We start from the raw sequence: 47,229 nt of genomic DNA, 5'->3' as shown, positions 1-47,229 counted from the left end.
CGTCGAGATCCAGGCTCATACGGCGGCCCACGCCGGCTCTCGACACCTACGCTGCCAGATTCCAATCAGATAAGGCTCGGTCGCCGCATCCATGCGGCTCACGCCCCCTCAACCGGACCCACCCCGCCTTCGACAGATTTCAGCGATCTGTTGGAACGGCATTCTGCTTTGGTGGGTGCCGACCGTTGGTCGGCACGGGGTCGGATATCGATATCTGACAGAAAAATCGTGTCGACCAAGGTCGACACCAACCAACAGCCGCGCCCCAGTAGATCCACGCCATGCGTGGATGAATTCATTCGATATCTGACAGATGTGCCGACCAACGGTCGGCACCCACCACCAGCAGGTTCCAACAGCCGCGGGAACCTGTCGAAGGCGGGGCACTGTGGGTTTGCGGGGTGTGAGCCGCATGGATGCGGCGACCAAGCCCCCATGGGTGAGGGCGCCTTGCTTGCGAAGCACTGCTTCGCAAGCGCCCGAACGCCCAGCCGCCAGCGGCTGGGCCGGACCCCGGAGGGGGGTTTACGGCGTCCCCGCACACCCACAGTGCGCCGCCATCCCACGGAATGCCGCTTCGGCTTTTGAAGTTGACGTTGCCTCTGCAGGTGCAGGGCGCAGCCCTGCCGAAAACACAAAAAAAAACAGCAGGCCGGAGCCTGCTGTTTCGGTGTAATGGTGCGCCCGGAGAGATTCGAACTCCCGACCGCCTGGTTCGTAGCCAGGTACTCTATCCAACTGAGCTACGGGCGCCCTGCGACAGGAGCGGAATTATGCGGATGTCGGCGGCTGCCGTCAACGCTTTTGTGAAAATTTTCATTCAACTGAATGAAAAAGTGCTCAGCCACGGCATCCGGCGCCTTCATCCAGGCGAAGTGATCCGCGCGCGTACCCAGTTCCTGCGCGGAAAGCACGCGCACGCGTGAGGCTACATTCGGCAGCTTCGCCAGCAGTGCCTGCATTGATCCGAGGGGCGCGAACCAGTCATCGGCCATCAGTACCGCCTGCGCGCTGCCATGGATGCGCGTCAACTGCGCATCGAGGTCTTCGTGCATGCCGACGGCGGCGTAATGGTTGTTCAGGCCCACGCGCGCCCAGTCGGCGATCAGCCCGCGTGCTTCGGTGCCGCCAAAGCCGAGGCGGCGGCCGTGCAGTACCCCTTGCCGGCGCGCGATCCACGGCAGGAAGCGGTAGAACAGCGGCAGCAGCCAGCCGCGCGGCCGCGGGAACACGCGCCAGAACGGCGTGCCGCTGGCCGCCAGCCACAGGCGCTGGAATCGATCCGCAGTGCGGCCGGCATGCAGGCAGGCCAGTTGCCCGCCCAGGCTGTGCCCGCCGATGATCCATGGCAGCGCAGCCTCTTCTTCGTCTTCGCGGCCCAGCACGGCCTGGCTGGCCGGCAGGTCCTGTTCGAGGATCTCGCGGTAACCCCAGTCCGCCGTGCGCGAAGGGCGCAGGGAGCTGCTGCCGTTGCCGCGCCACTCATGCAGGTAGACGGCGATGCCGCGTGTGGCCAGTGCCTGCGCCAGTGGCACGTAGTGGCGTGCGGCCACGCCCAGTGCCGGCAGCCACAGCAGGCGTGCCAGTGGCCGTGGCGGCACGCAGGCGATGATTTCGTAACGGTGGCCATCGCCGCTGTCCACGGCGATCGTGCGCGGCGTATCGATCATGCGTGGGGTGCCGCGCCGAAGTGGTCCAACACGAGCACCTCGCTGCGGCCGGGCGCGTACCCCTGCTGCAGGCCGCGTGCCACGTAGTCGATGCCGGCTTCGCAGGCGTTGGCCAGGCTGAGCCCGTTGCACAGCTGTGCGGCGATGGCCGAGGCCAGCGTGCAGCCGGTGCCGTGTGCATCCAGCGGCAGCCGTGCGTGGATGAATTCCTCGCTGCTGACGCCGTCGAAGTAGCGGTCGATCACCCGGTTGCCTTCGTGCAGGTGGCCCCCCTTCAGCAGGACGGCGCCGGCCCCCATGTCCAGCAGGGCGGCGGCAGCCTGCTCGGCCTGGTCGGCGTTGCTGATGCTGCGGCCGACCAGCAGTTCGGCTTCGGGGGTATTGGGCGTGATCAGCGTGGCCAGCGGTATCAGCCGTTCGCGCATGGCCTGCAGTGCGCTGTCTTCCAGCAGCCGCGCGCCGCTGGTGGCGACCATCACCGGATCGAGCACCACGTGTGCCGGGCGGCGTTGTTCAAGCACGTCGGCGACGGTGTGGATCACCTCCGCATTGGCCAGCATGCCGAGCTTCACCGCGTGGATGTCGAAGTCATCGAAGCAGGCATCCAGCTGCGCGCGCAGGAAGGCGACCGGCGGCACGTGCACGGCCGTCACGCCGCGGGTGTTCTGTGCAGTCAGCGCAGCGATGGCGGACAGGCCGTGTACGCGATGCGCGGCAAAGGCCTTCAGGTCGGCCTGGATGCCGGCGCCGCCGCCGGAGTCGGAACCGGCGATGGTGAGGGCGGAAGCGGGAGTGGTCGGGCTCATGCCTCGATTGTGCCGTGGTCCCGCCTGTGAAAGTAGATCCACGCCATGCGTGGATGCCGCTGATTCAATGCCGCCAGCGCGCCCACTGCTGGTAGAGCACATAGACGATACCGGTCAGTCCGGTCAGCAGGGCGGGGGCGAGCAGGGCGTCGTAGCGGAAATGCATGAACAACCAGGCACCGAGAATGCCGCCGCCGAGGAAGCCGCTGATGATCAGCCCGCTCAGGGTCAGCCGGCGGACCTGCAGCGGCAGGCCGCGCAGCAGGTGGCCCAGGCCGATGCCGAGATCGGTGAACATGCCGCTCAGATGGGTGGTGCGCACCACCGCGCCGCTGAAGGTGGTGGCCATCGCGTTCTGCAGGCCGCACGCCATGGCAGCGGCCAGCGCACCCCAGATCTGCTGCTGTTCGAACAAGGGAATGGCCACCAGCAGCAGCGCCGATTCGATCGCCAGAGCCACGCCGTAGCGCCGGCCCAGCTGCAGGGCGCTGTCCTGGATCAGCAGGCCGCTGAGCATCGCGCCCAGCGAAAAGGCGATCAGCAGGCCCCACAGGTGGCCGACCGCGCGCCAGTCACCCTGGGCAATCGCCATGCCCAGCTGGCTGGTGCTGCCGGTCATGTGGCTCACCGCCTGGTGCTCGAAGCCCAGGAAGCCCACCACGTTGACCATGCCGGCCACGCTGGACAGCGCCACCGCGCCGATCCAGACCCAGGTGGGCAGGCGTATTCCCATGCCGCCGCCTCAGGGCGACGGCACTTTGCCGCCGTTGAACTGCAGGTCGCTGAAGGTGCCGGTGGCCGGATCGAACACCGCGCCCCAGAACTGCCGGCCGCCATCGCAGACACGGATCGCTTCGCGGGCGGGGTTGCTGCCGGCGCCTTCAGGCAGGTGGAAAGCGTTGATGTAGATCAGCTGCTGGCCACCGCTTTCGATGCCCACGTACTGGCGGTCGAAATCCAGTACGCGCGGCACCTGGGCTTCCAGCGAGGACAGCTTGGCTTCCATCTGGTCCACCTGCTGCCGGCTCGGCGCCCAGTAGCCGCTCACCCGCCCGGCCTCGCGGCCGGGGCTGGTGCGCGAGCAGGTATCCAGCACCTGCGCGGCGATGACGGGGCGGGTGACCACCCACGATTGGCCGGTACGCTCGGCGGTCGGCACGCTGGCCGGGCCGCGCGTGGTGGTGCAGGCGGCCAGTGCGGCTGCGAGGGTGATCGCAGCCGTGGGCAGCAGCAGGCGGGTGGAACGGTTCACAACACCTCCGAAGCGTAATCGGCCAGGCGCGAACGTTCGCCGCGGCGCAGGGTGATGTGCGCACTATGCGGCCAGTTCTTGAAGCGGTCCACCGCGTAGGTCAGGCCCGAGGTGGTTTCGGTCAGGTACGGGGTGTCGATCTGCTCGACGTTGCCCAGGCAGACGATCTTGGTGCCGGGGCCGGCACGGGTGATCAACGTCTTCATCTGCTTCGGGGTGAGGTTCTGCGCTTCATCCAGGATCAGGTAGCGCGACAGGAACGTGCGCCCGCGCATGAAGTTCATCGAGCGGATCTTGATGCGGCTGGCCAGCAGATCGTTGGTGGCCTGGCGGCCCCAGGTGCCGCCTTCCTGGTTGTGGGTGAGCACTTCCAGGTTGTCGGTCAGCGCGCCCATCCACGGCGTCATCTTTTCTTCTTCGGTACCCGGCAGGAAGCCGATGTCCTCGCCCACGCTGACCGTGGCGCGGGTCATGATGATCTCGCGGTAACGCTGCTGGTCCATCGTCTGCGCCAAGCCGGCGGCCAGCGCCAGCAGGGTCTTGCCGGTGCCGGCGGTGCCGAGCAGGGTGACGAAGTCGATCTCCGGGTCCATCAGTGCGTTGAGCGCGAAGTTCTGCTCGCGGTTGCGCGCGCTGATGCCCCACACGGCGTGGCTGCCGTGGCGGAAATCATCGACCAGCGACAGCACCACCTTGCCATCGCCGACCACGCGGCTCACGCGCAGTTCGACCTCGTCTTCGCCGGGCAGGTAGACGTACTGGTTCGGGTACCACTCCTCGCCATCCTGCGCGAGGATCTCGTAATGCGTGCGGCCCTTGTCGCTCCAGCTGCGCAGGTCTTCGCCGTGGCGCTTCCAGAAGTCTTCCGGCAGCTCGGTGGCGCCGGTGTAGAGCAGGCTGAAATCGTCCAGCGCGCGGTCGTTTTCGTAGTCCTCGGACACGATGCCGGCGATGGCGGCCTTGATCCGCAGGTTGATGTCCTTGGAAACGAACACCACCGGCAGGTCGGGGGTTTCTTCCTTCAGCGCCAGGATCGCGCCAAGGATGGCGTTGTCCGGGATGACCTTGCCGAAGCTCTTGCCCGCATCGAAATGGCTGGTCTGGAAGCGCAGCTTGCCGGCGCTCTGCTTGCCGCGCAGCTGCAGGCCGTTGGGGCGCTCCAGCGCAATGCCGTCGGCCAGGTTGTCCAGGCCCGATTCCTGCACCAGCTCATTGAGGAAGCGGCTTACCTGGCGGGCATTGCGGCTCGCTTCGGAGGTGCCCTTCTTGCCGTTGTCCAGCTCCTCGATCACCTGCATGGGCAGGTAGACGTCATGTTCCTCGAACTTGAACAGCGCGGTGGGATCGTGCATCAGCACGTTGGTATCCAGCACGTAGATGCGCTTGCCTCGGGTCATCGTCATTTCCTGGTTACGGACAGGGAAAAACCACCACGACCCGCTGCAGGGCAGGGTGGTGGCGGACACAGTGGGCGTTGGAACTCACTTGGATTGGGCGGCCTTCAGTTCGGCAAGCACGGCGTCGGCATGGCCGGCGACCTTGACCTTGCGCCAGGACTGCACGAGTTGGCTGTCGGGAGAAATCAGGAAGGTGCTGCGTTCGATGCCACGTACCTGCTTGCCGTACATGTTCTTCATCCTGATGACGTCGAAGGCGGTGCACAGCGCTTCGTCGGCATCGCTGACCAGCGGGAAGTTGAAGCCCTGCTTGGCGCAGAAGTTGTCGTGCGACTTCACCGAGTCGCGGGAGACGCCGAGCACGACCGCACCGGCCTTCTTGAAATCCGGCAGCAGCGCGTTGAAGTCGATGCCTTCGGTGGTGCAGCCGGGGGTGCTGTCCTTGGGGTAGAAGTACAGCACCAGCCACTGGCCTGCGTAATCGCCGAGGGTGGACTGGTCGCCGCCGGACAGTGCCAGCGGGAGGGAAAGGGTGGTGCTGTCCAGGGTATCGCCGTTGTTCATGAGGTCCTTCTGTCGAGCCTGGGTTGTTTCTACGACAATTGCATGAAACGCCACGCGCCCGTGAGAGGCGCGCGAAAATCCGCACGTCCGGTCAGAATTTCATCGGGTCCATGATCGCGTCCAGGTTCAGGTGGTCGCAGAACTCGAGGAAATCGTCGCGCAGCGCGGCGATGTGCATGTTGGCCGGCACGCCGATGGTGACCTGCGCGCTGAACATTTCAGCACCGGTCTGCATGGCGCGGTAACGCGTGCTCTGCAGGGTCTCGATGGTGATGCCCTGGCGGTCGAAGAAATCGGCCAGCTGGAACAGGATGCCCGGCTTGTCGGCAGCGATCACTTCGACGATGTACGGCAGCAGGTTGGACTGCGCCTGCTTGGCCTCGGTGCGGTACCAGACCAGCTTCAGGCCTTCCTCGCGCTCAAGCCGGGTCAGCATCGCTTCCAGCTTGGCCACCGAATCCCAGGAGCCGGTGGCCAGGGCGGTGACCGAGACATCGCGGCCGACCGTGGCCAGCCGAGCGTCCACCAGATTGCAGCCACTGTCGGCAATGCGGCGGGTGACGGACAGCAGGGGGGACTCCGGATGCGTCGTGTAGGCGTTGATCAGGAGGTGGTTTTCGCTCGGCGCGGGGCGCGGGGTGGTGTCGGTCAAGGCGATTCCGGGTAATGCATGGGTGAGTCTGAATGCCCGCCGGGGGCGGGAATCCACCGGTGTCCAGCATACTTGCCCGTGCTTTCGCGCCGCAAGTAACATTCAGGTGCCCCCGGCCTGTCGTGGCGGGCGTTTTCCCTCCCCAGCCAAGAGCAGCACGTCCTTGTCCCTTTCCGGCCTCATCACCGCGCTGGCGACCCCGTTCCGGGCCGACGGCTCCCTCGACCCCGACGGTTGGCAGCGCCTGCTGCACCTGCAGCTGGAGGGCGGCGTCCAGGGCGTCGTCGTTGCCGGCTCGACCGGCGAAGCAGCCACCCTGTCCGATGCGGAGTACGACCAGCTGCTGGCCAGCGCCGTCGAGCACATCGCCGGCCGCGTCCCGGTCCTGGCCGGCACCGGCCTGTCCGGCACCGCCAAAACCATTGAACAGACCCGCCGCGCCGCCGCGCTCGGCGCCACCCACGCCCTGGTGGTGACCCCGCCGTACGTGCGGCCCACCCAGGCCGGCCTGATCGCGCACTACCGCGCCGTGGCCGACCAGGGCGGCCTGCCGGTGGTGCTGTACAACGTGCCCGGCCGCACCGGCTGCGACATGCAGCCGGACACCGTGGCCGAGCTCGCCAGCCACCCGAACATCGTCGCCATCAAGGAAGCGGTGGGCGACATGGGGCGCGTGCAGGCCCTGCTTGCCTTGGCCGGCCCCGGGTTCGCCGTGCTCAGTGGCGATGACGGCACCGCCGCCCGCTCGATCCAGGCCGGCATGGCCGGGCTGATCTCGGTCGGTTCCAACGTGCTGCCCGGTGCCTACCGCCGCATGTGCGCGCTGGCTGCCGCCCATGAACATGACGCCACTGAATCCTGGGATGCGCGCCTGCAGCCGTTCCATGATTTCTGCGGTGTCGAACCCAACCCGATCCCGGTCAAGGCGCTGCTGCGCCGCATCGGCATCGGCCATGACCTGCGCCTGCCGCTGCTGCCGCTTTCGGCCTCACACCAGCCCGCGGCCGACCATCTCGCCGGCGACATCGCCGCCCTTGAAGCCCTTTCCAGCCACTGACCTGTTGTCGTGGCCTGATCCAGGAGATCCACATGCGTCAATCCGTTTCCACTGTCCGCGTGCTGTCCTACGCCCTGCTTGCCATCGCCGTCGCCGCCGGCACCACCGGTTGCTTCAAGCGTGGCGCCAAGGGTGATTACGCTCTGGCGCCCGAAATGCGTCCGCTGGAAGTGCCGCCGGATCTGAACGTCCCGGCCGGTGCCGGTGGCAACCAGGTGCCGGCGCTGAGCTCGGCCACCAAGCCGGCCGCTCCGGCCGCCGCCGCCCCGGCCGCTGGCAACAGCGGTTTCACCATCCCGGGCAGCAAGGAAGAGGCCTTCGGCAAGGTCGGCACCGCGCTGGAAGGCGTGGAAGGCCTGACCATCGCCAGCCGCGCGCAGCTGCTGGGTTCGTATGATGTGGCCTATGAAGGCAGCAACTTCCTGGTCCGCGTGGTCGCCGTCGATGCCGGTGCCTACATCTCCGCAGTCGACCCGCGTGGCCTGCCGGCCACCGCCGAAGCCCCGGTGAAGCTGATTGCCGCACTGAAGGCGAAGCTGGCGCAGTAAGCGCGGTCGAGGTTCCGCCGGGCATGGCCCGGCGCTACCTTCCGCTCTGGTAGACGCCAACATTGATTGGCGCCACCCACAAAAAAGGGCGCCCAGGGCGCCCTTTTTTCGTTGCTGCAGCAGGCGCGCCTCAGCGCTCCAGCAGCGGCAGCTTGTCCGGCTTGCCGTCCCACTCGCCAGCGTCGGCGGGCGGATCCTTGCGCACGGTCAGCACCGGCCACTCCTTGGCGAGCTCGGCATTGAGGCCCACGAACACTTCCTGGCCGGCCGGGACATCGTCCTCCGGGAAGATCGCGTTGACCGGGCACTCCGGCTCACAGAGGGTGCAGTCGATGCACTCGTCCGGGTCGATCACCAGGAAGTTCGGGCCTTCGTGGAAGCAGTCCACGGGGCACACTTCCACGCAATCGGTGTGTTTGCACTTGATGCAGTTTTCGGTGACGACAAAGGGCATAAGGGGGGAGGCAGATCCGTCTTCAAGCGGACAATTCTAGAACAGGTTGAACGCGCGCGCTGCCGTTGGGCCAACCGGCACCGTGCGCAGTGGCAATTCTGGACAGGTGGCGAGGGTGTGCGGCCACCGCGCAGCGGCACTTTGCGGCACTGCACATTGCCAAGCCGGGGAAGCCCCCGGCAGACTCGTTGTCCATCGGTGGACAACGGGCGGTGAAGCGGTGCGGATCGCATGGATGGGCAGGGCATGAGCGTGTATCTGGGCATCGACGCCGGCACGCAGAGCGTGAAAGTGATCGCCTACGACGCGGCGGCACGCACGGTGCTGGCGCAGCAGGCCCGGCCGCTGGAGCTGTCGGCGACAGCCGACGGTGGCCGCGAGCAGAACGCCGCCGATTGGGTAAAGGCGCTGGTCGAGGCGATCCAGGCCCTGCCCGGGCCGGTGCGCGCGCAGGTGCGCGGGCTGGCGGTGTCCGGCCAGCAGCACGGCTTCGTGCCGTTGGGGCGCGACAACCGCGCGCTGGGCCCGGTCAAGCTCTGGTGCGACACCAGCACCAGCGCCGAATGCGAGGACATCACCGCCACCCTGGGCGGGGCGGCAGCGTGCATTGCCGAGGCGGGCAACGACCTGCGGGTGGGCTACACCGCATCCAAACTGCGCTGGACCCGCCAGCACCGGCCCGAGGTGGATGCGGCCCTGGACGGCATCGCCCTGCCGCACGACTACCTGAACCTGTGGCTGACCGGACAGCGCTTCATGGAGGCCGGTGACGCCTCCGGCACGGGCTGGCTGGATGTGCGCCGGCGCGACTGGTCCCCGGCGATGCTGGCGGCCACGGATGAGCGGCGTGACCTGGCGGCGCTGCTGCCGCCGCTGGTCGGCCCGGAGCAGGGCTTTTCCCTGCTGCCGGCGATCGCCGCGCTGTTGGGGCTGCCGGCCGGGACCCGCGTGGCGGTCGGTGGCGGCGACAACATGATGGCGGCGATCGGCACCGGTGCGGTGCGCGAGGGGCGGCTGAGCATGAGCCTGGGTACCTCCGGCACGTTGTTCGCCTGGAGCGCCACGCCCTGCGTCGATGCGCAGGGGCGCTGGGCCGCGTTCTGCGCTTCCGACGGCGGCTGGCTGCCGTTGATCTGCACGATGAACTGCACGATCGCCACCGGCCAGGTCGCCGCGCTGCTGGGTCAGTCGCCCTCGCAGTGCGAAGACCTGCTGGCACAGAGCACGCCCGGTGCCGATGGGCTGGTGATGCTGCCGTTCTTCAATGGCGAGCGCAGCCCCGACCTGCCACTGGCGCGCGGCGCCCTGCACGGGCTGGACCTGCACAACCTGACCCCGGCCAACCTCTACCGCGCCGCGATGGAGGGCGCCAGCTACAGCCTGCGGCTGGGCCATGACGCGCTGGTCGAAGGTGGCCTGCATGGGCAACGCCTGGTGCTGACCGGCGGCGGCGCCAACAGCCCGGCGTGGCGCCAGCTGATCGCCGACCTGTTCCAGCTGCCAGTGGTCGTGCCGGTGCAGGCCGAAGGTGCAGCCTTCGGTGCCGCGCTGCAGGCCCTGTGGCTGTGCGAAGGGCAGGGCCGGGCGCTGGCCGATCTGGTCGATGAGCACCTGCAGTTCGACGCCGCCCTGGCCGCCCGGCCCGATCCCACGCGCGCCGCCGCCTACGAGGCCGGCTACCAGCGTTTCGTCCACCACCTGCAGGCGTTGACGCCGCTGTTCCAGCAGCGCCTGCCCTGATCCCGCAGAAGGAAGCATCGTCCATGGCAACCCCGTTCCATGTTGGTCAGCGTGAGTACTTCCCCGGCATCGGCCGCATCCCCTTCGAGGGCCGCGATTCCGACAATCCCCTGGCCTTCAAGGTCTACGACGCACAGAAGCAGATCGGCGGGCGCAGCATGGCCGAGCACCTGCGCTTTGCCGTGGCCTACTGGCACAGCTTCTGCGGCGCCGGCCAGGACCCGTTCGGGCCGGGCACCCGTGCCTACCCGTGGGACCACGGCGCTACCGCGCTGGCCCGTGCCGAGGCACGCTGCGATGCGGCCTTCGAGTTCTTCACCAAGCTGGGCGTGCCGTTCTGGTGCTTCCATGACGTGGACCTGGCGCCGGACGCTGACGACATCGGCGAGTACCGCGCCAACCTCGCGCACATGGTCGAGCTGGCCGGCCAGCGCCAGCAGCAGACCGGCATGCAGCTGCTGTGGGGCACCGCCAACCTGTTCTCGCACCCGCGCTACATGAATGGTGCAGCCACCAACCCGGACTTCGCCGTGGTCGCGCGCGCGGCGGTGCAGGTGCGTGCGGCGCTGGAGGCCACCGTGGCGCTGGGTGGCAGCAACTACGTGTTCTGGGGTGGCCGCGAAGGCTATGCCTGCCTGCTCAACACCGACATGAAGCGCGAACAGGCGCACCTGGCCCGGTTCCTTGCCGCGGCCCGCGACCATGGCCGCAGCATCGGCTTCCAGGGCACTTTCCTGATCGAGCCCAAGCCGATGGAGCCGATGCACCACCAGTACGACTTCGACAGCGCCACCGTGGTCGGTTTCCTGCGCGAGCACGGCCTGGACGGCGATTTCAAGCTGAACATCGAGGCCAACCACGCCACCCTGTCCGGGCATACTTTCGCCCACGACCTGCAGGTGGCTGCCGATGCCGGGCTGCTGGGCAGCATCGACGCCAACCGCGGCAACCCGCAGAACGGCTGGGACACCGACCAGTTCCCGACCGACCTGTACGACGCCGTCGGCGCCATGCTGGTGGTGCTGCGGCAGGGCGGGCTGGGCCATGGCGGCCTGAACTTCGATGCCAAGGTGCGCCGCGAGTCGAGCGACCCGCAGGACCTGTTCCTGGCCCATATCGGCGGCATGGATGCCTTCGCCCGCGGCCTGGAAGTGGCCCATGCGCTGCTGCAGGCCTCGCCGCTGGAGCAGTGGCGGCGCGAGCGCTATGCCAGCTTCGACCACGGCCCGGGGCAGGCCTTCGCCGCCGGCCAGCTCAGCCTGGACGACCTCTGCGCGCATGCGCAGCAGGCCGGCGAACCGCGCCAGCGTAGCGGCCGGCAGGAAGCCTATGAGAACCTGCTGAACCAGTACCTGCTGCGCTGAGCGGCAGGCCCACCCCTTTCGCGGAAGACCCAATGTCCACAGCGATTCCTGCAAACGCCGGCACGCGCGGCGAAAACACCGCCTTCATCGTCCTGATCAGCTGCGTGGCCACCCTGGGGGGCTTCCTGTTCGGCTTCGACAGCGGCGTGATCAACGGTACGGTCGACGGCCTGCGCCAGGCGTTCAATTCCAGCGAGGCCGCGCTGGGCTTCGAGGTGGCGTCGATGCTGCTGGGCTGCGCGATCGGTGCATTCGTGGCCGGGCGGCTGGGCGACCTGCTGGGCCGGCGCAGCGTGCTGATCATTTCGGCGGTGCTGTTCCTGCTGTCGGCGCTGGGCGCGGGCGCGGCGCATGCCTCGTGGCTGTTCGTGGCCGCGCGCATGGTCGGCGGCTTCGCGGTGGGTGCGGCCAGCGTGATGTCGCCGGCCTACATCGCCGAAGTGGCCTCGGCGCGCTACCGCGGGAAGCTGGCCACGGTGCAGCAGATGGCCATCATCAGCGGCCTGTTCGCGGCGTTCCTCAGCAATTTCCTGCTGGCGCGCGCCGCCGGTGCCTCCACCGAGGTGCTGTGGCTGGGGCAGGAGGCGTGGCGCTGGATGTTCTGGATGCAGGCGATTCCGTCGCTGCTGTTCCTGATGCTGCTGCTGGCCATCCCGGAAAGCCCGCGCTTCCTGGTGGCCAAGGGGCGCCAGGCGCAGGCCGAGGCGGTGCTGGTGAAGCTGTACGGTGCGGACGAGGCGCGGGCCAAGCGCAGCGAGATCGAGGGCAGCCTGGCCCAGGACCAGCACCGGCCGAGCTTTGCCGACCTGAAGGACAAGGCCACCGGCCGCCTGCGCAGCATCGTCTGGGTGGGTATCGGCCTGGCGGTGCTGCAGCAGCTGGTGGGCATCAACGTGGTGTTCTACTACGGCGCGGTGCTGTGGCAGGCGGTGGGCTTCTCGGAAAATGATGCGCTGCTGATCAACGTGCTGTCCGGTGCGCTCAGCATCGGTGCCTGCCTGGTGACGGTGCTGCTGATCGACCGCATCGGCCGCAAGCCGCTGCTGTGGGTCGGCTCGGTGGGCATGGCCGTTGCGCTGGCGCTGATGGTGGTGGCCTTTGCCAGCGGCAGCCTGGTGGATGGCAGGCTGCAGCTGTCCGACGGCATGGGCCGGCTGGCGCTGGTGGCCGCCAATGTCTACGTGGTGTTCTTCAACATGTCGTGGGGCCCGGTGATGTGGGTGATGCTGGGTGAGATGTTCCCGAACCAGATCCGCGGCTCGGCGCTGGCGGTGGCCGGCGCGGCGCAGTGGACGTCGAACTTCGCCATCACCGTCACCTTCCCGATGCTGCTGGCTGGCATCGGCCTGGCCGGCGCGTACGGCATCTACACCGTGGCGGCCTTCCTCTCGATCTTCTTCGTGGTCCGCTACGTCCGCGAAACCAAGGGCAAGGAACTGGAGCAGATGGAAGGCTGACGGCCGGCCTGCGATTCAGCGCCTCCTTTCTCCGTGGGGGAGGCGGCAGGCCAGCCGAGCCAGGACACGCCGTAAACCCATCCATGGGGGCTCGATGGCGCCTTGCTCGCGTGTGCTGTCCTGCGCACTCGGCAAGACCGGGGTTGAGCTCCTGCCCAACCCGTCGGGCGCATGCGCCCAACCCATGGCGCCAACGGTCCTGGATCGGCTGGTCTGCCGCCTCTCGACACATTGCGGGTGGCGGACGCAGGTCTGCGCGTCGGAGTTGAATTGGCTGCGGAGGAGCGAGGCTGTTCGTGCCGCCGTCGCGGGAAACTGTCAGGAGGGGGCGGGCCACCCTGGCCTGGACCGTTGGCGCCATGGATGGCGCCATCGAGCACCATGGAAGGGCTTTTGCGTGTCCAGGCCAGGGTGGCCCGCCCCCTCAAGCGCAGGAACAGGGAGGCGCCACAGCGACCAAGCACCCGCAGCCATCAAACCCCGGAAAACAGAAAAGCCCGCACGAAGGCGGGCTCTTTCGGTTCCTGCTGCGGCGACTGGTGCTCCCTAGGGGACTCGAACCCCTGTTTTAGCCTTGAGAGGGCCACGTCCTAACCACTAGACGAAGGGAGCAGTGTGTCGCTGCCGGGGCAGGAGCGCTAGTATATGCACCTCGATGCCATTGGGCAATCCCGAAACTTCAACCGGAAGCGCCAACATCATTTCCTCTGCTCCATCACCGTTCAGCCTGCGCGTCATCCCGCGCGACCAGCACACGATCTCCCGCAAGGACATCAGCCCCAATGCTTTGCGCGTGCTGTACCGCCTGCGCGATGCCGGCTTCGGCGCCTACCTTGTCGGTGGCGCGGTGCGCGACCTGCTGGTCAATGGCCAACCCAAGGATTTCGACGTGGCCACCGACGCCACGCCCGAACAGGTCAAGCAGCTGTTCCGCAACTGCCGCCTGATCGGCCGCCGTTTCCGCCTGGCCCACGTGGTCTTCGGCCGCGAGATCATCGAAGTCGCCACCTTCCGCGCCAACAGCGATGACGGCAGCGGCGACCGCGAAATGGAAAACGGCATGCTCGTGCGCGACAACGTGTACGGCACCATCGAAGACGATGCCGTCCGCCGCGACTTCACCTGCAATGCCCTGTACTACGCCATCGAGGATTTCTCGGTGCGTGATTACACCGGCGGCTTCGAGGACGTGCAGGCACGCCTGATGAAGCTCATCGGCGACCCGGTGCAGCGCTACCAGGAAGACCCGGTACGCATGCTGCGTGCGGTGCGCCTGGCCGCCAAGCTCGGTTTCCAGATCGAAGAAGGCACCGCCGCACCGATCCCGCACCTGGCCAACCTGCTCAACGAGGCCGCCCCGGCGCGCCTGTTCGAGGAAGTGCTCAAGCTGTTCCTGTCCGGGCACGGCGTGGCCAGCTTCGAAGGCCTGGAACGCTACGGTCTGTTCGACGTGCTGTTCCCGGAAAGCGGCAAGGCACTGAAGTCCAACCGCACCGGCGCGCTGCGCCGCATGCTGGTGGAAGGCCTGGCCAATACCGATGCACGCGTGGCCAACGACGAGCCCGTCTCGCCGGCGTTCCTGTTCGCGCTGCTGCTGTGGCCGGCCTACTGCCGCGCCCAGGCCAGCCTGCTCAAGCAGGGCGTGGCCCCGGAAGAAGCGCAGCGTCGCGCCGCCGACCGGGTCACCGTGCAGCAGCTGAGCACCATCGCCCTGCCGCGCCGCTTCTCGCTGCCGATGCAGGAAATCTGGCTGCTGCAGGCGCGCTTCAGCTCGCGCCAGCGCAAGCGCGTGTTCCGCACGCTCACCCACCCGCGCTTCCGCGCCGCGTTCGACTTCCTGGCCCTGCGCCAGGTCGCCTCGGCCGAGCACGAAGCCGACGTGGCGTTCTGGCGCGAGGCACAGGCGCAGTCCGGGCATGAGCTGGAATCCTCGCTGGATGCCATGCACACCGACGGTGGCGACGAGGAAGGTGGGGCACCGCGCAAGCGTCGCCGCCGTCGTCGTCGCACCGGTGCTGCCGGCGGCGGCGCTGCCGAGTAAGCCATGACCCTTGCCTGGATCGGCCTGGGGGCCAACCTGGGTGACGCGGCCAGCACCGTCCGCGCGGCCATCGCCGCGCTGGATGGGCTGCCCGGCACGCAGCTGCGGCAGGCGTCGCGCCTGTACGCCACGCCGGCCTGGGGCAATGAAGACCAGCCACCGTTCGTCAATGCGGTGGCTGCGGTCGAGACCTCCTTGGCGGCCGGCGATCTGCTGCAGGCGATGCTGGCGCTGGAGCAGCAGTTCGGCCGCGTGCGCGATCCTGCCGTGCACTGGGGCCCGCGTGCGCTGGACCTGGACCTGCTGCTGTACGGCGCGCAGGTGCTGGACGAGCCCGGCCTGCAGGTGCCGCATCCGTACCTGCACGAGCGCGCCTTCGTGCTGGTGCCACTGGCCGAAATCGCGCCAGAACTGACAATTCCTGGCCATGGCCGCGTGCAGGATGCAGTGATGCGGCTCGATGCCTGCGGGATCGCGCCGATAGGGTGATAATGGCCGGGTTATCTCCCCCGGTTATCAGCACATGAGCACCCACGCAGACAGCAAGCCCTGGACCGTTCCCGCCCTGGCCGAGGCCAAGCGCAATGGCCAGAAGCTGGTCATGTTGACCGCCTACGACGCTGGCTTCGCCCGCACTTTCGACGCCAATGGCGTGGACCTGATCCTGATCGGCGATTCGCTGGGCATGGTCGTGCAGGGCCATGATTCGACCCTGCCGGTAACGGTGGCCGACATGGTCTATCACACCCGTGCGGTGTCCCGCGTGCTGCAGCGTGCGCTGCTGGTGGCCGACCTGCCGTTCGGCGCCGACGCCACCCCGGAACGCGCGCTGGACGCTTCGCTGCAGCTGCTGCAGGCCGGTGCGGAGATGGTCAAGATCGAAGGTGCCGGCTTCAAGGTCAACATCGTGCGCTACCTCGTCGAGCGCGAGATTCCGGTGTGCTCGCACCTGGGCCTGACCCCGCAGTCGGTGCTGCGCCTGGGCGGCTTCAAGATCCAGGGCCGTGGCGATGCCGCGCGCCAGCTGGTGGAAGACGCCAAGGCCGTGACCGCGGCGGGTGCCACGCTGATCGTGCTCGAATGCATGCCGACCCCGGTGGCCGCGGAAGTGACCGCCGCCGTCGACGTGCCGACCATCGGTATTGGTGCCGGCCCGCACTGCGATGGCCAGGTGCTGGTGCTGCACGATTTCATCGGCCTGGACAGCGGCCACCGCCGTCCGAAGTTCGTCAAGGACTTCCTGGCCGAAGGCGGCTCGGTGGCCGGTGCCACCCGCGCCTACGCCGACGCCGTGCGCGACGGCAGCTTCCCCGACGAACAGCACGCCTACGCCCAATGATCCAGACCTTCAACGAGCTCGGCGCGCTGCGCGAGCAGATCGCGCAGTGGAAGCAGCAGGGCCTGCGCGTGGCACTGGTGCCGACCATGGGCAACCTGCACGGCGGCCACCATTCGCTGGTGAGCCTGGCACGCCAGTATGCCGACAAGGTGGTGGCCAGCATCTTCGTCAACCCGACCCAGTTCGGGCCGAACGAGGACTTCAGCCGCTACCCGCGCACGCCCGAGGCCGACGTGGCCGGGCTGGAGCAGGTCGGCTGTGATGCCGTATGGCTGCCCAGCGTCGAGGCGATGTACCCGCTGGGCGTGGACAAGACCACGCAGATGCACGCCCCGGGCGTCAGTGAAGTGCTGGAGGGCGCCAGCCGCCCCGGCCACTTCGATGGCGTCTGCACGGTGGTCGCGCGCCTGTTCCTGCAGGTGCAGCCGGACGTGGCCGTGTTCGGCCGCAAGGATTACCAGCAGCTGGCCGTGATCAAGCAGATGGTGGCCGAGCTGTCGTTCCCGATCCAGATCGTCGGTGCCGAGATCGTGCGTGACGACGATGGCCTGGCCAAGAGCTCGCGCAACCAGTACCTGGACGCCAGCCAGCGCCCGCTGGCGACCACCCTCCACCGCACCCTGCTGGGCATGCGCGAAGGCTACGTGGCCGGGCAGGCGCGCGCGCAGATCGAGGCTGATGCCACAGCCGCGCTGCAGGCCGCCGGCTTCCAGGTCGACTACGCAGTGCTGCGCACCCCCGAGCTGGCCGAGCCGACCTTCGACGGCGGTGGCCGGGTGGCGCTGATCGCCGCCCGCCTGGGCAGCACCCGGCTGATCGACAACCTGGAATTCTGAGTTCCGCCCGCGGGAGCGCCGGGCCTGGCCCGGCGCTACCTGAACGGGTTGCCGGCCGTGATGCCCCGCGCTGCGCGGGTGCTAGAATCCCCGCTTTCCTTTGCGTTGTGCCGTGCCATGCATCTGTCCCTGCTGAAGACCAAGATCCACCGCGCCACCGTCACCCATTCCGAGCTGAACTACGAAGGCTCGATCGCCATCGACGACAACCTGCTGGCTGCCACGGGCATCCGCGAGTTCGAGCAGGTGCACATCTGGGACGTGACCAACGGTGCGCGCTTCTCGACCTACGCCATCCGTGCCGAAGCCGGCAGCGGCGTGGTGTCGCTCAACGGTGGCGCTGCACGCCACGTGCAGGTCGGTGACATCATCATCATCGCGGCGTTCGCCAGCATGACCGAGCAGGAAGCCGACAGCTTCAAGCCGAAGCTGGTGTACGTGGACGGCAACAACCAGATCACCCACACCAACGACACGATCCCGACCCAGGCCGCATGACAACGAACAACGGATTCGACTCGCTGCATTCCCACGCCCAGCGCCTGAAGGGCGCAAGCATCCCCAGCCTCCTCGCCGCCGAACCCGGCCGCGTGCAGGACCTGGCGCTGCGGGTCGGTCCGTTGTACGTCAACTTCGCCCGGCAGAAATACGATGCCGCGGCGCTGCAGGCGTTGCTGGCACTGGCCGCCGACCGTGATGTCGGCGGTGCCATCACCCGCCTGTTCCGTGGCGAGCAGGTCAACCTGACCGAAGGCCGCGCCGCACTGCACACCGCGCTGCGCGGCGATGTGGTCGATGCGCCGGTGGCGGCCGAGGCCTATGCCACCGCGCGCGAAATCCGCCAGCGCATGGGCGTGCTGGTCCGCGCGCTGGAAGACAGCGGCGTGACCGACGTGGTCAGCGTGGGCATCGGCGGTTCCGATCTGGGCCCGCGCCTGGTGGCCGATGCGCTGCGCCCGGTCAGCGGTGCACGCCTGCGCGTGCATTTCGTGTCGAACGTGGACGGCGCCGCCATGCAGCGCACGCTGGCCACGCTGGATCCGGCAAAGACCGCTGGCATCCTCATTTCCAAGACCTTTGGTACCCAGGAAACCCTGCTCAACGGGCAGATCCTGCACGACTGGCTGGGTGGCAGCGATCGCCTGTACGCGGTCAGTGCCAACCCCGAGCGCGCGGCCAAGTCCTTCGCCATTGCCGCCGATCGCGTGCTGCCGATGTGGGACTGGGTCGGGGGCCGCTATTCGCTGTGGTCGGCCGTTGGTTTCCCGATCGCGCTGGCAATCGGCTTCGAGCGTTTCGAGCAGCTGCTGGACGGCGCCGCGCAGATGGACGCGCACGCGCTGGATGCGCCGCTGGAGCGCAACCTGCCGGTGCTGCACGGCCTGACCGACATCTGGAACCGCAACGTGCTGGGCCATGCCACGCACGCAGTGATGACCTACGACCAGCGCCTGGCGCTGCTGCCGGCCTACCTGCAGCAGCTGGTGATGGAAAGCCTGGGCAAGCGCGTGCAGCGCGATGGCCAGCCGGTCACCACCGACACCGTGCCGGTGTGGTGGGGCGGGGCGGGCACCGATGTGCAGCACAGCTTCTTCCAGGCGCTGCACCAGGGCACCAGCATCATTCCGGCTGATTTCATCGGCTGCGTGCGCAACGATGATCCGTACACGGTCAACCACCAGGCGCTGCTGGCCAACCTGCTGGCGCAGACCGAGGCGCTGGCCAACGGCCAGGCCAGCGACGACCCGCACCGTGATTACCCGGGCGGTCGCCCGAGCACGCTGATCCTGCTCGATGCACTGACCCCGCAGGCGCTGGGCGCCCTGATTGCCATGTACGAACACGCCGTGTACGTGCAGTCGGTCATCTGGAACATCAACGCCTTTGACCAGTTCGGCGTCGAGCTGGGCAAGCAGCTGGCCAGCGGCCTGCTGCCGGCACTGCAGGGCGAAGACGTGGCGATTGCCGATCCGATGACCCGCGAGATCCTGGCGCAGCTGAAGGGCTGATGCTCTGGTAGTGCCGGCCGCTGGCCGGCATCCAGGCGATGCTTCTTTCTGTAGAGCCGAGCCATGCTCGGCTATAACGTGCGCGGTACTTCTATGGTTGCCGGCCTGCGGTCAGCGATTTGATGGCATGTTCCTGGTCCGTTTTGGCATCAGACGAGAAGACGTGGAGTCCAATCGATGAATAGCGGTGTTGTCGAATTCAATGGCGATGAGTCCGAATATCTGAATTGGTTGAACGAGAATCCGACGGGATTCGTGGTGAACACCACGCGATCAATGTCCCCCGCATACTTTCTGCTGCACCGTGCGAATTGCAAGGCGATCAGTAGCCAAACTTCTGGCAAGAAGTTCACCAGCAGGAACTACATAAAAATATGTGCTGGTCGGGTTGCGCAACTTCGTGTGTACATGGAGGCGCGTAAGCGTCGAAATTTTTCGGGGTATTGCGGCAGCTGCAATCCAGGGTCTGCAGACGCAGATTTTGAAATCGATCAATTCGACAGTGAGGTAGCCAAGGCGCTGAAGGATGGTGCTGCGGCGCGTGCCAAGCGTCTGAAGCTTGCATGCAAGAAGCCGGATCAGGTTCAGGTCGTTGTTACGCAGTTCAAGCGGAATCCTGATGTTGTAGCTGAGGCTCTGTTCCGAGCCGATGGACGTTGCCAGTGTTGCGGCAATCCCGCGCCGTTCAACCGCACGAAGGATGGCAGCCCCTATCTTGAGGTTCATCATCGCAAGCGGTTGGCCGATGGCGGGGAAGACAGTGTCGAGAACGCGATTGCTCTGTGCCCGAACTGTCATCGCCAACAGCATTTCGGTGAGAAGACGATTTGACGAGCTGCGCGGACCGCAATCCCAACTGATGCTGCGATCGGACGCGCTTTGGGTGAGTGAGAGCGCTGGTTGCAGGAGTCAGCGCCAACAACGCTTGCGAGCGCTCGGATTGTGACGGTCAGGACAGCCGGCTGGCCATGCCCGGATGTCAGGTTCGCGTAGTCGAGCATGGCTCGACTCTACAAGTCGGTAACGCCGGGCCATGCCCGGCGAACGTGAAGCCTGCCCGGTAGCGCCGGGCCATGCCCGGCGGATTCGCCGCGTCAGCGGCTCGGGTCGCGTTCCGGGCTCGGCCGCTTGGCCAGCTTGCGCTGCAGCGAACGCCGGTGCATGCCCAGCAGGCGCGCAGCGGCCGATACATTGCCGCCGGTCTCGTGCATCGCCTGCTGGATGTGCTCCCACTGCAGGCGGCTGATCGGCGTCATCGCGTCGGGCACTTCCATTTCGCCGTCGTCGGCCGGGCCATCATCTTCCTCGCCCAGCGCGCGCAGGATCATCGGTACCGTGGCCGGCTTCGGCAGGTAATCATCCGCACCCAGCTTGATCGCCTCCACCGCGGTGGCGATGCTGGCGTAGCCGGTCACCAGCAGGATCCGCATGTCCGCGCGCAGGGCGCGCAGCGGCTGGATCAGCGCCAGGCCCGAATCGCTGCCCAGTTTCAGATCGATCAGCGCGAACGCCGGCGGGTGCTGGCGGGCCAGCGCCAGCGCGCTGGCGGCATCCTGCGCCGTCTGCGTTTCCAGCCCCTTGCGGGCCAGGCTGCGCTGCAGGGTGCGCAGGTACAGTTCGTCGTCGTCGACCAGCAGGCCGAGGGTTGAGGCGCTCATGGGGTTTCCTCGCGTGGAGCCAGTGGCAGGCGGAAGCCGACGCGGCTGCCGGCCCCCTGGGCCGGGCGCATCCACATTTCGCCGTGCAGGCGTTCGATGGTGGCATGGGACAGGGCCAGCCCCACGCCCATGCCTTCACTCTTGCTGCTGCCGAACAGCTTGCCCGGCAGCACGGCGGCGCGCGCGTTGAAGCCGTGGCCGTAGTCGCGCACTTCGCCGATCAGGTCCTCGCCGTCTATGCGCAGCTCCAGGTCCACGCGTGGCCGGCCGGCCTGTTCGCCGGCATCGGCGGCATTGTTGAGCAGCACCATCAGCAGGTGGCCCACGCCGGGGTCGAGCGGCAGGCGCAGCGGCGCGTCGTCGTTGCGGTGCAGGTCGATGGTCGGGCGCACCAGTCGCCATTGTTCCAGCACCTGCTGGGCGCTGGAGTGGCTGCGGCCGGGGCCATCGGTGGTGGCCGGCGCAGCCAGCGCCAGCACGCGCTCGCGGCATTGCACCAGCAGTTCGCGCAGGGTTTCCATGTCCTCGCGCACTTCCGGCTCCTCGCTGCGCTCGGCCACGTCATCGGCCAGCAGGGTCATGGTCGCCAGCGGGGTGTTCAGTTCGTGCGCCACCGAGGCGGCGTGCGTGGCCAGGGCGACGATGCCTTCATTGCGGGCAAACCGCTCGCGCAGCGCGGACAGTTCCAGTTCGCGCACGCGCAGGGCCATCGCCAGGCGGGTGGAGAAGGTCAGCACTACTGCGGCCGACAGCAGGAAGTTGGCCACCACGCCCCAGCGGTTGAGGTCCACCGTATGGAAGTAGCCGGTCGGCAGCGGCTGCCCGAACAGACCGCTGGCGGCGTAGCCGAGCAGGCAGGCGGTGGCCACGGCCAGCGCCCAGCGCAGGGGCAGGGCGAAGGCGGCCAGCGCGATCAGGATCAGGAACAGCGAGCCGAACGGGTTGGCGATGCCGCCGCTCCAGCCGACCATCCAGGTCAGGATGATCACATCGACCAGGATATGGCCGAAGGCGGTCAGTGGCGCGGTGTCATCCGGCTCCGGGCGCAGCTGCGTATACAGGTTGAACACGGCCAGTACGGCCACGCCCGCCCACAGCGGCAGCTGCGGCAGCGGCAGGCCCAGCACCCACGTGGCGACCAGGATCGTCGCGGCCTGGCCGGCCACGGCCAGCCAGCGCAGGCTGCAGAGGGTGCGTAGGAAGGGGGCGTCGGGACCGGTCATGCCCGACCATCGTATGCGTTCACCGGGCAACCTGCCTGCGACAATCGGCCGCAGACGTGCCGATGGCTGAATGGGAATCGCCCGGAATGCAGGGCCGGGCGGTAGAATGCGCCCATGCACGACGCCGTCACCCGCCCGACCCAACCCTCCGATGCCACCGCCTGGTCCCGTCGCCAGACCCATGCCGTCCAGATCGGCGGGGTCACCGTAGGTGGCGGCAAGCCCGTGGTGGTGCAGTCGATGACCAACACCGACACCTCCGACGTGGCCTCCAGCGTGAAGCAGGTGGCCGAGTTGTGGCGGGCCGGTTCGGAAATGGTGCGCCTGACCGTCAACACCGTGGAAGCGGCCGCGGCCATCCCGCGTATCGTCGACAAGCTGGCGATGATGGGCATCGACGTACCGCTGATCGGCGACTTCCACTACAACGGCCACCAGCTGCTGACGGCCGAGCCGGCCTGTGCCGAGGCGCTGGCCAAGTACCGCATCAACCCGGGCAACGTCGGCTTCGGCAAGAAGAAGGACCTGCAGTTCGCCCAGCTGATCGAGTTCGCCATCCGCTACAACAAGCCGGTGCGCATCGGCGCCAACTGGGGCTCGCTGGACCAGGCCCTGGCGGCGAAGCTGATGGACGAGAACAACCATCGGGAACAGCCCTGGGACGCCGGCCGCGTGCTGCGCGAGGCGCTGATCCGTTCGGCGCTGGATTCGGCCGAGCAGGCGGTGGAGATCGGCCTGCCGCGCGATCGCATCATCCTCTCGGCCAAGGTCAGCGGCGTGCAGGAACTGATCGCGGTCTATCGCGATCTGGCCCAGCGTTCGGATTTCGCCCTGCACCTGGGCCTGACCGAAGCCGGCATCGGCAGCAAGGGCATCGTCGCTTCGGCGGCGGCGCTGAGCGTGCTGCTGCAGGAAGGCATCGGCGACACCATCCGCATTTCGCTGACCCCCGAGCCGGGCCAGTCGCGAACGCAGGAAGTGATCGTCGCCCAGGAACTGCTGCAGACCACCGGCCAGCGTGCGTTTACTCCGCTGGTCACCGCCTGCCCGGGCTGCGGCCGCACCACCTCCGAGTTCTTCCAGGAACTGGCCAAGGTGGTGCAGAACCACGTCCGCGAGAAGATGCCGGTCTGGAAGGTGCAGCACCCTGGTGCGGAGAACATGACCCTGGCGGTGATGGGCTGCATCGTCAACGGGCCGGGCGAGTCGCGCCACGCCAACATCGGCATTTCCCTGCCGGGTACCGGCGAAACGCCGGCCGCGCCGGTGTTTGTCGATGGCGAGAAGAAGGTGACCCTGCGCGGCGACAACATCGCCCAGGAATTCGTTGCCCTCATCGACGAATACGTCGAACAGAAGTATGTCCGGATCGCCGGGTAAGCCGGCGATCCTGGCCGCGCCGGAACCGGCGTCCGGCTTCCGACACTGGATGGGGCGCAACGCGTGGCGCCTGGTGCTGCTGTTTGCCGGTGTGCTGCTGCCGCTGGCCGGCTTCGTCGCCCTGGCCGACGAGGTGCACGAGTTCGAGTCGTTCCATTTCGATGCCCCGCTGCTGTGGCAGATGCACGGGTTGCATTCGCCGTGGCTGGACCGGTGCTTCGTGCTGCTGTCGAAACTGGGTTATGAGTGGTTCCTGATCCCGGCCGACGTGCTGATCGTCGGTGCGCTGCTGTGGCGGCGGCGATGGCGCGAGGCGACCTTCGTGGCGGTGTGCTTCGTCGGCTCGGCGCTGCTGAACCTGGGCAGCAAGCAGTTCTTCCAGCGTGACCGCCCGAGTCTGTGGGAATCGATCGCGCCCGAATCAACGTTCAGCTTCCCCAGTGGCCATGCGATGGGCACCATGACCCTGGCCGCGACCCTGGTGCTGCTGGCCTGGAACACCCGCTGGCGCTGGCCGGTGCTGGTGCTGGCGCCGCTGTTCAGCCTGCTGGTCAGCCTTTCCCGGGTCTACCTGGGGGTGCATTACCCCTCCGATATCCTCGCCGGATGGTGTGCGGCGCTGGTTTGGGTGGTAGGGTGCTATCTGGTCATGTTCAGTCGCCGGCAACCCTGGCGACACCGCGGTTCGCCGCCAGCAGCGGCCAGCGAAGCGATCGCAACAGGGGAGTGACGTGGATGCCCCTCCGGGGACGTTCATGAAAGAGCAGGTTGTTTCGTTGTAACGGGTTCTGTGGGACAGGGGGCTACATCGATGTGCGAAGAATGTGATGCGCAAGGCAGAACGCCGTTTTTGCGCAGTCGTCGTGCTTGCGATGGTCGGATGCCCTGCCTAGCGTGGCCCGCAATGGCCGCATTCGAAGAGGTACGTGAATGACGATTCGAGTCTACCTGGTGGACGACCACGCGCTGGTCCGCACCGGTATGAAGATGATCCTGTCGGGTGAAGCCGACATCGAGGTGGTGGGCGAAGCCGAGACCGGCGAGGACGGCCTGCGCGAGATCCGCCAGCTGCTGCCGGACGTGGTGCTGTGTGACCTGCACCTGCCGGGCGTCAGTGGCATGGAAGTGACCGAGCGCATCGTGCGTGGACACCGTGCCACGCGCGTGGTGATCGTCTCCGTGCTGGAAGATGGCCCGCTGCCGAAGCGCCTGCTGGAAGCGGGCGCGGCCGGTTACATCGGCAAGGGCTGTGACGCGCAGGAGCTGCTGCGTGCGGTGCGTGACGTGGCTGCCGGCCGCCGTTACCTCGGCACCAGCATCGCGCAGAACCTCGCGCTGTCCACGGTGGAAGGCAATGCCTCGCCGTTCGACACGCTCTCGCCGCGCGAGCTGGAAGTGGCGCTGCTGCTGACCCAGGGCCTGCGCCAGGAAGACATCGCACGGCGGCTCAGCCTGAGTGCGAAGACGGTGAACACGCACAAGGCGCGGTTGTTCGAGAAGATGGGGATCAGCGACAACATCGCGTTGGCGCGCATGGCCAGCCAGTACGGGCTGGTGGATCCGGCGCGGCCGCTGTAACGGGTTTCGGCCAACGGCGAAGCCCCTCGCGGTGGTGGTGCGGTTGGATTTCTGGGGTTGGCCGAGCGGAGGGACCGCGGAATGAAAAAGGAAGAGCAGTAGAGCCGAGCCCATGCTCGGCTGCTTTTCCGGTCCGCTGGCGCGGAGCCGAGCGTGGGCTCGGCTCTACGCCTGTACCGGGCTTAGTGGCCGCGGACGCGCTTGATGATCTTCGCGGCGTCGGCGGCGCTGGCGCGCACCTTGTCCCACTCGCCGTCGGCGATCCAGTTGCCCGGCACCATCCACGAACCACCGATGCAGACCACGTTCTTCTGTTCGAGGTATTCGGCGGCGGTGTTTTCGGTGATGCCACCGGTCGGGCACAGCTTCAGGTCGGCAACCGGACCGGCCAGGCCCTTGATCATCGCCAGGCCACCCACGGCCGTGGCCGGGAACAGCTTGCAGACACGGAAGCCGCGCGCGTAGAGCGACAGCAGCTCGGTCGGCGTGGCCGCACCCGGCACCACCGGCAGCGGCGCCGCCGCCAGCGCATCGGCCAGCGCCGGCGGCGTACCCGGCGTCACCAGGAAATCCGCACCCGCATCGATGGACTGCTGCATCTGCTCCACGGTCAGCACCGTGCCCGCGCCCACCACCACATCGGGCAGCTCGCGCTTGAGCATCGCCAGCGCTTCCATCGCCACCGGCGTACGCAGCGTCAGCTCGATGGCCGGCAGCCCACCTTCCAGCAGCGCCGCACTCACCGCACGCGCCTGGTCCAGCGTATGAATCGTCACCACCGGCAGAATGCCCGCCGCACGCAGCAGTTCCGCCGCCTTCACCTGATGTTGTTCGATACCCATGCTTTTGCCCTTGCCTTTGCTCTTCTTGATTCAGTGGCCGCAGCGCAAATGACGCGCCGGGAATTGTCCAAGGGCAGTAGAGCGCCCTGGCCGGGACCGTGAGCGGCATGGATGCCGCGACCGAGCCCCCATGGATGGGTTTATGGCGTGTCCCGGCCAGGGCGCTCTACTGCCCAGGCCGGGAAGCCTGCCGCGGCTTTTCGCTTCAGGCGTCTTTTGCCTCATGCGGCGCCGCCGCCGCCGCGGCATCATGCCCCAGCTCATATTCCGAATCGTAATCCCACGGCCCACCATCAGCCGCCGCCGGCCCGCACGAAATCGAAATCGCCCCCTGGTCCGCCGGACCCACCACGCGGCGATTGATCGCGAACAGGTTGCGGCCCAGATCGTGCGCTGCCGGTGCCGTGTTCGGCGCCAGCGACCGTGCCGCCCACTCGGCCGCATCCACCAGCACTTCCAGCGTGCCGGCTTCACCGTCCAGGCGGATCATGTCGCCCTCGCGCACCTTGGCCAGCGGGCCACCGCGCGCCGCTTCCGGCGTCACGTGGATCGCCGCCGGGATCTTGCCCGACGCACCGGACAGGCGACCATCGGTGACCAGCGCCACGCGACGGCCCTGGTTCTGCAGCAGGCCCAGCAGCGGCGCCAGCGAATGCAGTTCCGGCATGCCGTTCGCACGCGGGCCCTGGTAACGCACCACCGCCACGAAATGCTCGGGCAGCAGGCCACCGGCGTGCAGCTTGTTCAGCACCTGCGGCGCATCGACCACCACGGCCGGCGCTTCAATGGTGCGGTACTGCGGCTTCACCGCCGACAGCTTGATCAGCGACTTGCCCAGGTTGCCGCGCAGCAGGCGCAGGCCGCCCTGGCTTTCGAACGGGTTGTCGACGCTGCGCACCACTTCTTCATCGGCGCTGCGTTCCAGGCCCGGCAGGTAGACCAGCTTGCCGTCGCGCAGCTGCGGTTCACGCGCGTAGTCGGCCATGCCTCCACGGGCCACGCTGACCAGGTCACCGTGCATCAGGCCGGCCTTGATCAGCTCGCCGAACACGAACGCCGGGCCACCGGCAGCGGCGAAGCGGTTCACGTCGGCCTCGCCGTTCGGATAGACGCGGGCCAGCAGCGGAATCAGCTGCGACAGTTCGTCGAAATCGTCCCAGGTCAGCACGATGCCGGCGGCGCGGGCCACGGCAATCCAGTGGATGGTGTGGTTGGTCGAACCGCCGGTGGCCATCAGCGCGATGACCGCGTTGATGATCGCGCGCTCGTCGATGATGCGGCCCAGCGGGCGGAAATCATCGCCCAGTGCGGTGATGTCCAGCGCACGCTCGGTGGCTTCGCGGGTCAGCGCATCGCGCAGCGGCGTATCCGGGTTGACGAAGGAGGCGCCCGGCAGCTGCACGCCCATCGCTTCCAGCAGCACCTGGTTGGAATTGGCGGTGCCGTAGAAGGTGCAGGTGCCGACGCCATGGTACGAGGCAGACTCGGCTTCCAGCAGTTCCTCGCGGGTGGCTTCGCCGGCCGCGTAGCGCTCGCGCACTTCGGCCTTCTGCTTGTTGGGGATGCCCGGGGTCATCGGGCCGGCCGGTACGAACACCGCCGGCAGGTGGCCGAAGGCCAGTGCGCCGATCAGCAGGCCCGGCACGATCTTGTCGCACACACCGAGGTGGATGGTGGTGTCGAACATGTCGTGGCTGAGGCCGATGGCCGTGGCCTGCGCGATCACATCGCGCGAGAACAGCGACAGTTCCATGCCGCCGCGGCCCTGGGTCACGCCGTCGCACATCGCCGGCACCGCGCCGGCCACCTGTGCGGTCGCGCCGAGTTCGCGGGCGACCGCACGGATCTGCTCCGGGTAGGTCTCGAACGGCTGGTGCGCCGACAGCATGTCGTTGTAGGCGGTGATGATGCCCAGGTTCGGGGTCACGCCGCCGCGCAGCCGGCTCTTGTCGGTGGTGCCACAGGCGGCGAAGCCGTGGGCGAGGTTGCCGCAGCTCAGGCGGCTGCGGAACGGGCCATCGCGCAGGGCGGCGTCGATCGCGGCCAGGTAGGCGGCGCGCGAAGCAGCGCTGCGGGCGATGATGCGATCGGTGATGGCTTGCAGTTGCGGATGGAGGCTCATTGGCTACCAGCGTTCAAGGTGGCGAGAGGCTGGCGGCGGCGGGCGCCGCCGCCGACGTCAATCAGCCCAGTGCACGCGCAGGCGCGCGCCGTCCAGGTTGATTGCATTGAGGATCGGGTAAAGCTGTGCGTCGTTGCTGTCCAGCGCCTGGCGCAGCACCTGCAGCTTCTGCTTGCCGCGCAGCAGCAGCAGGCGCTGGCGGCACTGGCCCAGGCCACGCGGGGTCAGGGTGATGCGCAGCGGCCACTGGTTGGCGCCAGGGCAGCCGGTGGCATCCAGCGCGGCATAGGGCAGGGTGCTTTCCAGTGCGCGGGCCAGGTCCTTCGAACCCGGGAACAGCGAGGCGGTGTGGCCATCGTTGCCCATGCCCAGGGCGACCACGCTCGGCGCCTGGCTGTGCTGGGCCTGCAGGTTGGCGGTGTACACGCATTCGGCCAGCGGCTTGCCGACGCGCACCAGCGGATCGAAGTGCGCCCCTTCGGCACGCTTGAGCAGGTGCTCGCGCACCAGCCAGGCATTGCTGTCGCGATCCTGCGGCGAGAGCCAGCGTTCATCGGCCAGGCTCACTTCCACCCGGTCCCAATGCACGTCCAGCTCGGCCAGCGCCTGGTACACCGGCGCCGGCGTGGTGCCGCCGGAGAGCAGGATGCGGGCGCGGCCGACTTCGTTGATGTCGTGGTTGATGGCCTGGGCCATTTCGGCGGCCACCGCTTCGATCCAGCCATCGGCATCGCCATGGCTGATGAAATCGATGCGGTCGTCGTGGAAGGTCTGGCTCATGCGGCAACTCCTTGGGCGTCACGTTCGGCGTCGGCGGCATAGGCGGCGGCGCCCAGCAGCCCGGGGCAGGGGTGCATGATCGCCAGCGACGGCACCCGCGCCATGATCGAAGAGAACCGGCCCTTGTGTTCGAAGCGCTGGCGGAAACCCGAATGCTGCAGCGAATCGAGCATCTTCGGCACCAGGCCGCCGGTCAGGAACACGCCATCCCAGGCGCCCTGCACCAGCACCAGGTCACCGGCGATGGCGCCGAACACGGCACAGAACACATCCACGGTGCGCATCGCCTGCGGGTCGCCCAGCGCAGCACGTGCGGTGACGTCGACCGGCTGCAGCTGGCCCGGATCGAAGCCGGCCATCTCGCATACGGCGCGATGGATGTTGACCAGGCCCGGGCCGCAGATCAGGCGCTCATTGGAGACGCGGCCGAACTGCTCGGAGAGGATTTCCAGGATGCGGATTTCCTCCGGCGTGCCGGGCGGGAAACTGACGTGGCCGCCTTCGGTTTCCAGCGGGTAGCTGCGGCCGTGGCGCACGATCAGGCCGCCGACGCCGAGGCCGGTGCCAGGACCAATCACGCCGTAGTTGCGCGGCTCGCCCGGCGCGGCCGGGGTCCAGTGCGCGCCGCCGATCTGGATCACGTCCTGCGGCTGCAGCAGGGCCACAGCCATCGCCTGTGCGGCGAAATCGTTGATCAGGTGCAGCTCGTCGAAGCCGAGCATGGCGGCGGTGCGGCTGCGCGAGATCACCCACGGATGGTTGGTGATGCGTGCCTCATCGCCGTCGACGCGGCCGGCCACCGCGAACACGCCGCGGCGCGCGGTGGCGCCGGCCTGTTCCAGGTAGTGGCGCGCGGCATCGCCCAGCGAGGGGAACTCGGCCACCGCGTATTCGCGGATGCTGTCCTTCTGCAGGGGCGCGTCCAGCGAGGTGTCGGCCAGGGCGAAGCGGGCGTTGGTGCCGCCGATGTCGGCGACCAGCACAGGCTGGCTGCCGACACTCATGCCGATGCTCCGCTGTCCGGTGCGTCCACGCCCTGCGGCAGGAAATCGGTGGCGTTGTCCGGGCCCCACTGGCCGGCCGGGTAGGGCTCCAGCGGCAGGTTGGCGGCCTTCCAGGCATCGGCCACGCTGTCAATCCAGGCCCAGGCCGCGCGCACTTCGTCATCGCGCACGAACAGGGTGTGGTTGCCGTTGAAGGCATCCAGGAACAGGCGTTCGTAAGCGATGCGGCGGTGCAGGCCGGTCGGCACGGACAGCTCCAGTTCCAGCGGGTGCAGTTCCAGCGCGCCCCATTCCGGGCCGGCCAGGCTGCTCATCAGGCCCAGCTCGATGTTTTCCTGCGGCTGCAGCTGGAACACCAGGCGGTTCGGCGCGGCCTGCGCACGCTGCGGGCGCTCGAACAGCCAGTGGGTGACCGGCTTCAGCGTGACCACCACGCGGGTGGTGCGCTCGGGCAGGCGCTTGCCGGTGACCAGGTGGAACGGCACGCCGCTCCAGCGCCAGTTGTCGATGTGCGCGGTGACGCCGGCGAAGGTTTCCACGTCGCTGCCTTCCGGCGGCTGGTAGGCCTGGGCCGGCTGGCCGTTGATGCTGCCGGCGGTGTAGCGGCCGCGGATGCTGTCACGCGCTGCGTGCTTGGCATCGAGCGGGCGCAGGGCGCGCAGCACCTTGACCTTCTCGTCGCGGATGCGATCGGCTTCCAGCGACGCCGGCGGTTCCATCGCCACCATGCACAGCAGCTGCAGGATATGGCTCTGCACCATGTCGCGCAGCGCGCCGGAGCGGGCGTAGTAGGCATCGCGGCCGTCCACGCCTTCGCTCTCGGCCACCAGGATGTGCACCGATTCGATGTAGTTGCGGTTCCACACCGCTTCCAGCAGCGTGTTGCCGAAGCGCAGGGCGATCAGGTTCTGCACCGCCGCCTTGCCCAGGTAATGGTCCAGGCGGAACACGCGGTCTTCGTCGATCCACTGGCCGATGGTGGAGATGATCTCCTCGGCGCTTTCGCTGTCGCTGCCGATCGGCTTTTCCAGCATCAGGCGCGACGGTGCTGCCAGGGCGCCGCCCTTGGCCAGGCCTTCGCAGGTGGAGATGTACAGGCCCGGCGGGATGGCCAGGTAGCTGACGCAGCGGCGGTCGACCAGGTCGGACACCGCGGCGGCGACCGAGTCGACGTCGCGCAGGTCCACCGAGCGGTAGTCGATGCGGCGCAGCAGGGAGGCGATGTCCTCCTGGCTGGCCATCGGCATGGCCTGCTGCAGGCGCGGCCGCAGGATGTCATGGAAGGCTTCGGTGTCATGGCCGGACAGGGCCAGCGCACGGATGCGGAAGTCCTCCGGCAGCAGGCCGTCGCCAAGCAGGCGCAGCAGCGAAGGGAACAGGTAGCGCTGGGCCAGATCACCTGTGGCACCAAACAGGAAGAGGGTGTCGTGCATCGCTCGAGTTTCAGATCCGGGTGACATCGTTGTCAATCGCTTCATGGCTGGGTTCAGGGGACATCCGCGCTACTGTCTGTCCGAGGCTCGCTGGGGGCGGATTTCCGGCGAACCGGAAGACCGTTCCATGCGTAACCACTACGACGATGACCTTTCGTCTGGTCGTCGAAGCAGATCGGCGCGCACCGACGTTCGGATAGTGCCACGTGAAAACGTTTACATGGCAGAATGGGCAACTGTATTCGATTGCAGTGGTCGCCGTCATGCGGCAGCTGCGCAATCATCACTGCCATCGGGAGGGCCGAGGCAGTCCCCAATGACAGCCCGGGCGTCGGGCGGACTGGATAGATTGATATGGCAAAAGTGCAGTTGCAGGGTGTGCGCAAGGTCTACGACAACGGCCAGGTCGCGGTGAAGGACGCCACCTTCGAGGTCGCCGATGGCGAGCTCATGGTGCTGGTCGGACCGTCCGGCTGTGGCAAGTCGACCCTGCTGCGGATGGTGGCCGGCCTTGAGGAGATCAGTGGCGGCACGCTGACCATCGGCGACCGGGTGGTCAACGATGTGGCGCCGAAGGACCGCGACATCGCCATGGTGTTCCAGAGTTATGCGCTGTACCCGCACATGACCGTGGCCGAGAACCTGGCCTTCGGCCTGAAGCTGCGTGGCCACGACAAGACGACCATCGACAAGCGCATCGCCGAGGCGGCGCAGACGCTGGGCCTGACCGAGATGATGGACAAGCTGCCCAAGGCGATGTCCGGCGGCCAGCGCCAGCGCGTGGCCCTGGGCCGTGCGCTGGTGCGCGAACCGGCGGTGTTCCTGCTGGACGAGCCGCTGTCCAACCTGGATGCCAAGCTTCGCCACAGCGTGCGTACCGAGATCGCACAGCTGCACCGCAAGCTGGGCACCACCATGATCTACGTGACGCATGACCAGGTGGAAGCAATGACCCTGGGCCAGCGCATCGTGGTGCTGAAGGACGGCATCATCCAGCAGATCGACACGCCGATGGCGCTGTATGACCGCCCTGCGAACCTGTTCGTGGCCGGCTTCCTCGGCAGCCCCGCGATGAACGTGCTGCGCGGCACGCTGCAGGGCGATGCTGCAGGCGTGTCGGTGCTCGACGGCGAGTGGCGCGCGCCGCTGGGCCAGGCCACCATCGACCCGGCATGGCTGCAGAAGCCGATTGCCGTGGGCGTGCGTCCGGAGCACCTGCAACCGGCGGGTGCCGACGATACGCATGCGTTCACCGCACGCATCGAGGGTATCGAGCCGGTCGGCAACGAGATCTTCGTCAACATGAGCAGCGGCAAGCATGCCCTGACCATGCGCGTGGCGCCGCAGGCGCTGCCGGGTGTGGGCGAGGACATCCGCGTGGCGATCCACCCGCAGGGCCTGCATTTCTTCAATGCCGAAACCGGCGAGCGCCTGTAAGGGGCGGTAGCGCCGGGCCATGCCCGGCGTCATTAAAGGTGTGCGGACCAACGGTCCGCACCCACCAGGTCCGCACCCACCCGATTTTGTAGAGCCGAGCCCACGCTCGGCTGCGGACCTCAGCGCGCCAGGCCGTCCAGCAGCGGCATGCGCTGCGCGGCCACGCCGCCCACCTGCAGTTCGGCATCGCTGGTTTCCAGCGGCAGCACGGCCAAGGCCAGGTCGCCGGCCACGCTGGCAATGCTGCCCAGCGCCGCACCGTCCTGCTGCACGCCATCGCCGGCCTGTGCCGGGGCGGCGGTATGCAGCAGCTGTACCACACGCTTGGCCTTGCCGAGGAAATGGGTGCGGGCCACGATTTCCTGGCCCGGGTAGCAGCCCTTCTTCACGCTGTAGCCGTTCAGCCGGTCCAGGCCCAACTGCTGCGGCGTCCACACTTCGCGCTGGCTCTCATCCAGGCGGGGCAGGCCGAAGCGCAGGTCGGCCTGGCGCCAGGCCAGCGCGAACGCGGCTTCATCGGCCTCGCTGCCGGCCGCAAATCCCTCAGCCGGACCAATGCGCAGGGTGCGCGGCAGGGCATCGCTGCCCAGGTCCAGCTCCCAGCCCGCCTCGCCACCTCCGGCGATCGCCGCGCCACTGGCCGCTTCCGGCGCAGTGAAGGCGCCGGCCACGGCCAGATCCGCGTGCACCTGCAGCTTCACCTTGCGGCGGAACACGAAACGCTGCAGTTGCGACGCAATCGCATCTGCATCGCCATCGGCCAGCACCAGCATCACGTGATCCTCGGCCAGTCGCAGCAGCTGGAACACCGCCAGGGTGCGGCCCTTGGCGCTCAGCCACGCGCTCCATTGCCAGTGCTGCAGGGGCAGGGCGGTGACGTCGCTGCTGAACTGGGCATGGGCGAAAACGGCTGCATCCACGCCCTGCAGGCTCAGCAACTGGTGGCCGGGCAGGCGCGGATATGCGGCGAAAGCAGGGGGAAGGTTGTCAGGCACGTGAACGAGGTCTAAAATTTGTGCGTTGCGAGACCGAACATGATAGGCCAAACAACCCCCACTCCCGACGACGAAACTGAAGCCCCGCTGGTTCCCGCGGCACCTGTGCCCGTGGAAAAACCAGAGGCGGAAGAAGAATTCGGCGGCCGCGGCGGACTTGATCCGGTGCGGTATGGCGATTGGGAGAAAAACGGACGCTGCATCGATTTCTGATCAGCATTGAGCCAACGCGGCATCGTGCCGCCCAGCCGAGACAACGAGCCCAGCGAAATGGCGACCAGACAACGCCCCCTATCCCCGCACCTTCAGGTGTATCGCTGGCAGATTCAGATGGCCACCTCGATCCTGCATCGAGCCACTGGCGTCTTTCTGTCCGTGGGTGCCCTCATCATCGCCGCCGGCCTGCTGGCCCTGATGATGGGACCCGATTCCTGGAACTGCTTCACCGGTCATGCCGGGGCCTGGTATGGCCGCGTGTTCCTGTTTGCGTGGACATGGTCGTTCGCCTATCACCTGTGCAATGGCATCCGCCATGTCGTGCAGGACTTCGCCGTCGGCTTCAGCATCCCGGCCTTCGTCCGCAGCAGCTGGATCTCGGTCTTCGGCAGCCTGGTGATCACCGCGCTGGTCTGGGCCTACGTGTTGTTCGGAGGTGCCGCATGAGCAAGTTCCGTACCCCGCTGAAGAACGTGCGCGGCCTTGGCTCGGCCAAGACCGGCACCGAGCACTTCGTGCACCAGCGCCTGACCGCCGCCGCCCTGGTGGTGCTGGGCCTGTGGTTCCTGGTGTTCGTGGTGCGCATGGCCGGCGCCGACTACGCCACGGCCGTGGCCACCATCGCCAAGCCGTGGAATGCCGTGCCGCTGATCGGCCTGCTGATCACCATGTTCTGGCACGCACAGCTCGGCATGCAGGTCGTGCTGGAAGATTACATCCACGAATCGCTGCTGGCCCTGGTGCTGCAGACCGCGGTGAAGTTCGTCGCCGTGCTCGGCATGATCGTCAGTGTGTTTGCGGTGGGCCGCATCGCCCTCGGCGTTGCCTGAGCCCAGGCACCAAGACAGGAATCCAGACTAGATGTCCGCTTACAAGATCACCGAACACAAGTACGACATGGTCGTGGTGGGCGCCGGCGGCGCCGGCCTGCGCGCCACGTTCGGCCTTGCCGCCAAGGGCCTGCAGACCGTGTGCCTGACCAAGGTCTTCCCGACCCGTTCGCACACCGTCGCTGCCCAGGGCGGTATTTCCGCCGCGCTCGCCAACATGGGCGAAGACGATTGGCGCTACCACTTCTACGACACCATCAAGGGCTCGGACTGGCTGGGCGACCAGGACGCCATCGAGTACATGTGCCGTGAGGCCATTCCGGCCATCATCGAGCTCGAGCACTACGGCGTGCCGTTCAGCCGCACCGCCGAAGGCAAGATCTACCAGCGCCCGTTCGGCGGCATGACCACCAAGTACGGCGAAGGCCCGGCGGCGCAGCGTACCTGCGCGGCGGCCGACCGTACCGGTCACGCCATGCTGCACACCCTGTACCAGCAGTCGCTCAAGCACGACGCGCGCTTCATGATCGAGTACTTCGCACTCGACCTGATCTTCGATGACGAAGGCGTGTGCCGTGGCGTGCTGGCCCTGGACATGTCCGACGGCACGCTGCACCTGTTCCGCGCCCAGGGCGTGGTGCTGGCCACCGGCGGCTACGGCCGTGCGTACTTCAGCGCCACCTCGGCGCACACCTGCACCGGCGACGGTGGCGGCCTGGCCATGCGCGCCGGCATCGCCATGCAGGACATGGAGTTCGTGCAGTTCCACCCGACCGGCATCTACGGCGCCGGCTGCCTGATCACCGAGGGTGTCCGCGGTGAAGGCGGCATCCTGCGCAACAGCAGCGGCGAGCGCTTCATGGAGCGCTACGCACCGCACTACAAGGATCTGGCCTCGCGTGACGTGGTGGCCCGTTCGATGACCATCGAGATCCGCGAAGGCCGCGGCGTCGGCGAGCACAAGGATCACATCCTGCTCGACCTGACCCACCTCGGCCCGGGCGTGATCGACGAGAAGCTGCCGGGCATCGCCGAGAGCGCCCGCATCTTCGCCGGCGTCGACGTGCACAAGCAGCCGATCCCGGTCATTCCGACCGTGCACTACAACATGGGCGGCATCCCGACCAACTTCCACGGCGAAGTCGTGCGCAAGGATGGCGACAACCCCGATGCCGTGGTGCCGGGCCTGTACGCCATCGGCGAAGCGGCCTGCGTGTCCGTGCACGGCGCCAACCGCCTGGGCTCGAACTCGCTGCTCGACCTGGTGGTGTTCGGTCGTGCGGTGGCCAACCGCTGCGCCGAAACCATCAAGCCGGGCTCTCCGCACAAGCCGCTGCCGGCCGATGCCTGCGACAAGGCGCTGGGCCTGCTGGACAAGCTGCGCCACGCCAATGGCGATACGCCGACCTCGGTCATCCGCGACAACATGCAGCGCACGATGCAGGCCGACGCCGCCGTCTTCCGTACCAGCCAGACGCTGAAGGAAGGCTGCGAGAAGATGGCGACCGTGTTCGACTCGTTCCAGGACGTGAAGGTCAGCGACCGTTCGCTGGTCTGGAACTCGGACCTGATCGAGACCTACGAGCTGAACAACCTGCTGCTGAACGCGGTGGCGACGATCAACTCGGCGGAACAGCGCAAGGAAAGCCGTGGTGCGCACGCGCACGAGGACTTCCCGGACCGCGACGACGTCAACTGGCACAAGCACACGCTGGTCACCGTCGACGAGAAGGGCAAGTGCAGCTTCGACTACCGTCCGGTGCACATGTACACGCTGACCGACGAGGTCGACGTGGTGCCGCCGAAGCCGCGCGTGTACTGATCGCGACCCCCGCCTACCATGCAATCCGCGCCTTGATGGCGCGGGCCGCCTGAGCCAACGAGAGCAGCCATGGCCGAGTTTTCACTCCCCAAGAATTCCAAGGTCACGAAGGGCCAGCACTTCCCCGCCAAGAGCGGTGGCAAGAACCTGCGCACCTTCAAGATCTACCGCTGGAGTCCGGACGACGACAGCAATCCGCGCACCGATACCTATGAGATCGATCTGGACGCCTGCGGCCCGATGGTCCTGGACGCGCTGATCAAGATCAAGAACGAGATCGATCCGACCCTGACCTTCCGTCGCTCCTGCCGCGAAGGTATCTGCGGTTCGTGTGCGATGAACATCGACGGCACCAACACCCTGGCCTGCACCCGCGCCATCGCGGACTGCGGCAAGAAGGAAGTGCCGATCTACCCGCTGCCGCACATGAGCGTGGTCAAGGATCTGGTTCCGGACCTGACCCACTTCTACGCGCAGTACGCGTCGATCAAGCCGTGGATCCGCACCCAGACCCCGGCACCGCCGGACCGCGAGCGCCTGCAGTCGCCGGAAGACCGCAAGAAGCTCGACGGCCTGTACGAGTGCATCCTGTGCGCCTGCTGCTCGACCAGCTGCCCGAGCTACTGGTGGAACGGCGAGCGTTACCTGGGCCCGGCGATCCTGCTGCAGGCCTACCGCTGGATCATCGACTCGCGCGATGAGGACACCGGTGCGCGCCTGGACGATCTGGAAGATCCGTTCAAGCTGTACCGCTGCCACACCATCATGAACTGTGCCCGGACCTGCCCGAAGGGCCTGAACCCGGCGCTGGCGATCGCTGAGATCAAGAAGCTGATGATGGAACGCCGCGCCTGATACGGCGCCGCGTTGTTGCATGACCCCAGTAGAGCCACGCCATGCGTGGCTTTGCTGTATCTGGAGAAACACGATGGACGAAGACACCCTGCTGAAGAAGCTGCGCTGGCGCTGCCGCCGCGGCATGCGCGAGCTGGACCAGCTGTTCGGGCGCTACCTGGACCGCGAATGGGGCACTGCGCCGACCGAAGAGCGCGAGGTTTTCCTGTTCCTGCTCGAGTGCGAGGACGATAAGTTGTGGCGCTGGTTCATGGGCTACGAGGCCTGCCCGCATGCCCACGCCATCCCCCTCATGCAGAAGATCCTCGCCCTCAAGGCTTGAGTGGCGACCCTCGCGGCTGCAGGCCGGCGCCCAGGCGCTGGTGCTGCTGGCCGCGCCCTGGCTGCTGCGCGCCTCGGCCCTTCCCGAAGACCGGTACTGGCCGGTACTTGCCGGCGTCTGGCTGCTGGGCCTGATCCAGCTGGGCTGGCGGCTGCGCCGGCCGGTGCGCCGGCTCGAACTACCGGCACTGCCGGCACCGCTGCGGCTGGATGGGGCCGATCTCGAGGTGCCGCGGCTGGTGGTGCGTGGCCCCTGGCTGCTGCTGCACTGGCGCTGCGAAGGGCGGCGCGGGCGCCTGCTGTTCTGGCCGGACGTGCTCGCCCACCGGCAGCGACGTGAACTGCGACTGGCCGTATCCGCACGCAGCGTTTCACGTCGACCCCGTACGATGGCACCATAGACTGAATCGACTGGCGTGCCTGCATGTTCAAACCCATCCCCGTGGCCATTGGCCTGCGCTATCTGCGCGCCAAGCGCCGCAACGGCTTCATCTCCTTCATCTCGATGGCATCGATCCTGGGCATCGCGCTCGGCGTCACGGTGCTGATCACCACCCTGGCGGTGATGAGCGGTTTCCAGAAGGAAATCCGCAGCCGCCTGCTGCAGATGACCGCGCATACCACCATCAGCCGCGATGGCGAGCCCATGCCCGACTGGATGCGCGTGGTCGACGTGGCCAACAAGGACCCGCGCGTGGCCGGTGCTGCGCCGTACATCGAGATCCAGTCGATGATCAGCGGCCCGCGCGTGCAGGGCGCGATCATCCAGGGCATCGACCCGGCGCTGGAGCCGAAGGTGTCGGTGATCGACAAGAAGATCACCAAGGGCAGCTATGACAGCCTCAAGCCGGGCAGCTTCAACGTGCTGCTGGGCAAGGAGCTGGCCATGTGGCTGGGCGTGGACGTGGGCGACCAGGTGCTGGTGACCTTTGCCGAAGTGCAGGGCACGCCGGCCGGCGCGGTGCCACGGATGAAACGCTTTACGGTCAGCGGCCTGTTCGAGGCCGGCTACAACGAGGTCGACCGCGGCGTCGGCTTCGCCAACATGAAAGACCTCGAGCGCGTGCTGCGCTCGGACGGCGCCACGGGCGTGCGCCTGAAACTGCATGACATGGACCGCTCGCTGGAAGTGGGCGTGGACCTGGCGCAGAACCTCGGCGGCGCGTACCGCGTGAGCGACTGGACCCAGCAGAACGCCAACCTCTACCACTCGCTGCGCATGGAGAAGGTGGTGATGGGCATCCTGCTGTCGCTGATCATCGCGATGGGCGCCTTCAACCTGGTCTCCTCGCAGGTGATGCTGGTGACCGACAAGCAGGCCGACATTGCCATCCTGCGCACGCTGGGCCTGACCCCGGGCGGGGTGATGCAGGTGTTCATGGTGCAGGGCTCGCTGATCGGCATCTTCGGCACGCTGGCCGGCCTGGTCGGCGGCATCACCCTGACCTTGAACCTGGAGCGCATCCTCGGCGCCATCGAGTCGCTGTTCAACGTCAAGCTGCTGCCCGAGGACGTGTACTACATCACCGGCCTGCCGACCGACATGCAGCCCCGCGACATCGTCGTCATCACCCTGGTTGCCTTGTTGATGAGCTTCCTGGCCACCCTGTATCCCGCATGGCGGGCAGCACGCACCCAGCCGGCGGAGGCCCTGCGCTATGAATAAGGTCTTCAATCGCGGCGATGAAGTGATCCGTGCCGAGACGCTGGCCAAGACCTACGCCGAAGGCCGCATGCAGACCCCGGTGTTCGACGGCCTCGACCTGAAGGTCACGGCCGGCGAGACGGTGGCGATCATTGGCGCCTCCGGTGCCGGCAAGAGCACCCTGCTGCACCTGCTGGGCGGCCTGGACGTGCCGACCGCGGGCGAGGTGTACGTCACCGGCCAGCGCATGTCGGCACTGTCGGACACCGAGCGCGGCTTGCTGCGCAACCAGGCGCTGGGGTTCGTCTACCAGTTCCACCACCTGCTGCCGGAATTCACCGCGCTGGAAAACGTGATGATGCCGGTGATGCTGGCCGGTACCGGCGTGCCGGAGGCCAGCCAGCGGGCGACCGCGCTGCTGGAAGCGGTCGGCCTGGGCCATCGCCTGGATCACAAGCCGGGCGAGCTGTCCGGTGGCGAGCGCCAGCGTGCCGCCGTGGCGCGTGCGCTGGTCAACCACCCGGCCTGCGTGCTCGGCGATGAGCCGACCGGCAACCTGGATGACCGCACCGCCGCCACCGTGTTCGAGCTGATGCTGGAACTCAACCGTGCGCGCCACACCAGCCTGGTGCTGGTGACCCACGACCGCAGCCTGGCGCGCCGCCTGGATCGCGTGCTGGAACTGCGCGAAGGGCGGCTGCACGCCCTGGCCCACGCAGACGTCTGAGGCGCCGGATCCCCGCGGGTACCGCCGACCGGCGGCTGAATCGGGCCGCCGGCCGTTGTGCCGGCGTTGCCCGGCCGGGCGCATGATGTGCGCAGTTCCCCGCTGGAGATCGCCATGAAAACCCCGTTGCTGATCGCCGGCCTGTGCCTGGCCCTGGCCGGCTGTGCCACCACTGGCCTGACCAGTGCCGACCGGCTGGAGCTGTACCGGGCACACGCCGGCCCGCCGCAGAAGGACATGCAGTTCTTCGGCACGCTCAATGGTTGGACCGAGCTGGGCGACAGCGCGCTGGCGGTGTGGACCCGGCCCAGCGAAGCCTACCTGCTGGAGCTGGCCGGGCCGTGTACGGATCTGTCCAGTGCACCCGCCATCGGCCTGACCAGCCGGATGGGGCGCGTCAGCGCGCCCTTCGACAAGGTGCTAGTGCGCGACCCGACGGGCGGCCCGCGCGTGCCGTGTTTCATCAAAACGATCCGCAAGCTGGATGTGAAATCGCTGCGCGCAGAGGAAAAGGAAATGCGGCAGGCGCAGGTGCAGGAGCGCGAGGAATCCGCGAATTGATCGGGTAGCGCCGGGCCATGCCCGGCGGGTGTCTGGTCGCCGGGCATGGCCCGGCGCTACCGGCTCAGGCTTCCGGGGTGAAGCCGGCCGGCTTTTCGGCGTCTTTCTCGAACAGGAACTTCACCAGTTCCGCTTCCAGCATCGCGCGGTGTTCGGGCTTGCGTGGCGACAGGCGGTTTTCGTTGATCAGCATGGTCTGGTGCGCCAGCCAGGCCGACCAGGCCTGCTTGCCGATGTGGTTGAACACGCGCTGGCCCAGGTCGCCGGGGTAGGGCACGAAGTCCAGGCCCTCGGCATCGCGTTGTTCGTACTGGCAGAAGACGGTTCGGGGCATGGCACTCACTCGTGGTTGCGGGGTTTCGTAGATCTGCGTTTCGGCGCCTTCACCGGCGAGCCGTCCAGCAGCTTGCGGATCGGCGCGGGCAGGCCCAGCGCCGGGAGTTCGTCAGCGGCGACCCAGCGCAGCGCGGGTTCGTCCACGCGCAGGCCGCGTACCTGCCGCGACAATACCTGCAGGTGCAGCCGATAGTGGCTGAAGGTGTGCTGCAGCACCGGCAGCTCGTCGGCATCTTCCAGCGAACCGTCGACGTGCGTGTCGAACCAGTCCTGCAGGTCGCTGCCGGCTTCGGCCTGCGGCAGGGTCCACAGCTGGGCCCAGATGCCGGTATCGGGCCGCTTCTGCAGCAGCACGCGCTGCTGCGGATCGCGCAGCAGCAGGGCCACCGCTTCGCGCTCGGGCAGGGTCTTGCCGGGTTTCGGCGTGGGCAGTTCGGCGGTGCGGCCTTCGCGGCGAGCCACGCAGTCTTCCTGCATCGGGCAGATCACGCAGGCCGGCCTGGCGCGGCTGCACACGGTCGCGCCCAGGTCCATCTGTGCCTGGGTGTAGTCGGCCATGCGCCCGGCCGGTACCTGCGCCACATGTGCTTCGGCCAGCGCCCAGAGTTGCTTCTCGATGGCCGGCAGGCCGGGAAAGCCCTCGATGCCGTGGTAGCGGCTCAGCACGCGCTTGACGTTGCCATCGAGGATCGCGAACGGGTCGTTCCAGGTTTGGCTGAGGATGGCGCCAGCGGTGCTGCGGCCGATGCCGGGCAGGGCATGCAGCGCATCGAAATCGCGCGGCAGGTCGCCGTCGTGCAGTTCCACGCAGCGCTTGGCCGCAGCATGCAGATTGCGTGCACGGGCGTAGTAGCCCAGGCCGGCCCACTGCGCCATCACTTCGTCGTTGCTGGCGGCGGCCAGATCGGGCAGGGTCGGGAAATGCTGCAGGAAGCGGTGGAAATACGGGATGACCGTGGCCACCTGGGTCTGCTGCAGCATGATCTCCGACAGCCAGACCCGGTAGGGGCTGCGCGGGTGCTGCCAGGGCAGGTCGTGGCGGCCGTGGTCGTCGAACCAGCGCAGCAGGTGGGCGACGAAGTCGTCTGCGGTGGCGGTTCCGGCGCTGGCGTGCGGCTGGCGGGGCATCAATGTTCCGGGAGAGTGCAGTAGAGCCACGACATGCGTGGCTGCACGGCGTATCAGGCGCCCAGCGCTTCAGGCAGCAGGGCGTCGACGAAGGCTTCCGGATCGAATACGCGCAGGTCTTCCGGGCGCTCGCCGATGCCGGCGAAGCGGATCGGAATGCCGAATTCGCGGGCCAGGGCGAAGACCACGCCGCCCTTGGCGGTGCCGTCCAGCTTGGTCACCACCAGGCCGGTCACCTTCACTGCGGCATTGAACTGGCGCAGCTGCGACAGCGCGTTCTGGCCCGTGGTGCCGTCGATCACCATCAGCACTTCGTGCGGCGCGGTTTCGTCGATCTTGCCGAGCACGCGGCGGATCTTGCCCAGCTCGTTCATCAGGCCGGACTGGGTATGCAGGCGGCCAGCGGTGTCGGCGATCAGCACCGCGGTGCCGCGCGCCTTGCCGGCCTGCAGCGCGTCGTAGGCCACCGAAGCGGCGTCGGCGTTCTGCCCCTGGGCGACCACGGCCACGCCGTTGCGCTCGCCCCAGGCCTGCAGCTGGGCCACGGCGGCGGCACGGAAGGTATCGCCGGCAGCCAGCATCAGGCTGTGGCCCTCATCCTTGAAGCGCTTGGCCAGCTTGCCGATGGTGGTGGTCTTGCCGACGCCGTTGACGCCGACGGTGAGCACCACGAAGGGCTTGGCGTTGCGGTCGATCACCAGCGGCTTGGCCACCGGCTGCAGGATCGCGATCAGCTCGCTGCGCAGTGCGGCCAGCAGGGCATTGGCATCGACGAACTCGCGCGACTTCATGCGCTTGCGCAGGCCCTCGACCAGGTCGGTGGTGGCGCCCACGCCGACGTCGGCGGTGATCAGTGCGGTTTCCAGTTCGTCCAGCAGGTCGTCGTCGAGCTTGGGATTGCGCGAGAACAGGCCGCCGAAGCTGCGGGCGATGACGCTGTTGCGCAGGCGCTCGCGCCAGCCGGGCTTGCCGGCCGGGGCCGGGGCGGCATCGACCAGCACCGGCAGATCAGCGGCGGGCGCGGCCGGAGCCTCGGCCGGGGTCACCGGCGCCAGCGGTGCGAGCACGGCGGCGGCAGCCAGGGCCTCGGCCTCGAAATCCTCCGGGGCGATGACCCGTTCCTGGACCGGCGCTGCCGGTGCCGTGGCAACCGGCGGCTCGGGCGCTGCGACGGGCGCAGGCGCAGCGGCCTCGACGGTGGCCGGCGCGGCTACCGGTGCGGCGGATGCCTCCTCGACCGGAGCGGCAGACGGGAACGCCGCCGCCAGCTCATCAGCCGAGTAATGCTGGGTCTTGGGCGCGTCCGTCGTGGCGGCGTCCTGGGGCTTCTTGCGGCGGAAAAAACTGAGCATTGGCAAAAGGCGCTGAAATCAGAGGGATATGCTACCACTCGGGCCTGTCGGCCCGATGTGGACTCAAGGTTGCGCGTGCGGGGCCGTTAACCGGTCCGAGGGGCTGCGCAGGGCAGCCCGGAGGACCGCCGATGAACGTGATGGAGACTGCGCTGTCCGGAATGCGTGCGGCCCAGCAGGGCGTGCAGGTTGCCGCACACAACGTGGCCAACGTCGCCACCCCGGATGCCCAGCGCCTGCAACTGCAGCGCAGTGCGGCCGGGCAGGGCGGGGTAGAGACGACGGTCGTTGCTGCCGACCCGGACCCCACCGCGCCACTGGGTGACCTGCTGGCGGCCAAAGCTGAAGTGGTGGCCTTCGCCGCCAACGCCGCGGTGATACGCCGCCAGGACCAGATGCTGGGCTCGCTGCTGGATCGGGAAGCCTGAGAAGCCCGCCCTGGTAGGTGTCAACCTTGGTTGACACGCATCCAGAGCGCCAACCAAGGTTGGCCTCTACCAGAGCATCGCCCGGTAGCGCCGGGCCATGCCCGGCGCCCCGCTGCCGATCAGGCCGACAGTTCCAGCAGCAGCTTGTTCAGGCGCGCCACGTAGGCGCCCGGGTCCTTCAGGCTGTCACCGGCGGCCAGCGCGGCCTGGTCGAACAGCACCCGGCCCAGGTCGTCGAAGCGCGCGCCGTCGGCTTCCGCATCGAGCTTGGCGATCAGCGGGTGGCCCGGGTTGATCTCCAGCACCGGCTTGCTGTCGGGAACCTTCTGGCCGCTGGCTTCCAGGATCTGGCGCATCTGCAGCCCCAGGTCCTGTTCGCCGATCGCCAGCACCGCCGGCGAATCGGTCAGGCGGTGCGAGACGCGCACTTCGGCCACGTCATCGCCCAGCACCGACTTCAGGCGCTCGACCAGGCCCTGCCTGTCCTTCGCCGCCGCTTCCTGTTCCTGCTTGTCGGCTTCGCTTTCCAGCGCGCCCAGATCGAGGTCGCCGCGGGCGATGTCGACGAAGCCCTTGCCGTCGAAATCGGTCAGGTAGCCCATCAGCCACTCGTCGATGCGGTCGGTCAGCAGCAGCACTTCCACGCCCTTCTTGCGGAACACTTCCAGATGCGGGCTGTTGCGCACCTGGCTGTAGCTCTCGCCGGTCAGGTAGTAGATCTTGTCCTGGCCTTCGGCCATGCGGCCGATGTAATCGGCCAGCGACACGGTCTGCGCATCGGCCTCGCCACGGGTGGAGGCAAAGCGCAGCAGGCCGGCCACCTTCTCGCGGTTGTTGTAGTCCTCGGCCGGGCCTTCCTTCAGCACCTGGCCGAATTCCTTCCAGAACGTGGCGTACTGCTCCGGCTTGTCGGCGGCCAGCTTTTCCAGCATGTCCAGCGAGCGCTTGGTCAGCGCGGCCTTCATCGAATCGATGACCGGGCCGGACTGCAGGATCTCGCGCGAGACGTTCAGCGACAGGTCGTTGGAATCGACCACGCCCTTGATGAAGCGCAGGTAGAGCGGCAGGAACTGCTCGGCCTGGTCCATCACGAACACGCGCTGCACGTACAGCTTCAGGCCCTTGGGCGCATCGCGGTGGTACAGGTCGAACGGCGCGCGGCCGGGCACGAACAGCAGCGAGGTGTACTCCAGCTTGCCTTCGACCTTGTTGTGGCTCCAGGAAAGCGGGTCGCTGTGGTCGTGCGCCACGTGCTTGTAGAACTCGGTGTACTCGGCGTCGCTGATCTCGGTGCGCGGGCGGGTCCACAGCGCGCTGGCGCGGTTGACGGTCTCCCATTCGCCGGCAGCGCCTTCTTCGCCTTCCTTCGGCATCTGGATCGGCAGGCCGATGTGGTCGGAGTACTTCTTGAGGATGCTGCGCAGGCGCCAGCCATCGGCGAAATCATGCTCGCCGTCCTTCAGGTGCAGGACGATGCGGGTGCCGCGCTCGGCCTTGTCAACGGTGGCCACGTCGAAGTCGCCTTCGCCGCGCGAGGTCCAGCGCACGCCTTCGCCTGCAGCCAGGCCGGCGCGGCGCGAGGTCACTTCCACTTCGTCGGCGACGATGAAGGCGCTGTAGAAGCCGACGCCGAACTGGCCGATCAGCTGCGAATCCTTCTTCTGGTCGCCGGACAGCTGGCGCAGGAAATCGCCGGTGCCGGATTTTGCGATCGTGCCGAGGTGGGCGATGGCTTCGGCGCGGCTCATGCCGATGCCGTTGTCTTCGATGGTGATGGTGTGCGCGGCGGCGTCGAAGCTGACGCGCACGCGCAGCTCGCTGTCGCCTTCCAGCAGGGCGGGCTGGGTCAGGGCTTCGAAGCGCAGCTTGTCGGCGGCGTCGGCGGCATTGGAGACCAGCTCGCGGAGGAAGATTTCCTTGTTGGAGTACAGCGAGTGGATCATCAGCTGCAGCAGCTGCTTGACCTCGGTCTGGAAGCCAAGGGTTTCGGTCTGGGGGGTCTCGGTCATCGATAGGGCTCCGTGTGCAATGCCGCGCCAGCGCGTGCGGCCTGGCCAAGGGGTATGGCTGATTGTCCCGAAATCAAGGGGTTGGTCTGGCAGGGCTTGCAGCCCTGCACCTGCTTCAATCCAGGGCAACGGCCAAAGCCAGAGCGGCATTCCGTGGGATGGCGGGGCGGTGTGGGTGGTCAGGACACGCCGTAAACCCCCCTCCGGGGTCCGGCCCAGCCGCTGGCGGCTGTGCGTTCGGGCGCTTGCGAAGCAGTGCTTCGCAAGCAAAGCGCCCTCACCCATGGGGGCTCGATGGCGCCATCCATGGCGCCAACGGTCCTGCCCACCCACACCGCCCCACCTCTGACAGTTGGCCGGTGGCTGTTGGTGCCAACTGCGGTTGGTGGGTGCCGACCGTTGGTCGGCACATCTGTCAGATATCGATACATCAAATGGGGTCAGATCCGTTTTCCTGCGGAAAACGGATCTGACCGCACCTGCATGACGGGCATCGGATTGCGTCTGGGGCAGAGCCCCCTGAGTCAGGGGGCGGCCGCGAAGCGGCGGGGGTATGGGCGTTGGTAAGGGGGGCCCGCGTTTCGCGCAGCGAAGCGTGGGAGCGACAGCGCGCATGCGTTGGCGCGTACCCGGGCGCCGCCCGGCCGAACTACAATCCCGCTCATGGTGAATTTCTCGAACAACACCCGCCGGGGCCGCCGGTGAGCGGCCGTGGTGGCAATGATGGCCAGGTCCGCATCATCGGCGGGCGCTGGCGCAATACCCGCCTGCCGGTGCCGACCCTGCCGGGTCTGCGGCCCAGCAGCGACCGCGTGCGCGAAACGCTGTTCAACTGGCTGATGCCCCGGCTGGGCGGGGCGCGGGTGCTGGATCTGTTCGCCGGCAGCGGCGCGCTGGGCCTGGAAGCCGTTTCCCGCGGTGCGGCGCACGCCACTCTGGTCGAGCGCGATCCCCAGCTCGGCCGCAACCTGTCGGCCGCCGTCGCCAAGCTGCAGGCCGCCGGGCAGGTCACCGTGGTCCAGGCCGATGCCCTGCGCTGGCTGCAGGGCGCGCAGGCGCAGCAGGCCGATCTGGTCTTCATCGACCCGCCGTTCGCCGATGGCCTCTGGCAGGACGTGCTGGCCCAGCTGCCACGCCACCTGGCCGCCGATGCCTGGCTGTACCTGGAATCGCCGGCCGGCCACGTGCCGGTGCTGCCGCCGGAATGGCTGCTGCACCGCGAGGGCGGCACCCGCGAGGTGCGCTTTGCCCTGTACCGCCGCGCCGCTGCTACACTTTGACCTCATCTGAACATCTGCATCCGCCCATGACCGTGGCCAACCGCCGCATTGCCGTCTATCCCGGCACGTTCGACCCCATCA

49 protein-coding genes and 2 tRNA genes (1 of these 51 running past the window's edge) are annotated in these 47,229 nt (G+C 67.6%); 29 read left to right on the top strand and 22 right to left on the bottom strand.

Annotated elements, in window-relative coordinates; all coding sequences use genetic code 11:
• Positions 1 to 676 precede the first annotated feature (676 nt).
• From QMZ26_RS11490 to QMZ26_RS11455, 8 genes are all read right to left on the bottom strand, one after another.
• Positions 677 to 753: transfer RNA gene (locus QMZ26_RS11490), tRNA-Arg, on the bottom strand.
• A complete protein-coding gene (locus QMZ26_RS11485) occupies positions 744 to 1,670 on the bottom strand; it encodes an alpha/beta fold hydrolase (RefSeq protein WP_283221512.1) in 927 nt (308 codons plus the stop codon). Before QMZ26_RS11485 ends, QMZ26_RS11490 begins: the two co-directional genes overlap by 10 nt.
• Positions 1,667 to 2,476 carry a bifunctional hydroxymethylpyrimidine kinase/phosphomethylpyrimidine kinase gene (thiD, locus tag QMZ26_RS11480; protein ID WP_108746459.1) on the bottom strand — a complete coding sequence of 270 codons (810 nt, stop codon included), beginning with the start codon at positions 2,474 to 2,476 and terminating at the stop codon, positions 1,667 to 1,669. Before thiD ends, QMZ26_RS11485 begins: the two co-directional genes overlap by 4 nt.
• A gap of 64 nt (positions 2,477 to 2,540) precedes the next feature.
• On the bottom strand, positions 2,541 to 3,209 hold the full coding sequence (locus QMZ26_RS11475) for a YoaK family protein (protein WP_200733879.1): 669 nt from the start codon (positions 3,207 to 3,209) through the stop codon (positions 2,541 to 2,543).
• A 9-nt stretch (positions 3,210 to 3,218) separates the two neighbouring features.
• The gene (locus tag QMZ26_RS11470) at positions 3,219 to 3,728 is read right to left on the bottom strand and encodes a hypothetical protein (protein ID WP_283221511.1); all 510 of its coding nucleotides are present in this window, start codon (positions 3,726 to 3,728) and stop codon (positions 3,219 to 3,221) included.
• Positions 3,725 to 5,125, bottom strand: coding sequence for a PhoH family protein (locus QMZ26_RS11465; protein WP_164074997.1), 1,401 nt, complete (start codon positions 5,123 to 5,125; stop codon positions 3,725 to 3,727). The genes QMZ26_RS11470 and QMZ26_RS11465 overlap by 4 nt, the downstream gene beginning before the upstream one ends.
• 84 nt (positions 5,126 to 5,209) lie before the next feature.
• On the bottom strand, positions 5,210 to 5,689 hold the full coding sequence (locus tag QMZ26_RS11460; RefSeq protein WP_283221510.1) for a peroxiredoxin: 480 nt from the start codon (positions 5,687 to 5,689) through the stop codon (positions 5,210 to 5,212).
• A 91-nt stretch (positions 5,690 to 5,780) separates the two neighbouring features.
• Entirely contained in the window at positions 5,781 to 6,341 is a 561-nt protein-coding gene (locus tag QMZ26_RS11455) for a glycine cleavage system protein R (RefSeq protein ID WP_025879444.1), read from the bottom strand.
• 163 nt (positions 6,342 to 6,504) lie between these two features.
• Between QMZ26_RS11455 and dapA the strand changes: the two genes are divergently transcribed.
• Positions 6,505 to 7,398 (top strand): 4-hydroxy-tetrahydrodipicolinate synthase, encoded by an 894-nt coding sequence (dapA, locus tag QMZ26_RS11450; RefSeq protein WP_283221509.1) that lies wholly within the window; start codon positions 6,505 to 6,507, stop codon positions 7,396 to 7,398.
• Positions 7,399 to 7,430: 32 nt separating this feature from the next.
• A complete protein-coding gene (locus QMZ26_RS11445; RefSeq protein ID WP_079221481.1) occupies positions 7,431 to 7,946 on the top strand; it encodes a hypothetical protein in 516 nt (171 codons plus the stop codon).
• Positions 7,947 to 8,076: 130 nt separating this feature from the next.
• On the opposite strand, the gene fdxA is transcribed toward QMZ26_RS11445, so the two are convergent.
• A complete protein-coding gene (fdxA, locus tag QMZ26_RS11440; protein ID WP_079221482.1) occupies positions 8,077 to 8,400 on the bottom strand; it encodes a ferredoxin FdxA in 324 nt (107 codons plus the stop codon).
• Between the two features lie 246 nt (positions 8,401 to 8,646).
• On the opposite strand from fdxA, the gene xylB reads away from it, so the two are divergent.
• From xylB to QMZ26_RS11425, 3 genes are read left to right on the top strand one after another with little or no spacing between them, the layout of a single operon-like run.
• Positions 8,647 to 10,140: a xylulokinase gene (gene xylB, locus QMZ26_RS11435; protein WP_283221508.1), complete on the top strand. Its 1,494-nt coding sequence runs from the start codon at positions 8,647 to 8,649 to the stop codon at positions 10,138 to 10,140.
• 23 nt (positions 10,141 to 10,163) lie between these two features.
• A complete protein-coding gene (gene xylA / locus QMZ26_RS11430; protein WP_283221507.1) occupies positions 10,164 to 11,504 on the top strand; it encodes a xylose isomerase in 1,341 nt (446 codons plus the stop codon).
• A gap of 32 nt (positions 11,505 to 11,536) precedes the next feature.
• Positions 11,537 to 12,961 (top strand): sugar porter family MFS transporter, encoded by a 1,425-nt coding sequence (locus QMZ26_RS11425; protein WP_283221506.1) that lies wholly within the window; start codon positions 11,537 to 11,539, stop codon positions 12,959 to 12,961.
• Positions 12,962 to 13,498: 537 nt separating this feature from the next.
• Here the strand turns inward: QMZ26_RS11425 and QMZ26_RS11420 are convergent.
• Positions 13,499 to 13,573, bottom strand: a tRNA-Glu gene (locus tag QMZ26_RS11420).
• A 49-nt stretch (positions 13,574 to 13,622) separates the two neighbouring features.
• On the opposite strand from QMZ26_RS11420, the gene pcnB reads away from it, so the two are divergent.
• From pcnB to QMZ26_RS11385, 7 genes are all read left to right on the top strand, one after another.
• Complete coding sequence (gene pcnB, locus QMZ26_RS11415) at positions 13,623 to 15,002, top strand: polynucleotide adenylyltransferase PcnB (RefSeq protein ID WP_108746467.1); 1,380 nt, start codon at positions 13,623 to 13,625, stop codon at positions 15,000 to 15,002.
• Positions 15,003 to 15,005: 3 nt separating this feature from the next.
• The gene (gene folK / locus QMZ26_RS11410; RefSeq protein ID WP_283221505.1) at positions 15,006 to 15,491 is read left to right on the top strand and encodes a 2-amino-4-hydroxy-6-hydroxymethyldihydropteridine diphosphokinase; all 486 of its coding nucleotides are present in this window, start codon (positions 15,006 to 15,008) and stop codon (positions 15,489 to 15,491) included.
• A 34-nt stretch (positions 15,492 to 15,525) separates the two neighbouring features.
• On the top strand, positions 15,526 to 16,341 hold the full coding sequence (gene panB, locus QMZ26_RS11405) for a 3-methyl-2-oxobutanoate hydroxymethyltransferase (protein WP_283221504.1): 816 nt from the start codon (positions 15,526 to 15,528) through the stop codon (positions 16,339 to 16,341).
• On the top strand, positions 16,338 to 17,177 hold the full coding sequence (gene panC, locus QMZ26_RS11400; protein WP_108746469.1) for a pantoate--beta-alanine ligase: 840 nt from the start codon (positions 16,338 to 16,340) through the stop codon (positions 17,175 to 17,177). Before panB ends, panC begins: the two co-directional genes overlap by 4 nt.
• A 117-nt stretch (positions 17,178 to 17,294) precedes the next feature.
• Entirely contained in the window at positions 17,295 to 17,675 is a 381-nt protein-coding gene (gene panD / locus QMZ26_RS11395; RefSeq protein WP_006432456.1) for an aspartate 1-decarboxylase, read from the top strand.
• Positions 17,672 to 19,186, top strand: coding sequence for a glucose-6-phosphate isomerase (gene pgi, locus QMZ26_RS11390; protein WP_283221503.1), 1,515 nt, complete (start codon positions 17,672 to 17,674; stop codon positions 19,184 to 19,186). Before panD ends, pgi begins: the two co-directional genes overlap by 4 nt.
• 177 nt (positions 19,187 to 19,363) lie before the next feature.
• On the top strand, positions 19,364 to 20,017 hold the full coding sequence (locus tag QMZ26_RS11385; RefSeq protein WP_200733889.1) for an HNH endonuclease signature motif containing protein: 654 nt from the start codon (positions 19,364 to 19,366) through the stop codon (positions 20,015 to 20,017).
• A 263-nt stretch (positions 20,018 to 20,280) separates the two neighbouring features.
• On the opposite strand, the gene QMZ26_RS11380 is transcribed toward QMZ26_RS11385, so the two are convergent.
• Entirely contained in the window at positions 20,281 to 20,844 is a 564-nt protein-coding gene (locus QMZ26_RS11380) for a response regulator transcription factor (RefSeq protein WP_005409063.1), read from the bottom strand.
• Positions 20,841 to 22,067, bottom strand: coding sequence for an ATP-binding protein (locus QMZ26_RS11375; protein ID WP_079221490.1), 1,227 nt, complete (start codon positions 22,065 to 22,067; stop codon positions 20,841 to 20,843). The genes QMZ26_RS11380 and QMZ26_RS11375 overlap by 4 nt, the downstream gene beginning before the upstream one ends.
• 114 nt (positions 22,068 to 22,181) lie before the next feature.
• Here QMZ26_RS11375 and ispG point away from each other — a divergent pair, with 114 nt between their 5' ends.
• The 3 genes from ispG (at position 22,182) to QMZ26_RS11360 (ending at position 25,025) form a co-directional block, all read left to right on the top strand.
• Entirely contained in the window at positions 22,182 to 23,447 is a 1,266-nt protein-coding gene (gene ispG / locus QMZ26_RS11370) for a flavodoxin-dependent (E)-4-hydroxy-3-methylbut-2-enyl-diphosphate synthase (RefSeq protein WP_079221491.1), read from the top strand.
• A complete protein-coding gene (locus QMZ26_RS11365) occupies positions 23,428 to 24,177 on the top strand; it encodes a phosphatase PAP2 family protein (protein ID WP_200733890.1) in 750 nt (249 codons plus the stop codon). Before ispG ends, QMZ26_RS11365 begins: the two co-directional genes overlap by 20 nt.
• A 200-nt stretch (positions 24,178 to 24,377) precedes the next feature.
• Positions 24,378 to 25,025, top strand: a complete 648-nt coding sequence (locus tag QMZ26_RS11360) for a response regulator (protein WP_079221493.1) — start codon at positions 24,378 to 24,380, stop codon at positions 25,023 to 25,025.
• A 182-nt stretch (positions 25,026 to 25,207) separates the two neighbouring features.
• Here the strand turns inward: QMZ26_RS11360 and eda are convergent, their stop codons facing one another.
• From eda to zwf, 5 genes are all read right to left on the bottom strand, one after another.
• Complete coding sequence (gene eda, locus QMZ26_RS11355) at positions 25,208 to 25,867, bottom strand: bifunctional 4-hydroxy-2-oxoglutarate aldolase/2-dehydro-3-deoxy-phosphogluconate aldolase (RefSeq protein ID WP_032128859.1); 660 nt, start codon at positions 25,865 to 25,867, stop codon at positions 25,208 to 25,210.
• Positions 25,868 to 26,072: 205 nt separating this feature from the next.
• On the bottom strand, positions 26,073 to 27,989 hold the full coding sequence (gene edd, locus QMZ26_RS11350; protein WP_079221495.1) for a phosphogluconate dehydratase: 1,917 nt from the start codon (positions 27,987 to 27,989) through the stop codon (positions 26,073 to 26,075).
• A 57-nt stretch (positions 27,990 to 28,046) separates the two neighbouring features.
• Positions 28,047 to 28,769 carry a 6-phosphogluconolactonase gene (pgl, locus tag QMZ26_RS11345; protein ID WP_079221496.1) on the bottom strand — a complete coding sequence of 241 codons (723 nt, stop codon included), beginning with the start codon at positions 28,767 to 28,769 and terminating at the stop codon, positions 28,047 to 28,049.
• Entirely contained in the window at positions 28,766 to 29,773 is a 1,008-nt protein-coding gene (gene glk / locus QMZ26_RS11340; protein ID WP_108759488.1) for a glucokinase, read from the bottom strand. The genes pgl and glk overlap by 4 nt, the downstream gene beginning before the upstream one ends.
• Positions 29,770 to 31,206, bottom strand: coding sequence for a glucose-6-phosphate dehydrogenase (gene zwf, locus QMZ26_RS11335; RefSeq protein WP_108759487.1), 1,437 nt, complete (start codon positions 31,204 to 31,206; stop codon positions 29,770 to 29,772). The genes glk and zwf overlap by 4 nt, the downstream gene beginning before the upstream one ends.
• 354 nt (positions 31,207 to 31,560) lie before the next feature.
• Here zwf and ugpC point away from each other — a divergent pair, with 354 nt between their 5' ends.
• Complete coding sequence (gene ugpC / locus QMZ26_RS11330) at positions 31,561 to 32,643, top strand: sn-glycerol-3-phosphate ABC transporter ATP-binding protein UgpC (protein WP_283221502.1); 1,083 nt, start codon at positions 31,561 to 31,563, stop codon at positions 32,641 to 32,643.
• Positions 32,644 to 32,762: 119 nt separating this feature from the next.
• Here ugpC and QMZ26_RS11325 read toward each other — a convergent pair whose 3' ends face one another.
• A complete protein-coding gene (locus QMZ26_RS11325) occupies positions 32,763 to 33,638 on the bottom strand; it encodes a folate-binding protein (protein ID WP_283221501.1) in 876 nt (291 codons plus the stop codon).
• A gap of 39 nt (positions 33,639 to 33,677) precedes the next feature.
• Between QMZ26_RS11325 and QMZ26_RS11320 the strand changes: the two genes are divergently transcribed.
• The 10 genes from QMZ26_RS11320 to QMZ26_RS11275 all read left to right on the top strand — a co-directional run bounded on the left by QMZ26_RS11320 (position 33,678) and on the right by QMZ26_RS11275 (position 40,615).
• The gene (locus QMZ26_RS11320; RefSeq protein WP_079221501.1) at positions 33,678 to 33,851 is read left to right on the top strand and encodes a DUF1674 domain-containing protein; all 174 of its coding nucleotides are present in this window, start codon (positions 33,678 to 33,680) and stop codon (positions 33,849 to 33,851) included.
• Between the two features lie 57 nt (positions 33,852 to 33,908).
• Complete coding sequence (sdhC, locus tag QMZ26_RS11315) at positions 33,909 to 34,301, top strand: succinate dehydrogenase, cytochrome b556 subunit (RefSeq protein WP_079221502.1); 393 nt, start codon at positions 33,909 to 33,911, stop codon at positions 34,299 to 34,301.
• Complete coding sequence (gene sdhD / locus QMZ26_RS11310) at positions 34,298 to 34,684, top strand: succinate dehydrogenase, hydrophobic membrane anchor protein (RefSeq protein WP_079221503.1); 387 nt, start codon at positions 34,298 to 34,300, stop codon at positions 34,682 to 34,684. Before sdhC ends, sdhD begins: the two co-directional genes overlap by 4 nt.
• Before the next feature lie 31 nt (positions 34,685 to 34,715).
• Positions 34,716 to 36,506: a succinate dehydrogenase flavoprotein subunit gene (gene sdhA, locus QMZ26_RS11305; RefSeq protein ID WP_283221500.1), complete on the top strand. Its 1,791-nt coding sequence runs from the start codon at positions 34,716 to 34,718 to the stop codon at positions 36,504 to 36,506.
• 69 nt (positions 36,507 to 36,575) lie between these two features.
• Positions 36,576 to 37,361 (top strand): succinate dehydrogenase iron-sulfur subunit, encoded by a 786-nt coding sequence (locus tag QMZ26_RS11300; RefSeq protein WP_079221505.1) that lies wholly within the window; start codon positions 36,576 to 36,578, stop codon positions 37,359 to 37,361.
• A 73-nt stretch (positions 37,362 to 37,434) separates the two neighbouring features.
• On the top strand, positions 37,435 to 37,683 hold the full coding sequence (locus tag QMZ26_RS11295; protein WP_283221499.1) for a succinate dehydrogenase assembly factor 2: 249 nt from the start codon (positions 37,435 to 37,437) through the stop codon (positions 37,681 to 37,683).
• Positions 37,634 to 38,083 (top strand): hypothetical protein, encoded by a 450-nt coding sequence (locus QMZ26_RS11290; protein ID WP_200734207.1) that lies wholly within the window; start codon positions 37,634 to 37,636, stop codon positions 38,081 to 38,083. The genes QMZ26_RS11295 and QMZ26_RS11290 overlap by 50 nt, the downstream gene beginning before the upstream one ends.
• Positions 38,084 to 38,106: 23 nt before the next feature.
• A complete protein-coding gene (locus QMZ26_RS11285) occupies positions 38,107 to 39,348 on the top strand; it encodes a lipoprotein-releasing ABC transporter permease subunit (protein WP_283221498.1) in 1,242 nt (413 codons plus the stop codon).
• Complete coding sequence (lolD, locus tag QMZ26_RS11280; RefSeq protein WP_200734208.1) at positions 39,341 to 40,054, top strand: lipoprotein-releasing ABC transporter ATP-binding protein LolD; 714 nt, start codon at positions 39,341 to 39,343, stop codon at positions 40,052 to 40,054. The genes QMZ26_RS11285 and lolD overlap by 8 nt, the downstream gene beginning before the upstream one ends.
• A gap of 114 nt (positions 40,055 to 40,168) precedes the next feature.
• Positions 40,169 to 40,615 carry a DUF6491 family protein gene (locus QMZ26_RS11275; RefSeq protein ID WP_079225178.1) on the top strand — a complete coding sequence of 149 codons (447 nt, stop codon included), beginning with the start codon at positions 40,169 to 40,171 and terminating at the stop codon, positions 40,613 to 40,615.
• A 64-nt stretch (positions 40,616 to 40,679) separates the two neighbouring features.
• Here the strand turns inward: QMZ26_RS11275 and QMZ26_RS11270 are convergent, their stop codons facing one another.
• The 3 genes from QMZ26_RS11270 to ftsY are packed head-to-tail and all read right to left on the bottom strand — an operon-like array spanning position 40,680 to position 43,431.
• Positions 40,680 to 40,949, bottom strand: coding sequence for an oxidative damage protection protein (locus QMZ26_RS11270; RefSeq protein ID WP_200734572.1), 270 nt, complete (start codon positions 40,947 to 40,949; stop codon positions 40,680 to 40,682).
• Positions 40,950 to 40,954: 5 nt separating this feature from the next.
• Positions 40,955 to 42,079, bottom strand: coding sequence for an A/G-specific adenine glycosylase (mutY, locus tag QMZ26_RS11265; protein WP_283221497.1), 1,125 nt, complete (start codon positions 42,077 to 42,079; stop codon positions 40,955 to 40,957).
• 53 nt (positions 42,080 to 42,132) lie between these two features.
• A complete protein-coding gene (gene ftsY, locus QMZ26_RS11260) occupies positions 42,133 to 43,431 on the bottom strand; it encodes a signal recognition particle-docking protein FtsY (protein WP_200734574.1) in 1,299 nt (432 codons plus the stop codon).
• Between the two features lie 131 nt (positions 43,432 to 43,562).
• On the opposite strand from ftsY, the gene QMZ26_RS11255 reads away from it, so the two are divergent.
• Positions 43,563 to 43,859, top strand: coding sequence for a flagellar basal body protein (locus tag QMZ26_RS11255; RefSeq protein ID WP_283221496.1), 297 nt, complete (start codon positions 43,563 to 43,565; stop codon positions 43,857 to 43,859).
• A 119-nt stretch (positions 43,860 to 43,978) separates the two neighbouring features.
• Here the strand turns inward: QMZ26_RS11255 and htpG are convergent, their stop codons facing one another.
• Positions 43,979 to 45,868 carry a molecular chaperone HtpG gene (gene htpG, locus QMZ26_RS11250; RefSeq protein WP_283221495.1) on the bottom strand — a complete coding sequence of 630 codons (1,890 nt, stop codon included), beginning with the start codon at positions 45,866 to 45,868 and terminating at the stop codon, positions 43,979 to 43,981.
• A gap of 701 nt (positions 45,869 to 46,569) precedes the next feature.
• Here htpG and rsmD point away from each other — a divergent pair.
• Positions 46,570 to 47,148 carry a 16S rRNA (guanine(966)-N(2))-methyltransferase RsmD gene (rsmD, locus tag QMZ26_RS11245; protein WP_200733864.1) on the top strand — a complete coding sequence of 193 codons (579 nt, stop codon included), beginning with the start codon at positions 46,570 to 46,572 and terminating at the stop codon, positions 47,146 to 47,148.
• A 26-nt stretch (positions 47,149 to 47,174) separates the two neighbouring features.
• A protein-coding gene (gene coaD / locus QMZ26_RS11240) for a pantetheine-phosphate adenylyltransferase (protein WP_008267036.1) crosses the window boundary here: on the top strand, positions 47,175 to 47,229 show its start. Its footprint extends 455 nt past the window's final position; the window shows 55 of its 510 coding nt (coding positions 1–55); its start codon is at positions 47,175 to 47,177; the stop codon falls past the right edge of the window.

This window comes from Stenotrophomonas sp. PFBMAA-4, from assembly GCF_030053215.1.
Classification (GTDB): domain Bacteria; phylum Pseudomonadota; class Gammaproteobacteria; order Xanthomonadales; family Xanthomonadaceae; genus Stenotrophomonas.
The sequence above is the reverse complement of the archived record's forward strand: the minus strand, read 5'-3'. Positions and strand labels throughout refer to the sequence as shown.

Bases quoted from the DNA above. Each gene is read 5' to 3' on its own strand.
- QMZ26_RS11375 (WP_079221490.1), bottom strand. From the start codon at position 22,067: ATGACCGGTCCCGACGCCCCCTTCCTACGCACCCTCTGCAGCCTGCGC.
- thiD (WP_108746459.1), bottom strand. From the start codon at position 2,476: ATGAGCCCGACCACTCCCGCTTCCGCCCTCACCATCGCCGGTTCCGAC.
- QMZ26_RS11460 (WP_283221510.1), bottom strand. From the start codon at position 5,689: ATGAACAACGGCGATACCCTGGACAGCACCACCCTTTCCCTCCCGCTG.
- edd (WP_079221495.1), bottom strand. From the start codon at position 27,989: ATGAGCCTCCATCCGCAACTGCAAGCCATCACCGATCGCATCATCGCC.
- panB (WP_283221504.1), top strand. From the start codon at position 15,526: ATGAGCACCCACGCAGACAGCAAGCCCTGGACCGTTCCCGCCCTGGCC.
- ugpC (WP_283221502.1), top strand. From the start codon at position 31,561: ATGGCAAAAGTGCAGTTGCAGGGTGTGCGCAAGGTCTACGACAACGGC.
- mutY (WP_283221497.1), bottom strand. From the start codon at position 42,079: ATGCCCCGCCAGCCGCACGCCAGCGCCGGAACCGCCACCGCAGACGAC.
- QMZ26_RS11295 (WP_283221499.1), top strand. From the start codon at position 37,435: ATGGACGAAGACACCCTGCTGAAGAAGCTGCGCTGGCGCTGCCGCCGC.
- htpG (WP_283221495.1), bottom strand. From the start codon at position 45,868: ATGACCGAGACCCCCCAGACCGAAACCCTTGGCTTCCAGACCGAGGTC.
- QMZ26_RS11285 (WP_283221498.1), top strand. From the start codon at position 38,107: ATGTTCAAACCCATCCCCGTGGCCATTGGCCTGCGCTATCTGCGCGCC.
- fdxA (WP_079221482.1), bottom strand. From the start codon at position 8,400: ATGCCCTTTGTCGTCACCGAAAACTGCATCAAGTGCAAACACACCGAT.
- QMZ26_RS11270 (WP_200734572.1), bottom strand. From the start codon at position 40,949: ATGCCCCGAACCGTCTTCTGCCAGTACGAACAACGCGATGCCGAGGGC.
- panD (WP_006432456.1), top strand. From the start codon at position 17,295: ATGCATCTGTCCCTGCTGAAGACCAAGATCCACCGCGCCACCGTCACC.
- sdhA (WP_283221500.1), top strand. From the start codon at position 34,716: ATGTCCGCTTACAAGATCACCGAACACAAGTACGACATGGTCGTGGTG.
- pgi (WP_283221503.1), top strand. From the start codon at position 17,672: ATGACAACGAACAACGGATTCGACTCGCTGCATTCCCACGCCCAGCGC.
- sdhD (WP_079221503.1), top strand. From the start codon at position 34,298: ATGAGCAAGTTCCGTACCCCGCTGAAGAACGTGCGCGGCCTTGGCTCG.
- xylB (WP_283221508.1), top strand. From the start codon at position 8,647: ATGAGCGTGTATCTGGGCATCGACGCCGGCACGCAGAGCGTGAAAGTG.
- QMZ26_RS11475 (WP_200733879.1), bottom strand. From the start codon at position 3,209: ATGGGAATACGCCTGCCCACCTGGGTCTGGATCGGCGCGGTGGCGCTG.
- QMZ26_RS11445 (WP_079221481.1), top strand. From the start codon at position 7,431: ATGCGTCAATCCGTTTCCACTGTCCGCGTGCTGTCCTACGCCCTGCTT.
- QMZ26_RS11425 (WP_283221506.1), top strand. From the start codon at position 11,537: ATGTCCACAGCGATTCCTGCAAACGCCGGCACGCGCGGCGAAAACACC.
- zwf (WP_108759487.1), bottom strand. From the start codon at position 31,206: ATGCACGACACCCTCTTCCTGTTTGGTGCCACAGGTGATCTGGCCCAG.
- lolD (WP_200734208.1), top strand. From the start codon at position 39,341: ATGAATAAGGTCTTCAATCGCGGCGATGAAGTGATCCGTGCCGAGACG.
- QMZ26_RS11465 (WP_164074997.1), bottom strand. From the start codon at position 5,125: ATGACCCGAGGCAAGCGCATCTACGTGCTGGATACCAACGTGCTGATG.
- QMZ26_RS11360 (WP_079221493.1), top strand. From the start codon at position 24,378: ATGACGATTCGAGTCTACCTGGTGGACGACCACGCGCTGGTCCGCACC.
- xylA (WP_283221507.1), top strand. From the start codon at position 10,164: ATGGCAACCCCGTTCCATGTTGGTCAGCGTGAGTACTTCCCCGGCATC.
- QMZ26_RS11290 (WP_200734207.1), top strand. From the start codon at position 37,634: ATGCCCACGCCATCCCCCTCATGCAGAAGATCCTCGCCCTCAAGGCTT.
- glk (WP_108759488.1), bottom strand. From the start codon at position 29,773: ATGAGTGTCGGCAGCCAGCCTGTGCTGGTCGCCGACATCGGCGGCACC.
- folK (WP_283221505.1), top strand. From the start codon at position 15,006: ATGACCCTTGCCTGGATCGGCCTGGGGGCCAACCTGGGTGACGCGGCC.
- QMZ26_RS11300 (WP_079221505.1), top strand. From the start codon at position 36,576: ATGGCCGAGTTTTCACTCCCCAAGAATTCCAAGGTCACGAAGGGCCAG.
- panC (WP_108746469.1), top strand. From the start codon at position 16,338: ATGATCCAGACCTTCAACGAGCTCGGCGCGCTGCGCGAGCAGATCGCG.
- pgl (WP_079221496.1), bottom strand. From the start codon at position 28,769: ATGAGCCAGACCTTCCACGACGACCGCATCGATTTCATCAGCCATGGC.
- QMZ26_RS11255 (WP_283221496.1), top strand. From the start codon at position 43,563: ATGAACGTGATGGAGACTGCGCTGTCCGGAATGCGTGCGGCCCAGCAG.
- QMZ26_RS11385 (WP_200733889.1), top strand. From the start codon at position 19,364: ATGAATAGCGGTGTTGTCGAATTCAATGGCGATGAGTCCGAATATCTG.
- QMZ26_RS11365 (WP_200733890.1), top strand. From the start codon at position 23,428: ATGTCCGGATCGCCGGGTAAGCCGGCGATCCTGGCCGCGCCGGAACCG.
- ftsY (WP_200734574.1), bottom strand. From the start codon at position 43,431: ATGCTCAGTTTTTTCCGCCGCAAGAAGCCCCAGGACGCCGCCACGACG.
- QMZ26_RS11380 (WP_005409063.1), bottom strand. From the start codon at position 20,844: ATGAGCGCCTCAACCCTCGGCCTGCTGGTCGACGACGACGAACTGTAC.
- sdhC (WP_079221502.1), top strand. From the start codon at position 33,909: ATGGCGACCAGACAACGCCCCCTATCCCCGCACCTTCAGGTGTATCGC.
- eda (WP_032128859.1), bottom strand. From the start codon at position 25,867: ATGGGTATCGAACAACATCAGGTGAAGGCGGCGGAACTGCTGCGTGCG.
- QMZ26_RS11320 (WP_079221501.1), top strand. From the start codon at position 33,678: ATGATAGGCCAAACAACCCCCACTCCCGACGACGAAACTGAAGCCCCG.
- ispG (WP_079221491.1), top strand. From the start codon at position 22,182: ATGCACGACGCCGTCACCCGCCCGACCCAACCCTCCGATGCCACCGCC.
- QMZ26_RS11485 (WP_283221512.1), bottom strand. From the start codon at position 1,670: ATGATCGATACGCCGCGCACGATCGCCGTGGACAGCGGCGATGGCCAC.
- QMZ26_RS11275 (WP_079225178.1), top strand. From the start codon at position 40,169: ATGAAAACCCCGTTGCTGATCGCCGGCCTGTGCCTGGCCCTGGCCGGC.